Origin of the sequence: Rhodococcus sp. 852002-51564_SCH6189132-a (assembly GCF_001665495.1) — a bacterium.
GTDB classification, from domain to species: Bacteria; Actinomycetota; Actinomycetes; order Mycobacteriales; family Mycobacteriaceae; genus Rhodococcus; species Rhodococcus pyridinivorans.
Genome location: NZ_LZMJ01000048.1, coordinates 1 through 57,671, shown reverse-complemented (window position 1 = coordinate 57,671; position 57,671 = coordinate 1). Strand labels below are relative to the sequence as shown.

50 protein-coding genes, 1 tRNA gene and 1 pseudogene (1 of these 52 running past the window's edge) are annotated in these 57,671 nt (G+C 68.4%); 34 read left to right on the top strand and 18 right to left on the bottom strand.

Features of this window, described 5'->3' with window-relative positions; all coding sequences use genetic code 11:
- From A5767_RS11575 to A5767_RS23345, 16 genes are all read left to right on the top strand, one after another.
- Positions 1-174: the end of a response regulator transcription factor gene (locus A5767_RS11575; RefSeq protein ID WP_082937676.1), read on the top strand. It extends 231 nt beyond the left edge of the window; only the last 174 of its 405 coding nucleotides appear in the window; its start codon lies beyond the left edge, outside the window; its stop codon occupies positions 172-174.
- 259 nt (positions 175-433) lie between these two features.
- A complete protein-coding gene (locus A5767_RS11570; protein WP_016935086.1) occupies positions 434-793 on the top strand; it encodes an NADH-quinone oxidoreductase subunit A in 360 nt (119 codons plus the stop codon).
- 101 nt (positions 794-894) lie between these two features.
- Positions 895-1,449 carry a NuoB/complex I 20 kDa subunit family protein gene (locus tag A5767_RS11565; protein ID WP_006554043.1) on the top strand — a complete coding sequence of 185 codons (555 nt, stop codon included), beginning with the start codon at positions 895-897 and terminating at the stop codon, positions 1,447-1,449.
- Positions 1,446-2,162 carry an NADH-quinone oxidoreductase subunit C gene (locus A5767_RS11560; RefSeq protein ID WP_006554042.1) on the top strand — a complete coding sequence of 239 codons (717 nt, stop codon included), beginning with the start codon at positions 1,446-1,448 and terminating at the stop codon, positions 2,160-2,162. The genes A5767_RS11565 and A5767_RS11560 overlap by 4 nt, the downstream gene beginning before the upstream one ends.
- On the top strand, positions 2,159-3,463 hold the full coding sequence (locus A5767_RS11555) for an NADH-quinone oxidoreductase subunit D (protein ID WP_064852367.1): 1,305 nt from the start codon (positions 2,159-2,161) through the stop codon (positions 3,461-3,463). The genes A5767_RS11560 and A5767_RS11555 overlap by 4 nt, the downstream gene beginning before the upstream one ends.
- Positions 3,460-5,646: an NADH-quinone oxidoreductase subunit NuoF gene (nuoF, locus tag A5767_RS22615; protein ID WP_082937675.1), complete on the top strand. Its 2,187-nt coding sequence runs from the start codon at positions 3,460-3,462 to the stop codon at positions 5,644-5,646. The genes A5767_RS11555 and nuoF overlap by 4 nt, the downstream gene beginning before the upstream one ends.
- Complete coding sequence (locus tag A5767_RS11545; RefSeq protein WP_064852366.1) at positions 5,643-8,114, top strand: NADH-quinone oxidoreductase subunit G; 2,472 nt, start codon at positions 5,643-5,645, stop codon at positions 8,112-8,114. Before nuoF ends, A5767_RS11545 begins: the two co-directional genes overlap by 4 nt.
- Positions 8,111-9,412 (top strand): NADH-quinone oxidoreductase subunit NuoH, encoded by a 1,302-nt coding sequence (nuoH, locus tag A5767_RS11540; protein ID WP_006554038.1) that lies wholly within the window; start codon positions 8,111-8,113, stop codon positions 9,410-9,412. Before A5767_RS11545 ends, nuoH begins: the two co-directional genes overlap by 4 nt.
- Positions 9,412-9,957, top strand: a complete 546-nt coding sequence (gene nuoI, locus A5767_RS11535; protein WP_064852365.1) for an NADH-quinone oxidoreductase subunit NuoI — start codon at positions 9,412-9,414, stop codon at positions 9,955-9,957. Before nuoH ends, nuoI begins: the two co-directional genes overlap by 1 nt.
- Entirely contained in the window at positions 9,954-10,745 is a 792-nt protein-coding gene (locus A5767_RS11530) for an NADH-quinone oxidoreductase subunit J (protein ID WP_006554036.1), read from the top strand. Before nuoI ends, A5767_RS11530 begins: the two co-directional genes overlap by 4 nt.
- Positions 10,742-11,041 (top strand): NADH-quinone oxidoreductase subunit NuoK, encoded by a 300-nt coding sequence (gene nuoK / locus A5767_RS11525; RefSeq protein ID WP_006554035.1) that lies wholly within the window; start codon positions 10,742-10,744, stop codon positions 11,039-11,041. The genes A5767_RS11530 and nuoK overlap by 4 nt, the downstream gene beginning before the upstream one ends.
- 57 nt (positions 11,042-11,098) lie before the next feature.
- Positions 11,099-12,991, top strand: coding sequence for an NADH-quinone oxidoreductase subunit L (nuoL, locus tag A5767_RS11520; protein ID WP_064852364.1), 1,893 nt, complete (start codon positions 11,099-11,101; stop codon positions 12,989-12,991).
- Positions 12,992-13,004: 13 nt separating this feature from the next.
- Entirely contained in the window at positions 13,005-14,696 is a 1,692-nt protein-coding gene (locus A5767_RS11515) for an NADH-quinone oxidoreductase subunit M (protein WP_006554033.1), read from the top strand.
- Entirely contained in the window at positions 14,693-16,297 is a 1,605-nt protein-coding gene (gene nuoN, locus A5767_RS11510; RefSeq protein ID WP_064852363.1) for an NADH-quinone oxidoreductase subunit NuoN, read from the top strand. Before A5767_RS11515 ends, nuoN begins: the two co-directional genes overlap by 4 nt.
- A gap of 66 nt (positions 16,298-16,363) precedes the next feature.
- A complete protein-coding gene (gene msrA / locus A5767_RS11505) occupies positions 16,364-16,885 on the top strand; it encodes a peptide-methionine (S)-S-oxide reductase MsrA (RefSeq protein ID WP_064852362.1) in 522 nt (173 codons plus the stop codon).
- Positions 16,886-16,964: 79 nt separating this feature from the next.
- On the top strand, positions 16,965-17,111 hold the full coding sequence (locus tag A5767_RS23345; protein ID WP_197483238.1) for a hypothetical protein: 147 nt from the start codon (positions 16,965-16,967) through the stop codon (positions 17,109-17,111).
- A 95-nt stretch (positions 17,112-17,206) separates the two neighbouring features.
- Here A5767_RS23345 and A5767_RS11500 read toward each other — a convergent pair whose 3' ends face one another.
- The 3 genes from A5767_RS11500 to A5767_RS11490 form a co-directional block, all read right to left on the bottom strand.
- The gene (locus tag A5767_RS11500) at positions 17,207-18,082 is read right to left on the bottom strand and encodes a cyclopropane mycolic acid synthase family methyltransferase (protein WP_064852361.1); all 876 of its coding nucleotides are present in this window, start codon (positions 18,080-18,082) and stop codon (positions 17,207-17,209) included.
- A gap of 179 nt (positions 18,083-18,261) precedes the next feature.
- A complete protein-coding gene (locus A5767_RS11495) occupies positions 18,262-19,674 on the bottom strand; it encodes a WS/DGAT/MGAT family O-acyltransferase (protein WP_231913175.1) in 1,413 nt (470 codons plus the stop codon).
- A 363-nt stretch (positions 19,675-20,037) separates the two neighbouring features.
- Complete coding sequence (locus A5767_RS11490) at positions 20,038-20,577, bottom strand: potassium channel family protein (RefSeq protein WP_006554027.1); 540 nt, start codon at positions 20,575-20,577, stop codon at positions 20,038-20,040.
- 129 nt (positions 20,578-20,706) lie between these two features.
- Between A5767_RS11490 and ppsA the strand changes: the two genes are divergently transcribed.
- Positions 20,707-22,992, top strand: coding sequence for a phosphoenolpyruvate synthase (gene ppsA, locus A5767_RS11485; protein WP_064852359.1), 2,286 nt, complete (start codon positions 20,707-20,709; stop codon positions 22,990-22,992).
- 37 nt (positions 22,993-23,029) lie between these two features.
- Here ppsA and A5767_RS11480 read toward each other — a convergent pair.
- Positions 23,030-23,837, bottom strand: a pseudogene (locus A5767_RS11480) (universal stress protein).
- Between the two features lie 237 nt (positions 23,838-24,074).
- On the opposite strand from A5767_RS11480, the gene A5767_RS11475 reads away from it, so the two are divergent.
- Entirely contained in the window at positions 24,075-24,614 is a 540-nt protein-coding gene (locus tag A5767_RS11475) for a flavodoxin domain-containing protein (RefSeq protein WP_064852358.1), read from the top strand.
- Between the two features lie 353 nt (positions 24,615-24,967).
- Here A5767_RS11475 and A5767_RS11470 read toward each other — a convergent pair whose 3' ends face one another.
- Entirely contained in the window at positions 24,968-25,480 is a 513-nt protein-coding gene (locus tag A5767_RS11470; RefSeq protein ID WP_064852357.1) for a hypothetical protein, read from the bottom strand.
- 142 nt (positions 25,481-25,622) lie between these two features.
- Positions 25,623-26,195: a hypothetical protein gene (locus A5767_RS11465; protein ID WP_064852356.1), complete on the bottom strand. Its 573-nt coding sequence runs from the start codon at positions 26,193-26,195 to the stop codon at positions 25,623-25,625.
- A 137-nt stretch (positions 26,196-26,332) separates the two neighbouring features.
- On the opposite strand from A5767_RS11465, the gene A5767_RS11460 reads away from it, so the two are divergent.
- Positions 26,333-27,205 (top strand): hypothetical protein, encoded by an 873-nt coding sequence (locus A5767_RS11460; RefSeq protein WP_052040090.1) that lies wholly within the window; start codon positions 26,333-26,335, stop codon positions 27,203-27,205.
- A 12-nt stretch (positions 27,206-27,217) separates the two neighbouring features.
- Here the strand turns inward: A5767_RS11460 and lexA are convergent, their stop codons facing one another.
- The 3 genes from lexA to A5767_RS11445 form a co-directional block, all read right to left on the bottom strand.
- Positions 27,218-27,880: a transcriptional repressor LexA gene (gene lexA / locus A5767_RS11455; protein WP_041803384.1), complete on the bottom strand. Its 663-nt coding sequence runs from the start codon at positions 27,878-27,880 to the stop codon at positions 27,218-27,220.
- Positions 27,881-27,894: 14 nt separating this feature from the next.
- The gene (locus A5767_RS11450; RefSeq protein WP_064852355.1) at positions 27,895-28,428 is read right to left on the bottom strand and encodes a hypothetical protein; all 534 of its coding nucleotides are present in this window, start codon (positions 28,426-28,428) and stop codon (positions 27,895-27,897) included.
- A gap of 79 nt (positions 28,429-28,507) precedes the next feature.
- Positions 28,508-28,584: transfer RNA gene (locus A5767_RS11445), tRNA-Leu, on the bottom strand.
- Between the two features lie 107 nt (positions 28,585-28,691).
- Here A5767_RS11445 and A5767_RS11440 point away from each other — a divergent pair.
- Both A5767_RS11440 and A5767_RS11435 read left to right on the top strand, forming a co-directional pair.
- Complete coding sequence (locus A5767_RS11440; RefSeq protein ID WP_006554018.1) at positions 28,692-29,306, top strand: ANTAR domain-containing response regulator; 615 nt, start codon at positions 28,692-28,694, stop codon at positions 29,304-29,306.
- 185 nt (positions 29,307-29,491) lie between these two features.
- On the top strand, positions 29,492-30,823 hold the full coding sequence (locus A5767_RS11435) for an ABC transporter substrate-binding protein (protein WP_019289674.1): 1,332 nt from the start codon (positions 29,492-29,494) through the stop codon (positions 30,821-30,823).
- 40 nt (positions 30,824-30,863) lie between these two features.
- On the opposite strand, the gene A5767_RS11430 is transcribed toward A5767_RS11435, so the two are convergent.
- The 4 genes from A5767_RS11430 to A5767_RS11415 are packed head-to-tail and all read right to left on the bottom strand — an operon-like array spanning position 30,864 to position 35,075.
- A complete protein-coding gene (locus A5767_RS11430) occupies positions 30,864-31,688 on the bottom strand; it encodes an ABC transporter ATP-binding protein (RefSeq protein WP_064852354.1) in 825 nt (274 codons plus the stop codon).
- Positions 31,685-32,719, bottom strand: coding sequence for an ABC transporter ATP-binding protein (locus tag A5767_RS11425; protein WP_064852353.1), 1,035 nt, complete (start codon positions 32,717-32,719; stop codon positions 31,685-31,687). Before A5767_RS11425 ends, A5767_RS11430 begins: the two co-directional genes overlap by 4 nt.
- On the bottom strand, positions 32,712-33,701 hold the full coding sequence (locus A5767_RS11420) for a branched-chain amino acid ABC transporter permease (RefSeq protein WP_006554014.1): 990 nt from the start codon (positions 33,699-33,701) through the stop codon (positions 32,712-32,714). Before A5767_RS11420 ends, A5767_RS11425 begins: the two co-directional genes overlap by 8 nt.
- Positions 33,702-33,704: 3 nt before the next feature.
- Positions 33,705-35,075, bottom strand: coding sequence for a branched-chain amino acid ABC transporter permease (locus tag A5767_RS11415; RefSeq protein ID WP_064852352.1), 1,371 nt, complete (start codon positions 35,073-35,075; stop codon positions 33,705-33,707).
- Between the two features lie 255 nt (positions 35,076-35,330).
- On the opposite strand from A5767_RS11415, the gene polA reads away from it, so the two are divergent.
- Entirely contained in the window at positions 35,331-38,054 is a 2,724-nt protein-coding gene (polA, locus tag A5767_RS11410; protein WP_064852351.1) for a DNA polymerase I, read from the top strand.
- 128 nt (positions 38,055-38,182) lie between these two features.
- Here the strand turns inward: polA and trxA are convergent, their stop codons facing one another.
- From trxA to A5767_RS11395, 3 genes are all read right to left on the bottom strand, one after another.
- Positions 38,183-38,554, bottom strand: coding sequence for a thioredoxin (gene trxA, locus A5767_RS11405; protein WP_006554011.1), 372 nt, complete (start codon positions 38,552-38,554; stop codon positions 38,183-38,185).
- A 163-nt stretch (positions 38,555-38,717) separates the two neighbouring features.
- Positions 38,718-39,725, bottom strand: coding sequence for a GlxA family transcriptional regulator (locus A5767_RS11400; protein WP_197483237.1), 1,008 nt, complete (start codon positions 39,723-39,725; stop codon positions 38,718-38,720).
- A 233-nt stretch (positions 39,726-39,958) separates the two neighbouring features.
- Positions 39,959-40,477 carry a 2'-5' RNA ligase family protein gene (locus A5767_RS11395; protein ID WP_039583997.1) on the bottom strand — a complete coding sequence of 173 codons (519 nt, stop codon included), beginning with the start codon at positions 40,475-40,477 and terminating at the stop codon, positions 39,959-39,961.
- Positions 40,478-40,496: 19 nt separating this feature from the next.
- Between A5767_RS11395 and A5767_RS11390 the strand changes: the two genes are divergently transcribed.
- From A5767_RS11390 to A5767_RS11375, 4 genes are read left to right on the top strand one after another with little or no spacing between them, the layout of a single operon-like run.
- The gene (locus A5767_RS11390; RefSeq protein ID WP_064852350.1) at positions 40,497-41,582 is read left to right on the top strand and encodes an isocitrate/isopropylmalate dehydrogenase family protein; all 1,086 of its coding nucleotides are present in this window, start codon (positions 40,497-40,499) and stop codon (positions 41,580-41,582) included.
- Positions 41,583-41,642: 60 nt separating this feature from the next.
- The gene (locus A5767_RS11385) at positions 41,643-42,560 is read left to right on the top strand and encodes an ABC transporter substrate-binding protein (protein ID WP_064852349.1); all 918 of its coding nucleotides are present in this window, start codon (positions 41,643-41,645) and stop codon (positions 42,558-42,560) included.
- 11 nt (positions 42,561-42,571) lie between these two features.
- Positions 42,572-43,558 (top strand): amino acid ABC transporter permease, encoded by a 987-nt coding sequence (locus tag A5767_RS11380; protein WP_006554006.1) that lies wholly within the window; start codon positions 42,572-42,574, stop codon positions 43,556-43,558.
- A complete protein-coding gene (locus tag A5767_RS11375) occupies positions 43,555-44,328 on the top strand; it encodes an amino acid ABC transporter ATP-binding protein (protein WP_019289663.1) in 774 nt (257 codons plus the stop codon). The genes A5767_RS11380 and A5767_RS11375 overlap by 4 nt, the downstream gene beginning before the upstream one ends.
- Positions 44,329-44,335: 7 nt before the next feature.
- Here the strand turns inward: A5767_RS11375 and A5767_RS11370 are convergent, their stop codons facing one another.
- Positions 44,336-45,244 carry a class I SAM-dependent methyltransferase gene (locus A5767_RS11370; protein WP_006554004.1) on the bottom strand — a complete coding sequence of 303 codons (909 nt, stop codon included), beginning with the start codon at positions 45,242-45,244 and terminating at the stop codon, positions 44,336-44,338.
- A gap of 219 nt (positions 45,245-45,463) precedes the next feature.
- On the opposite strand from A5767_RS11370, the gene rpsA reads away from it, so the two are divergent.
- Positions 45,464-46,924 (top strand): 30S ribosomal protein S1, encoded by a 1,461-nt coding sequence (rpsA, locus tag A5767_RS11365; protein WP_006554003.1) that lies wholly within the window; start codon positions 45,464-45,466, stop codon positions 46,922-46,924.
- A gap of 175 nt (positions 46,925-47,099) precedes the next feature.
- On the opposite strand, the gene A5767_RS11360 is transcribed toward rpsA, so the two are convergent.
- On the bottom strand, positions 47,100-47,312 hold the full coding sequence (locus tag A5767_RS11360) for a hypothetical protein (RefSeq protein WP_064852348.1): 213 nt from the start codon (positions 47,310-47,312) through the stop codon (positions 47,100-47,102).
- Positions 47,313-47,606: 294 nt separating this feature from the next.
- Here A5767_RS11360 and A5767_RS11355 point away from each other — a divergent pair, with 294 nt between their 5' ends.
- The 7 genes from A5767_RS11355 to A5767_RS22610 all read left to right on the top strand — a co-directional run bounded on the left by A5767_RS11355 (position 47,607) and on the right by A5767_RS22610 (position 57,613).
- Positions 47,607-49,064: an MFS transporter gene (locus tag A5767_RS11355; RefSeq protein ID WP_064852347.1), complete on the top strand. Its 1,458-nt coding sequence runs from the start codon at positions 47,607-47,609 to the stop codon at positions 49,062-49,064.
- A gap of 81 nt (positions 49,065-49,145) precedes the next feature.
- Positions 49,146-52,568 (top strand): BTAD domain-containing putative transcriptional regulator, encoded by a 3,423-nt coding sequence (locus A5767_RS11350; protein WP_082937674.1) that lies wholly within the window; start codon positions 49,146-49,148, stop codon positions 52,566-52,568.
- Positions 52,569-52,680: 112 nt separating this feature from the next.
- The gene (locus A5767_RS11345) at positions 52,681-54,069 is read left to right on the top strand and encodes an FAD-binding oxidoreductase (protein ID WP_064852346.1); all 1,389 of its coding nucleotides are present in this window, start codon (positions 52,681-52,683) and stop codon (positions 54,067-54,069) included.
- Between the two features lie 47 nt (positions 54,070-54,116).
- Positions 54,117-54,950, top strand: coding sequence for a DUF5602 domain-containing protein (locus A5767_RS11340; RefSeq protein WP_064852345.1), 834 nt, complete (start codon positions 54,117-54,119; stop codon positions 54,948-54,950).
- Between the two features lie 47 nt (positions 54,951-54,997).
- Entirely contained in the window at positions 54,998-56,215 is a 1,218-nt protein-coding gene (gene coaE, locus A5767_RS11335) for a dephospho-CoA kinase (RefSeq protein WP_197483235.1), read from the top strand.
- A 97-nt stretch (positions 56,216-56,312) separates the two neighbouring features.
- On the top strand, positions 56,313-57,455 hold the full coding sequence (locus tag A5767_RS11330; RefSeq protein ID WP_006553997.1) for an LLM class flavin-dependent oxidoreductase: 1,143 nt from the start codon (positions 56,313-56,315) through the stop codon (positions 57,453-57,455).
- Complete coding sequence (locus A5767_RS22610; protein WP_231913174.1) at positions 57,452-57,613, top strand: NAD(P)H-dependent oxidoreductase; 162 nt, start codon at positions 57,452-57,454, stop codon at positions 57,611-57,613. The genes A5767_RS11330 and A5767_RS22610 overlap by 4 nt, the downstream gene beginning before the upstream one ends.
- Positions 57,614-57,671: the final 58 nt, after the last annotated feature.

The window sequence follows — 57,671 nt, the reverse complement described above, 5'->3', positions numbered from 1 at the left end:
CTCGAGGACGAACTCGACTCGTGCCCGCCGATCATCGTGTTGATCGCCCGGGCCGACGACGAATGGCTCGCCCGCTGGTCGGGCGCCGAGGTGGCGCTGCGTCATCCCGTCGACCCGATTCGGCTCGGCCGGCAGGTCCTCGCGCTGCTCACCCCTCGCTCCCGCCCCTCCTGACCCTTCCGACGCGCGACCGCCCGGCCGCGAACTCGTATGTGGGGCCGGAAAATCTACCCTCCTTCCCGTTGTCGAGCAGCCCGACACGCCGCCCCGAATCGAGGGCGTGAAATCGCGACAAGTCCGACGCGAACAGCACTAGTGTGTGCCGTGACTCACAACCCTGGGCCGGGACGGAACCGCCCGGTGCACGGCGGGGGTGGGTTCGCGGGCGACGAGCAGACCCGCGGCCGGATTCGCGCAAGCAACCGGAGGTCGCATGAACGCTTACGTACCGATCCTGGTACTCGGTGGCATCGCGCTTGCCTTCGCGGTCTTCTCCGTCGCGGTGGCGAGCCTCGCGGGCCCGAGCCGATACAACCGCGCCAAGCTCGATGCGTACGAGTGCGGCATCGACCCCACACCCCAGCCGGTGGGAGGTGGCCGCTTCCCGGTGAAGTACTACCTCACCGCGATGCTGTTCATCATCTTCGACATCGAGATCGTCTTCCTGTACCCGTGGGCGGTCCATTTCGACGCGCTCGGCGTCTTCGGTCTGGCGGCGATGGCGCTGTTCATGTTCAACGTCTTCGTCGCCTACGCCTACGAGTGGAAACGAGGAGGCCTGACATGGGACTGACGACCCGCGTGTACGACGGGATGTCCTGCCAGCGAAGGGGTTACGAGAGCGGACGACAAACGACCGGGCGTCCGGTCCGATTCCGGGGAAGGTGACGGGCGATGGGCATCGAGGAGAAGGTCCCCAGCGGTTTTCTGCTCAGCACCGTCGAGACCCTGGCCGGTTTCGCGCGCAAGGGCTCCTTGTGGCCGGCGTCCTTCGGGCTCGCGTGCTGCGCCATCGAGATGATGGCCACCGCCGGTGGCCGCTACGACATCGCCCGCTTCGGTATGGAGGCCTTCCGGGCCTCCCCGCGACAGGCCGACGTCATGATCGTCGCCGGCCGAGTCAGCCAGAAGATGGCTCCCGCCCTGCGCCGCGTCTACGACCAGATGGTCGAACCGAAGTGGGTGCTCGCGATGGGCGTGTGCGCCTCGTCGGGCGGCATGTTCAACAACTACGCGATCGTTCAGGGGGTCGACCACGTCGTCCCCGTCGACATCTACCTTCCGGGCTGCCCGCCCCGGCCCGAGATGCTCCTGCACGCCATCCTCATGCTGCACGAGAAGATCGCGCAGATGCCACTGGGTGTGAACCGGGCCGAGGCGATCCGCGCCGCCGAGGAAGCGGCCCTGGCCCAACGTCCCCTCATCGAACTGACGGTGCCGCCGCGATGACCGATCTCGAACGGACAGGATCCGACCACGACGACCGCGCCGACGAGGTGATCGCCGTCCGACGCGGCATGTTCGGGGTGCGTGGATCCGGTGACACCAGCGGCTACGGCCGCCTCGTGCGCCGGGTGACGCTGCCCGGCAGCACCGAGCGACCCTACGGCGGGTACCTCGACGACCTCGTCGACACGCTCGAGGACGTCCTCGACGAGCGATCCGGCGACACCGGCGTCGGCTATGCCCAGGCGGTCGAGAAGGTCGTCGCGCACCGCCACCAGCTGACCGTCTTCGTCCGCCGCGAACATCTGCCACTCGTGGCCCGCACCCTGCGCGACCATGCGGACCTCCGCTTCGAGCTGTGCCTCGGGGTCAGCGGGGTGCATTACCCGCAGGAGACGGGCCGCGAACTGCACGCGGTGTATCCGCTCGTCTCGATCACCCACAACCGCCGGATACGGCTCGAGGTCGCGATCCCCGACAGCGACCCGTACGTCCCCTCGCTCTACCGCACCTACCCGACGAACGACTGGCACGAGCGCGAGACCTACGACTTCTTCGGAATCGTCTTCGACGGGCACCCCGCGCTCACCCGCATCGAGATGCCCGACGACTGGCACGGACATCCCCAACGCAAGGACTACCCTCTCGGCGGCATCCCGGTGGAATACAAGGGCGCCCGGATCCCGCCACCCGACGAACGGAGGGCGTACACGTGACGAGCGAACCCGCGACCGAGACCGTCTTCGACGCCGTCGGACGCGACTGGGACGGCATCACCGCTGCCGTACGCGACAGCGGCGAGGACCACATCGTCGTCAACATGGGCCCCCAGCACCCATCCACCCACGGAGTGTTGCGCCTGATCCTCGAGATCGACGGCGAGACCGTCACGGAGGCCCGATGTGGAATCGGCTATCTGCACACCGGAATCGAGAAAGACCTCGAATTCCGCAACTGGACGCAGGGCGTCACCTTCGTCACTCGCATGGACTACCTCGCCCCGTTCCACAACGAGACGGCCTACTGCCTCGGCGTCGAGAAGCTGCTCGGCATCGAGGATCTCGTCCCCGAACGCGCGCAGGTCGTACGAGTGATGCTCATGGAACTCAACCGCATCTCCTCGCACCTGGTGGCGCTGGCCACCGGTGGCATGGAACTCGGCGCGACCACCCCGATGCTGTTCGGTTTCCGCGAACGCGAACTGATCCTCGACGTCTTCGAGACGATCACCGGACTGCGGATGAACCACTCCTACATCCGGCCCGGCGGACTGTCCCAGGACTTGCCCGACGAAGCCGTGCCGATGATCCGCGACCTGCTCGCCCTCCTACCCGGCCGGCTCGCCGATCTCGAAGCCCTGTTCACCGACAACCCCATCTTCATCTCACGCACCCGCGACATCGGCTGCCTCGACCTCACCGGCTGCATGGCCCTCGGGATCACCGGACCGATCCTACGGTCCACCGGACTGCCCTACGACCTGCGCCGCGCCGAACCCTACTGCGGCTACGAGACCTACGAGTTCGACGTCGTCACCGCAGAGGGATCCGACTGCTACGCGCGCTATCTCGTCCGGATCGGGGAGATGCACGAATCGTTGAAGATCGTCGAACAGTGCCTCGACCGGCTCCGCCCCGGACCGGTGATGGTCCAGGACGGCAAGATCGCCTGGCCGTCGGAACTGCAGCTCGGACCGGACGGACTCGGCAACTCGCCCGACCACATCCGGCACATCATGGGCGAGTCGATGGAGGGTCTGATCCACCACTTCAAGCTCGTCACCGAAGGCATACGTGTCCCCGCGGGACAGGTCTACATCGGCGTCGAATCGCCACGCGGCGAACTCGGCGTCCACATGGTCAGCGACGGCGGCACACGCCCGTACCGCGTGCACTACCGCGACCCGTCGTTCACGAATCTGCAGGCCGTCGCGGCGATGTGCGAGGGCGGCATGGTCTCCGACGTGATCGCTGCCGTCGCCAGCATCGACCCGGTGATGGGGGGAGTGGACCGATGAACACCGAATTCGTGCGGGCTGCGGGCGCGGAGACCACCGGCACCGCGGCCACGAGCGAGACCACCGCCGCCGTGCCGATGACCGAATCGGCCGGACGCGAACCCGTCCTCGTGCCGCTCGGACCGCGACCCGACGAGGACACCTATCTCACCCCACCTGACGCACCGCGCCGCTATCCCGACGACGCGCGCGCCCGCCTCGACGCCGACGCCGACCGGATCATCGCGCGCTACCCGCAGCCACGATCAGCGCTGCTGCCGCTGCTGCACCTCGTGCAGGCGGAGGACGGTTACATCACGCCGGCCGGCATCGAGTTCTGCGCCCGGCGGCTCGGACTCACCGGCGCCGAGGTCGCCGCCGTCTCCACCTTCTACACCATGTACCGCCGCTCGCCGACCGGCCGCCACCACGTCGGAGTGTGCACGAACGCGTTGTGCGCGACGATGGGCGGCGACGAGATCTTCTCCGCGCTGTGCACCCGGCTCGGCATCGGACACGACGAGACCACCGCCGACGGCGCGATCACCCTCGAGCACATCGAATGCAACGCGGCGTGCGACTACGCCCCGGTGATGACCGTCGACTGGGAACTGTTCGACAACCGCACTATCGACTCCGCGATCGAACTCGTCGACGACCTGCTCGCCGGCGGCACCCCCGCACCGACGCGCGGCGCCCCGCTGCGCAGCTTCCGCGACACCGCACGCCTGCTCGCGGGGATCCCCGACGACCGGCCCGGTGCGCTCGAGGCCGCCGGTACCGCCGGGCCGGCCTCCCTCGCCGGGCTCGAGGTCGCCCGCAAGCACGACATGCGGGCACCCGAACCGCCGGAGAATGACGAGGCCGTCGTCGCCGTCGGGAAATCACCGACAGGTCTGACCCCCGTACTCACCCGTTATTGGGCCGAGGAACAGGCGTGGACCCTCGACGCCTACCGGCGGCACGGTGGATACGAAGCCCTGCCCATCGCGCTCGGCATGGACCCGGATGCGGTCATCGCCGCAGTCAAGGATTCCGGGATCCGCGGTCGCGGCGGCGCCGGATTCTCCACGGGCACCAAGTGGTCGTTCATCCCGCAGGGCGACGACAAGCCGCACTATCTCGTCGTCAACGCCGACGAATCCGAACCGGGCACCTGCAAGGACATCCCGTTCATGCTGGCCACCCCGCATGCCCTCGTCGAAGGCGTGATCATCGCCGCCTACGCGATCCGCGCCCGGCACGCGTTCGTCTATCTCCGCGGCGAAGCCGTCCCGGTGCTGCGGCGCCTGCACGCGGCGGTCGCCGAGGCCTACGAGGCCGGTTATCTCGGACGCGACATCCTCGGCTCCGGATACGACCTCGAACTCGTCGTCCACGCCGGTGCGGGCGCATACATCTGCGGTGAGGAGACGGCGCTGCTCGACTCCCTCGAGGGCCGCCGCGGCCAACCACGCCTGCGCCCGCCCTTTCCCGCCGTCGCCGGCCTGTACGCATGCCCGACCGTCGTCAACAACGTCGAATCCATCGCGAACGTCCCGCTCGTCATCCGCAACGGTGTGGACTGGTACCGCTCGATGGGCACCGAGAAATCACCGGGATTCGCGATGTACTCGCTGTCCGGGCACGTCACCACCCCCGGCCAGTACGAGGCCCCGCTCGGCATCACCCTGCGCGAGCTGCTCGGCTACGCCGGAGGTGTGCGCGCCGGCCACCGGCTCAAGTTCTGGACACCCGGCGGTTCGTCGACCCCGATCTTCACCGACGAACACCTCGACGTCCCCCTGGACTACGAGAACGTCGCCGCCGCCGGGTCGATGCTCGGGACCCGGGCCCTGCAGATCTTCGACGAGACCACCTGCGTCGTCCGCACGGTGCTGCGCTGGACCGAGTTCTACGCGCACGAATCGTGCGGCAAGTGCACCCCCTGCCGCGAGGGCACCTGGTGGCTCGTGCAGATCCTCGAGCGGCTCGAACACGGCCGGGGCGCCGAAGCCGACCTGGAGAAGCTGCTCGACATCTCCGACAACATCCTCGGCCGGGCGTTCTGCGCGCTCGGGGACGGCGCGACCAGCCCGATCACGTCGTCGCTGAAGTACTTCCGCGACGAATACGTCGCCCACTTCGAGCACGGCGGCTGCCCGTTCGACCCGCACCTGTCGACGCTCGCCGCCGACGCCCCCGCGGAAGGAGGCGAGCGATGACCGCAGTGTCCGGTGCCGGTGCGGAGAAGTCCGAGACCACCGACCTCGTGAACGTCACCATCGACGACACCGAGATCGCCGTGCCCAAGGGCACTCTCGTGATCCGCGCCGCCGAACTGATCGGGGTCCAGATCCCGCGGTTCTGCGACCACCCGCTGCTCGAACCGGTCGGTGCGTGCCGCCAGTGCCTCGTCGAGGTCGAGGGCCAGCGCAAACCGCTCGCCTCGTGCACCTCCGTGGTCACCGACGGGATGGTCGTGCGCACCCAGTTCACCTCACCGGTGGCCGACAAGGCCCAGCGCGGCGTGATGGAACTGCTGCTCATCAACCATCCGCTCGACTGTCCGGTATGCGACAAGGGCGGCGAGTGCCCGCTGCAGAACCAGGCGATGTCCAACGGACGCGCCGAGTCCCGCTTCGAGGACACCAAACGCACCTACCCGAAACCCATCGCGATCTCCTCGCAGGTGCTCCTCGACCGCGAACGGTGCGTGCTGTGCGCGCGGTGCACCCGCTTCGCCGACCAGATCGCGGGCGACCGGTTCGTCGACATGCTCGACCGCGGGGCGCTGCAGCAGGTCGGTATCTACACCGAGGAACCGTTCGAGTCGTACTTCTCCGGCAACACTGTCCAGATCTGTCCGGTCGGCGCGCTCACCGGCGCCGCCTACCGGTTTCGCGCCCGCCCGTTCGATCTGGTCTCCACGCCGAGTGTGTGCGAACACTGCGCGAGCGGCTGCGCCCAGCGCACCGACCATCGTCGCGGTGCCGTGCTGCGCCGACTCGCCGGGGACGACCCCGAGGTCAACGAGGAATGGAACTGCGACAAGGGACGCTGGGCGTTCACCTACGCTACCGCCGACGATTGCCTCACGACACCGCTCGTCCGCGACGATACCGGAGCGCTCGTCCCCGCCTCGTGGATCGAGGCGCTCGGCGTCGCCGCCCGCGGGCTCGCGGCGGCGCGCGGTAGGGCCGGGGTGCTCACCGGTGGCCGGCTCACCGTCGAGGACGCCTACGCGTACGCGAAGTTCGCGCGAACGGCGCTCGGCACCAACGACATCGACTTCCGCAGTCGAGCCCTGTCGGGGGAGGAGACGGACTTCCTCGCCTCGCGGGTCGCCGGGCGGCGCCTCGACGTCACCTACCGCGACCTCGACCGCGCGCCGGCGGTGCTCCTCGTCGGATTCGAGCCGGAGGAGGAGTCGCCGATCGTCTTCCTGCGGCTGCGCAAGGCGGTCCGGCGGAACAGGCTGCAGGTCTTCACGATCGCACCGTTCGCCTCGCGCGGTGTCCACAAGCTGTCGGGCCGGGTCGAACAGTGCGTCCCGGGCGACGAGGCACGCGCGCTCGACGCGATCCGCACCGGCGCATCCGCCGATGCCGCGGCGGCGCTCGGGACTCCCGGTGCGATCGTGCTGGTGGGGGAGCGGGCCGCAGCATCGCCCGGCACGCTGTCCGCCGCTGCGGCCCTCGCCGACGAGACCGGAGCCCGCCTCGCGTGGATCCCGCGCCGCGCCGGTGATCGCGGAGCACTCGAAGCCGGCGCCTTCCCGACACTTCTCCCCGGCGGTCGCCCGATCGGCGACCCGCAGGCCCGGCGCGACATCGAGTCGGCGTGGGGTCTACCGGCCGACACCCTGCCGTCGGAGCCGGGCCGCGACACCGACGCCATCCTCGCCGCGGCCGCCGAAGGTGATGTGGCTGCGCTCGTGGTCGCCGGCGTCGACCCCGCCGACCTGCCCGACCCCGATGCCGCACTCGCGGGTCTCGACGGTGCCGGCTTCGTCGTGAGTCTGGAAGTGCGACGCAGCGCGGTGACCGACCGCGCCCACGTCGTCTTCCCCGTCGCGCCGGTGGTCGAGAAGGCCGGGAGCTTCCTCGACTGGGAGGGACGCGAACGTGCCTTCCCGATCGCCCTCCGCGACACCGGAGCACTGCCCGACCACCGGGTGCTCGCGGCGATCACCGACGCGATGGACCTCGATGGAGGCCTCGACGATCCCGGCCCCCACGACGTCGAGACCCTCCGCCACGAACTCGCGGAGCTCGGACGATGGACGGGCACCGTTCCCGAATCGCCGGGAGTGTCCCCGCGACCCCCGCGACGTCCCGTTCTCGGGGAAGCGGTCCTCGCCACCTGGCGGATGCTCCTCGACGCGGGCCGGTTGCAGGACGACGAACCGCACCTCGCCGGAACGGCGCACGAACCCGTCGCCCGTCTGTCGGCCGCGACAGCCGCGGAGATCGGCGCCGCCGACCATCATTCGATCACCGTCTCCACCGAGCGCGGCTCGATCACGCTGCCGCTGGTGGTCGACGACCTGCCCGACCGTGTCGTCTGGCTGCCCACCGCCTCACCAGGATCGATGGTGCACGCCGATCTCGGTGTCACCGCCGGTGACGTGGTGCGGATCCGGGCCACCGCCACGACGGGCTCCGGATCGGACGAGGAGGATCCGCGATGAGCGTCACCGCCCAGCCCGTGGACCTGTCGATGTTCGGCATCGACCCCTGGTGGCTCGTCGTCGTCAAGGCCGTGGCGATCTTCGCGTTCCTCGTCCTGACGACCCTCGTGATGATCCTCGCCGAACGCAAGATCATGGCCTGGATGCAGATGCGGGTCGGACCCGACCGGGTGGGGCCGAAGGGACTGTTCCAGACCGTCGCCGACGGTCTGAAACTCGCGCTCAAGGAAGGCATCATCCCTACCGGGGTGGACAAGCCGATCTACATGCTCGCCCCGATCATCGCGACGGCCCCGGCGTTCATGGCGTTCGCGGTCATTCCCTTCGGGCCCGAGGTGTCGATCCTCGGGAACCGGACGCCGCTGCAGCTGACCGATCTTCCCGTCGCGGTGCTCTACGTCCTGGCGATCACCTCCGTCGGCGTCTACGGGATCGTGCTCGCCGGTTGGGCCTCGGGTTCGACCTATCCGCTGCTCGGTGGTCTCCGCTCGACCGCGCAGGTCATCTCCTACGAGATTGCGATGGGACTCGCGTTCGCCGCGGTCTTCCTGCAGGCGGGCACGATGTCGACCTCGGGCATCGTCGCCGCGCAGAACGACCTGTGGTTCGTCGTGCTGCTGCTGCCGTCCTTCCTGGTGTACTCGGTGTCGATGGTGGGGGAGACCAACCGCGCCCCCTTCGACCTGCCCGAGGCCGAGGGCGAACTCGTGGGCGGTTTCCACACGGAGTACTCGTCGCTGCGGTTCGCGATGTTCATGCTCGCGGAGTACGTCAACATGGTCACCGTCTCCGCGCTCGCGACCACCCTGTTCCTCGGTGGCTGGCACGCGCCGTGGCCGCTGACACTGTGGAGCGGCGCGAACTCGGGCTGGTGGCCGCTGCTGTGGTTCGTGATCAAGGTGTGGGTCGTGCTGTTCGTCTTCGTGTGGCTGCGCAGCACCCTGCCGCGACTGCGCTACGACCAGTTCATGGCCCTGGGCTGGAAACTGCTCATCCCCGTCTCGGTGGTGTGGGTGATGATCGTGGCCGCGCTGCGCATCCTCGACACCGACGACGTCCTGCCCGGCACCGCGAGCCTCATCGTCGCCGGGGTGCTGTCCACCGCCCTGCTGTTCGCCTACCTCACCCTGCAGGGGCGGCGGAGCCGGCGCATCGCACAGGCGACGGAACCACCCGCCGGCGTCGACGAGGAGTTCGACGCCATGGCCGGAGGTTTCCCCGTGCCGCCACTACCTGCTCGGTCGAGCACCCGATCGAGTCCGCCCGCCCCGGCGGGTCGTCTCCCAGGAGGATCGTGATGGTCGAATTCCGCGGCCCGCTCGCCGGTTTCGGTGTGACGCTCACGACGATGTTCAAGAAGCCCAACACCGAGCAGTATCCGGAACAGAAGAGACCCACCGCCCCCCGCTATCACGGACGCCACCAGCTCAACCGGTATCCGGACGGACTCGAGAAGTGCATCGGCTGCGAACTGTGCGCGTGGGCCTGCCCCGCCGACGCCATCCACGTCGAGGGTGCCGACAACACCGACGAGGAGCGGTACTCGCCCGGCGAACGGTACGGGCGCGTCTACCAGATCAACTACCTGCGGTGCATCGGCTGCGGATTGTGCATCGAGGCGTGCCCGACCCGCGCGCTGACGATGACGAACGAGTACGAGATGGCCGCCGACAACCGAACCGACATGATCTACGAGAAGGACCGCCTGCTCGCGCCGCTCGAACCCGGGATGCAGCCACCCCCGCATCCCATGGCACCCGGCGCCACCGACGAGGACTACTACCGGGGCACGATCCCCGTCCCGGAACATACGTCCGCCGCCGACGGGGAGGAACACCGGTGACCACCGCGCTGCTCGCCGCCGAACTCACCACGACCTCCACCGGGGAGGCCGTGCAGTTCTGGATCCTCGGTGCCGTCGCGGTACTCGGGGCGCTCGGTGTCGTCGTCGCCCCGAAGGCCGTGTACTCGGCGCTGTTCCTCGCCATGACGATGATCGTGCTCGCCGTCTTCTACATCGCGCAGGATGCGTTGTTCCTCGGTGTGGTGCAGATCGTCGTCTACACCGGCGCCGTGATGATGCTGTTCCTGTTCGTGCTCATGCTCGTCGGTATCGACTCCGCCGACTCCCTCGTCGAAACCATCAAGGGACAGCGCGTTCTCGCGATCGTCGTGGCGGTCGGCTTCGCGGCGATGCTCATCGGTGGCATCGGGAACACCGCGGTCTCCGGCTTCGCGGGACTCGACGCGGCCAACGCCGGCGGCAACGTCGAGGGCCTGGCGGTGCTGCTGTTCATCGACTACGTCTGGGCGTTCGAACTCACCGGAGCGCTGCTCATCACCGCCACCGTCGGTGCGATGGTGCTCGCCCACCGGGAACGTCTGCAGCCGAGGCAGACCCAACGCGAACTCGCCGCACGCCGGTTCCGCGAAGGGGAGCGCGTCACACCGCTGCCGGCCGCGGGTGTCTATGCCCGCCACAACGCCGCCGACGTCCCGGCCCTGCTCCCGGACGGATCGTTCTCCGAACTGTCTGTCGGTGAGCTGCTCGGCCGCATCGGGCGCGACTGGGACCACACCGAACTCGGCCTGCGCGAACCCGGCGACGACGCGAGGAAGGATCGGCGATGAACCCCGAGAACTACCTCTACCTGTCGGCGCTGCTGTTCACCATCGGCGCGGTAGGAGTTCTCCTGCGCCGCAACGCGATCGTCGTATTCATGTGCGTCGAGTTGATGCTCAACGCCGCGAACCTGGCCTTCGTCACCTTCGCGCGGATGCACGGCAACCTCCACGGACAGGTGTTCGCCTTCTTCACGATGGTCGTCGCGGCCGCCGAGGTCGTCGTCGGCCTCGCGATCATCGTGACCATCTTCCGGACGAGGCGATCGGCCTCCGTCGACAACGCCGACCTGCTCAAGTACTGACGACCCCACGAGGACGGTGAGTGTGAGAGCCCACGACGAACCGAGAGGACACGCGGCATGACTTCGTTCCTGAACTCGGCGCTGTGGACGATACCGGCACTGCCCCTGGCCGGCGCGTTCGTTCTGCTGCTCCTCGGGCGTCGCAGCGACCGCTGGGGACATCTACTCGGGTGCGCCACGGCAATCGCCTCGTTCGTCGTCGGCGCCGCCATGTTCGCCGGACTGCTCGGACTCGACGCGAGCGAGAGGCTCGCGCAGCAGACCGTGTTCACCTGGGTGCCGGTCGGAGAACTGCAGGTCGATCTCGGACTGCGGCTCGACGCGCTGTCGATCTGCTTCGTACTGCTCATCACCGGCGTGGGCTCGCTGATCCACCTCTACTCGATCGGCTACATGGCGCACGATCCGGAACGCCGGAAGTTCTTCGCCTATCTCAACCTGTTCCTCGCGGCGATGCTGGTGCTCGTCCTCGCCGACAACTTCCTCGTCCTGTACCTCGGGTGGGAGGGCGTCGGTCTCGCCTCCTACCTGCTCATCGGCTTCTGGCAGTACAAGCCCACCGCCGCGACCGCCGCGAAGAAGGCGTTCGTCGTCAACCGCGTCGGCGACATGGGGTTGCTCATCGCTCTCATGATCATGTTCGCGACCTTCGGCAGCCTCGACTACGACACGGTCTTCGCCTCGGTCCCCGCCGCGACCGAAGGCACGGTGACGGCGATCGGCCTGTGTCTGCTCCTGGCCGCGTGCGCGAAATCCGCTCAGCTGCCGCTGCAGTCGTGGCTCGGCGACGCCATGGAGGGCCCCACCCCCGTCTCCGCACTCATCCACGCCGCGACCATGGTCACCGCCGGTGTCTACCTCGTGGTCCGCGCGAACGCGATCTTCGACGCCGCACCGTCCGCACGACTCGCGGTGGTGATCGTCGGCGCCGCGACGCTGCTCTTCGGCGCGATCATCGGCTGCGCCAAGGACGACATCAAGAAGGCGCTCGCGGCATCGACGATGAGCCAGATCGGCTATATGGTGCTCGCCGCCGGTCTCGGCCCCGCCGGGTACGCCTTCGCGATCCTGCACCTGCTCACCCACGGCTTCTTCAAGGCCGGACTGTTCCTCGGCGCCGGCTCGGTGATGCACGCGATGAACGACGAGACCGACATGCGCCGCTACGGCGGACTGCGCGCGGTCATGCCGATCACCTTCGCCACCTTCGGGCTGGGCTACCTCGCGATCATCGGCATCCCGCCGTTCGCCGGGTTCTTCTCCAAGGACAAGATCATCGAGGTGGCCTTCGCCGCCGGCGGTGTCGAAGGCCTCGTGCTCGGTGTCGTCGCGCTGCTCGGTGCGGGACTGACCGCCTTCTACATGACCCGCGTGATGATCCTGACCTTCTTCGGCGACCGGCGATGGGCGCCCGACGCCGTCCCGCACGAGTCGCCGGCCTCGATGACCTGGCCGATGATCGCTCTCGCCATGGGCTCGGTCGGTGCCGGCGGTCTGCTGGTGTTCGGTGGCTCGTTGCAGCACTGGCTCGAACCCGTCGTCGGCTACGACCATCACGAAGGTGGTTTGCCCGTCTGGCTCGTCACCACCGTCACGCTGGCGGTCGTGCTCGCCGGTGTCGCCGTCGCCTACCGGCAGTACGTGCGCGCACCGGTCCCGGCGACGGCACCCGAAGCGGTGTCGGCGCTGACCGTCGCCGCGCGTCGCGACCTCTACGGCGACGCCGTGAACGAAGCGGTGTTCATGCGTCCCGGTCAGGGTCTGGTGCGCGCCCTGGACGGCGTGGAATCCACCGGCATCGACGGCTCCGTCACCGGTGCCGCCACCGGGATCGGTGCGCTCTCGCGCGGACTGCGCCGGCTGCAGACCGGCTTCGTCCGTTCGTACGCGTTGTACATGTTCGCCGGCGCGACCGTCGTGGTCGGCGCGCTCGTCCTGATGACGCTGTGATGGGGGTGTACTGGTGACCACCGTTCCCTGGTTGACGATCCTGTGGGTGCTCCCGCTGCTCGGCGCCGCCGCGATCGCGGCCCTGCCCGCACGCCTCGGTTCCGCCACCCGGTCGATCGCCCTGACGGTGTCGATCGCCGTTCTGGTGGTCGCGGTGATCGTTGCCGTCGGATTCGACCGCGCGGGAGAGCGTTTCCAGTTCGTCGAATCGCACGACTGGATCCCCTCGTTCGGCGCCGGCTACCGGCTCGGCGTCGACGGCATCGCCCTGGTGCTGGTCCTGTTGACCGCCGCGCTCGTGCCGTTGCTCCTGGCCGCCGGATGGCACGATCACCGCGCCGCCGACGAGGACGCCGGCGCGGCCCGCCCACGCTCCGCGCACACCTATGTGGCGCTGATCCTGCTCGTCGAGTCGATGGTGCTCGTGTCGTTCACCGCCCTCGACATCCTGCTGTTCTACGTCTTCTTCGAGGCGATGCTCGTCCCGATGTACTTCCTCATAGGCGGGTTCGGGTCGCCGGGGACACCGCGTGCCGACCGGGCACGAGCCGCCGTGAAGTTCCTGCTGTACAACCTGCTCGGCGGACTGGTGATGCTCGCCGCGTTGATCGGCCTGTACGTGGTCACCGCCCGATCCGGGCTGGGGGAGACCGCGGGAGTGGGCACCTTCGACGTCCGGACCGTCACCGCCGCCGCCGTCGCCGGTGATCTCGACGCAACCCCCGCCGTGCTCGCCGCACTGTGTTTCGGTTTCCTCGTCGCCTTCGCGGTGAAGGCTCCACTGTGGCCGCTGCACGGGTGGCTACCCGACGCGGCGGTGCGGACCACGCCGGTCGCGGCGGTGCTCATGATGGCAGTGGTCGACAAAGTCGGCACCTTCGGCATGCTGCGCTACTGCCTGCAGCTCTTCCCCGACGCCTCGGTGACCTTCGCGCCGGTCGTGGTGACTCTCGCCGTCATCGGCATCGTCTACGGCGCGGTGCTCGCGATCGGTCAGACCGACGTGATGCGCCTGATCGCCTACACCTCCATCTCGCACTTCGGGTTCATCGTCCTCGGCATCTTCGCGCTGACCTCGCAGGGGCAGGCCGGCTCGACGCTGTACATGGTCAACCACGGGATCTCCACGGCCGCACTGTTCCTCATTGCCGGTTTCCTCGTCTCGCGGCGCGGAGACCGCACCATCGCCGCCTATGGCGGGGTGCAGAAGGTCGCTCCGGTCCTCGCCGGAACCTTCCTCGTCGCCGGACTGGCGACCCTGTCCCTGCCCGGGCTCGCGCCGTTCGTCAGCGAGTTCCTCGTCTTCGTCGGCACCTATCCGCGCTACCAGGTGGCTGCGGTGATCGCGACACTCGCGCTCGTGCTGTCCGCGCTCTACGTGCTGTGGCTCTACCAGCGCATGATGGGCGGACCCGTGCGCCTGCCCGGTGGGGACGACGGTGACGACGGGAACGGCGGTGCCGAACACGCCCGCAGGCTCTCCGATCTCGTGCCTCGTGAGGTCGCGGTGGTCGCGCCGCTGATCGCGTTGCTGCTCGTTCTGGGGATCTATCCGAAACCCGCGCTCGATGTCATCACCCCGGCGGTCGACGACACGCTCGTCTCGATCGACATCTCCCGGCCCGAACCGGTGGTGCCCGCCGAGCGACCCGTCGCCGAGAGCGGTGTTCCCGCGCACGGTTCCGAGGAAGGTGAAGCCGAATGAACCCCTCCGAGGGCATCGTCGTTCTAGCCGCATCAATTCCCGCCCCGGCGATCGACTACGGACTGATCGCACCGATCCTCATCGTCTTCGCCGCCGCCGTCGTCGGTGTGCTGATCGAGTCGTTCGCGCCGGCCTCGGCACGCTACCTCGCCCACGTGCTCCTGACGACGGGTGCGCTCGTGGCGGCGTTCGTCGCCGTGGTGATGCTCGCGGGAACCGGTGCGACCACCCTGTCGGGGGCGGTCGTGATCGACGGACCGGCGCTGTTCCTGCAGGGATCGGTCCTGATCGTGGCGGTGCTGTCGGTTGCGCTCGTCGCGGAACGGAGTATCGAACAGGTTCGCGCGCAATCGGTTTCCCGCGCCGCGGCCGGTGCGCATCTCGACGCATTCGCGCCCCAGGCGTCGGCGATTCCGGGTACCGCGGCCGAACGGCAGGCGCTCGCGGCGGGCGGCGCACGGACCGAGGTCTTCCCGCTCCTGCTGTTCGCGGTGGGCGGGATGCTCGTGTTCCCGGCCTCGAACGACCTGCTGACGATGTTCGTCGCGCTCGAAGTGCTGTCGCTGCCGCTGTACCTGCTGTGCGGTCTGGCGCGGCGCCGGCGGTTGCTCTCCCAGGAAGCGGCGCTGAAGTACTTCCTGCTGGGTGCGTTCTCGTCGGCGTTCTTCCTGTACGGGGTGGCGATGCTCTACGGCTACGCCGGGACCGTCCACCTCGGTGGGATCGCCCTGGCCATCGACACCGGTGCGGGCAGCGAGACCACCGCGCTCGTCGGGGTGGGTCTGCTGGCCGTCGGGTTGCTCTTCAAGATCGGGGCGGTGCCCTTCCATTCGTGGACGCCGGACGTCTATCAGGGCGCGCCGACGCCCGTGACGGCGTTCATGGCCGCCGCGACGAAGATCGCCGCATTCGGCGCACTGCTGCGTGTGCTCTACGTCGCGGTTCCCGGTTCCGCCGACCAGTGGCGTCCGATCCTGTGGGCCGTTGCGATCGCGACGATGATCGTCGGTGCGGTTCTGGCGGTGACGCAGAACGACATCAAGCGCATGCTCGCGTACTCGGCGATCAGCCATACCGGATTCGTGCTCACCGGTGTCGTGGCCGGCACCGCGTCCGGGGCGTCGTCGACGTTGTTCTATCTGCTCGTCTACGGGATCGGGACGGTCGGTGTGTTCGCCGTGGTGACGCTGGTGCGCGACCCGGAAGGCGAGACGTGGGAGCTGTCGCGCTGGGCCGGTGTCGGGCGGCGCTCACCGTTGCTCGGCGGGGCGTTCGCGCTGTTCCTGCTGTCGCTGGCGGGCATTCCGCTCACCAGCGGGTTCATCGCGAAGTTCGCGGTCTTCGGTGCGGCGATCGAGGGCGGTGCGGCTCCGCTCGTGATCGTCGGTGTGCTGGTCAGTGCGGTCGCCGCCTACTTCTACGTGCGGGTGATCGTGCTGATGTTCTTCACCGACCCGACCGACGACGCCCCGCGGCTCGCGACCTCGACCGTGGCGACGAGCGCGGCGATCGCGTTCGCGGCGGTGGCGACGGTGCTGCTCGGCATCCTGCCGCAACCCGTCCTCGACCTCGCCGAGCGGGCGGCGGTGTTCGTGCTCTGACCACGAGCGGGCGCGGGCAGGGAATGTCGCGACCGTCGTATCGGTTCCACCTCCCGAGGAGGCGTAATGACCGATACACGCAACGCGATTCTGGCAGGCGGATGCTTCTGGGGTATGGAGGAGCTGATCCGGAGGCAGCCCGGGGTGGTGTCGACGCGGGTCGGCTACACCGGTGGGCAGAACGATCACCCTACCTATCGCAACCATCCGGGGCACGCGGAGTCCGTCGAGATCGTCTACGACCCCGCACGGACCGACTACCGGGCGCTGCTCGAGTTCTTCTTCCAGATCCACGATCCGACCACCCTGAACCGGCAGGGCAACGACGTCGGGGCGTCCTACCGTTCTGCGATCTTCTACCTCGACGACGAGCAGAAGCAGGTCGCGGTGGACACCATCGCCGACGTCGAGGCGTCGGGTCTGTGGCCCGGCACGGTGGTCACCGAGGTGACTCCCGCGAGCACCTTCTGGGAGGCCGAACCCGAGCACCAGGACTATCTCCAGCACTACCCGAACGGGTACACCTGCCACTTCCCGCGGCCGGGCTGGAAGCTGCCGAACAGTCGCATCGCCGACGCGGCGAACTGAATCACGCGCACGGGTGGTTCCTTCCGCGGATCCGTATCGTGGAGGTACAGGTTGTGACGCCACTGCGGAGGAGTGCTCGATGGGAATGTTCGGCAAGGCTATGAAGAGCGCCGCCGTGGTCAAGGCGATCCAGGTCGCCCGACGCGAAGCGGCCAAGCCCGAGAATCAGCGCAAGGCCAAGGAGATGCTCACCAAGCTGCAGCAGAAGCGCCGCGGCTCGCACTGATCTGCCCCTCGCCGATCCGTTGTCCACCCGGGCAGCGGATCGGCGTGCAGGCTCACCGGTTTCGTTGTGCCGCCGGTCCCGCTCGGGACCGAGCCTCAGCGGTGCTGCTGCTTCACGAGGGTGAACTGCTGGACGTCGATGAGGCGACGTCGGAAATTCGCGGCGCACCCGGTGAGGTACCTGATGTATCGCTGGTAGACCTCCTCGGAGGCCATCCGCACCGCGTCGTTGCGCCGCGCCTCGAGGGCTCGCGCCCACAGGTCGAGCGTGCGAGCGTAATGAGGTTGCAGAGACTCGATGTTCTGCACCCAGAAGCTGTTGCGTTGTGCGCCGGTGATGACCAGATCCCGGTCGGGGAGCTGTCCTCCGGGGAAGATTTCCCTCATGATGAACCGCAGGAACAGTGCGTCCTCGCGGGTGACCGGCACCTTCATCGCCTCGAACTGGGCGCGGGAATGACCCACGATGGTGTGCAGCAGCATCCTGCCGTCGCTGGGCAGGATGCGCGAGGCGCGGTCGAAGAAGGTGTCGTACCGCTGTCGGCGGAAATGCTCGAACGCTCCGATGCTGACAATGCGGTCCACCGGCTCGTCGAACTCCTCCCAGCCTTGTAGACGCACTTCCGCGGTACGGCCTCCGGAGGACATGCCCGAGAGCAGACCGGACACGTGTTCGTACTGGTTGCGGCTCAACGTCAGACCGATGACGTGCACGTCGTATCGCTCCGCCGCCCGCATCATCGTCGAGCCCCAACCGCAACCGATATCCAGCAGCGTCATCCCGGGCCGGAGATCGCACTTACGGGGAGCAAGATCGACTTTCGCGATCCGAGCTTCCTCGAGGTTCATGTCGTCGCATTCGAAGTAGGCCCAACTGTACGTGCGCGTGGGGTCGAGGAACAGTTCGAAGAAGTCGTCGGACAGGTCGTAGTGGGTCTGGACCTTCTCGTAGAACGGCGTCAGTTGCTGCATTCGGACCTACTCTCCGCGAGGAGTGGGACACGAGTTCCGGTGCGGGGCGTCGGTGCGTCCCGGCGATACACCGCTATCGGTCGATAGTGCTCCGGCAGAGCGCCTTCTCCCACGGGAACGGCGATTCCTGGGGCAGATGTCCGACTCGGGCACCGGCGTGCTGCCGTTATTCCGTGGTGTCAGCCCGCACGGACGGATGTCTCGTCGGCGACCGGCACGATGTCGAACGCGTCCTCCAGCTCTCCGAGGGCGGTATCGAAGTGGTCGAGCAGAGGCTGCAGCTGCGGCAGGCTGCGACTGCACGAGGTCAGGCCGAAAGCGATCGCGTCGTCGGTGCTCGTGCACGTGATGTTCAGTGCCTGACCGTCGACCGGCACGGACAGTGGATACACCGCATCCACGCGAGCGCCGTTCCAGTACAACGGATCCGGAGCTCCCGGCACGTTCGAGACGATGACGTTGAGGGGCGGTCGCGGGAGTGCACGATTGCGGGTGAGGATCCCCACCGCCAGAGGCGCGACGCCGAGTGCACTGGCCGCCAACCGGGACAGGGAGGACATCCCCTGCATGGAGGCCTTGCCCTGCGTCGTCGATGCCGACACCCGGGCCAGCCGGTCGGCCGGATCGGCGAGATCCGTACCCATATCAGCCATCAGGACACCGAGTTCGTTTCCGGCGCAATCTTTGTCGGATCGCAGGCACATCGGGACCATGGCCACGAGCGACTTGTCGGGCAACGCCCCCTGCTCGCTCAGGAAGGCGCGCAGTGCTCCCGACGACATGGCCAGCACGACATCGTTGACGGTCGCGTCGGCCGCTCTCGACATAGCACGCAGGCGGGTCAGCGTCCACGAGCGCGCGGCAAACCGGCGCGTCCCCGAGATCGGCACGTTGATCATGGTGTTCGGCGCGGCGAGCGACAGCGATCCGCCACCGCCGCGCAGCGCCCTGTTCACGGTGCCGGCCAGCGCGGGCACGAAACCGGTGACCTCGGACGTCGCCGTCCGCACCGCCTGCATCGCGGCTTCGGGAAGATCTGGCGCGGTCCCGGACGAGTGGGAGCGGCTCGGCGCGTCGAAGAGCGACCACGGTGCCGGCATGTCGGTCTGCTCGGAGTCCGGACTCAGGGCGCGGCGCAGCAACTTCATCGCGCCCACGCCGTCGGCGAGGGCATGGTGGATCTTCGTGTAAACGGCGAGCCGGCCGTCCGCGAGACCCTCGATGACATGCATCTGCCACAACGGCCGGCTCCGGTCGAGCAGCGTGCTGTGCAGCCGGGAGACGAGATCCCACAGTTCGTCGAGCCCGCCGGGCTGCGGCAACGCGTTGCGTCGTACGTGGTAGCTCAGGTCCAATTCCGAGTCCTCTTCCCACGCCCACTGGCCGAAGGTGCCCAGGGAGCGGACCGCGCGCTTACGCCACAGCGGGGCGACCTCACCGTTCTGTGTGGCGGCGGTGAACAGTGCCCCGAGATCCGCGGCGCTCGTACCGTCCTGGGGACTCAGAAGGATCAGTCCGCCCACATGCATCGGATGATCACGGGACTCCCCGAGAAGGAACATCGAATCGGCGGGCGACATGGGTGGACGCATCAGCACGTTTCCTCCGCCCGGTACCCCGGGCAGTTCGTGACGAGGCCCCCTGCCGCCCCGTCGACATGTGCGTCAAACCATGACCCCCATCACAGATTTATGACGCGACACAACTAATACGCGACACCGGGCCATATCGCCAAGTCCGGACGCCCGATTTCCCACCGAAGTGAGAATTGTTGTCCGATTTGCGAACTCCGAGGCGCTTTCGCGGTCCACATGACGCTGTCGACGACGGTTCCCCATTCAGCATCTCGGACCTCGGACATCTGCCAGTGGACGTCGAATCCTTTCAAGGATCACCCCGCGCGGCGGTTGGGGAATACCCGGACGCCGAATCGCGTAGGTCGATCCCGTGATCGGTCACTCCTCGTCCCCGCGATTGCGACGACGCCACTGCACGGCGGCCGTGAGCAATCGGATCCCGAGAGCCAGGAAGATCAGATTTGCGATCATCTGCACCGACACGACGGCTCGCGCGGTCTCGGTTACAGCGGAGATGTCCCCGAATCCCACCGTGGAGAAGACCGTCAGACAGAAGTACAGGGCATCGACGCGGGACAGTGGTTCGGTGAAGTTGTCCGGATGCGCCACGGACATGCGGAGGTAAAGGGTTGCGAAGACCACGAGATAGGCGGACACGATCGTGGTGAGTGCCTCGACGGCCTGGACCGCCGGGTACTCGGACGCGAGAATCCTGCGGATCTGCCACCAGCCGACCATCAGGACCGCAGTGCCACCACCGACGAGGGTCAGGACCTCGGACGTGCTGCGGACATGCTCGACCGGAATCACGAAGTAAACGCTGACCAGCACGAAGGCGGTGAGCGTCGGACGCGCTATCGCGGTCAGGATCAACCGTTTCCGCTCCCGCGGATCAGGTGTGCGCGGAGGATCGGCCACGGTCGTCCCCGTCCCGGAATGATGACCTTTGCCCCTACGGTATCGATCGGGCCGGGGCGACGATGGGAAGACCGAGTATCCGATCCGGCCCGGAAGGTCGACGCGGGCGGGGAGTGTGGGGAGTCGTCGATGACCGAACACGAACTGTGGGTCCGACCGATCGCGGAGGTGGGCGCCGCCGACGCGCCGACCGTCGGTGGCAAGTCCGCGAACCTCGGAGAGCTCACCCGCGCAGGCTTTCCGGTACCGCCGGCGTTCGCCGTCACCACCGCCGCCTATCTCGACGCGATGGACGCAGCCGGCATCCGATCCCGGCTGGCCGCCGAGGCCGTGCCCGACCCCGATATCGACGACGCCACCCTCATCCGTACCTCCGCGGAACTCGCCGCCCTGGTGACGGGTTCGAGCGTCCCGGCCGGGATGCGCGCGGCGATCGTCTCCGCCTACGAGAGCCTCGGTCCCGACGCGCCGGTTGCAGTGCGGTCGTCGGCTCCCGCGGAGGACGCCTCCGACACATCGTTCGCCGGGATCCACGAGTCGTACACGAACGTCATCGGTCCGGACGCGGTGATCCGCGCGGTGCAGGCGTGCTGGGCCTCGTTGTGGTCCGAACGCGCCCGCACCTACCGAGGGTTGCGCGGGGTGACCGACGAGCCGTCCATCGCGGTGGTGGTCCAGGTGATGGTGAAGTCCGAATTGTCGGGCGTGGCCTTCACGGCCGACCCGCGCACGGGCGAACTCGATCGCATCGTCATCGAGGCAGCTCTCGGTCTCGGAGAGGTCGTCGTCGGCGGGCAGGTCGAACCCGACACCTATGTCGTCGCGAAGGACGGCCTCGAGGTGCTCGACGTGCGTCTCGGTCATCAGGAGTTCCGCATCACCTCCACCGACAGCGGGGACAGTCGCGTCGCCGTCGATCCCACGCGCCGCACCCGAGTGCTCGACGACGATCAGCTCCTGCGCGTCGCGCGCCTGGCCGCCGGAGTCGAGGAGCACTACGGGCGCCCCCAGGACCTCGAGTTCGCGTTCGCGGACGACGAGTTGTGGATCGTGCAGACCCGCCCGATCACCACGCTCGATCAACCGGCGGCGCCCGCCTCGTCCGGAAACGGCGAGGCACGAGCGTTGCTGGCCGGTCTCGGTGCCGGCCCCGGGACGGCGACCGGCCGAGTGCGGGTGCTCCACGAACTGGTCGACGGGAAGAAGCTGAACGACGGCGAGATCATCGTGGCGCCGATGACCAGACCCGACTGGTTGCCGATTCTGCGCCGCGCCGGCGGCATCGTCACCGACGGTGGTGGTATCACCTGCCACGCGGCCATCGTCGGACGCGAACTCGGCAAGCCCGTCGTGGTCGGTGCACGTACCGCCACCAAGGATCTGAAGGACGGGCAACTGATCACCGTCGACGGCAACGCCGGTGTGGTGTTCGACGGCGCAGTCCACACGGCGGAAAGGCCCGTCGCGACGGTATCCGTGTCTGCGGCGTCGGCCGTCGCCGCCGAAACCGTTACGGCCACAGCGGTCTACGTCAATCTCGCGACTCCGGATGCCGCGGAGTCGGTCGCCGCGACCGATGTCGACGGCGTCGGTCTGCTCCGTGCCGAGTTCATGATCACCGAAGCACTCGCGGGCGAACACCCTTCGCACATGATCGCGCAGGGACGCCGCGACGAGTACGTGGAGAAGATGGCGGGTGGCCTGGCGCGGATCGCGGCGGCATTCGCCCCGCGTCCGGTCGTATACCGTGCGATCGACTTGCGCAGCAACGAATTCGCCGATCTCGAGGGTGGGGAGGTCGAACCCCACGAAGAGAACCCGATGATCGGTTACCGCGGGTGCTTCCGGTACATCCGGGATCCGGAACTGTTCTCCTTGGATCTCGATGTGCTGCACCGGGTTCGGCGCACACACCCGAACGTGCATCTGATGATCCCGTTCGTGCGCACCCGCTGGGAGCTGCGGGACTGCCTCGCCCAACTCGACCGGCATCCGCTCGGTTCCGACCAGCGCATGCAGCGCTGGATCATGGCCGAGGTCCCGTCGGTCGTCTACTGGTTGCCGGAATACGCGAAGCTCGGCATCCACGGCGTGTCCATCGGAACCAACGACCTCACGCAGTTGATGCTCGGCGTGGACCGGGACTCGGAGGTGTGCAAGGACCTGTTCGACACCCTCGACCCCGCGGTGCTCGACGCGATCGACCACATCATCGAACGGGCCTCGGCCGCGGGACTGACGACGTCGTTGTGCGGTCAGGCCGTGTCGACGAGCACCGACCTCGCCGAGCATCTCGTGCGGCGCGGCATCACCTCCGTGTCGGTCGCGCCCGACGCCGCGGCGCAGACGAGACGGACGGTGGCGCGAGCGGAACAACGCATCCTGCTCGACCGCGCCCGGCGCGCCGGGGCATGACCGGCGGGGAACCGTCCTTCGTCAGGGGCGCCGCGCACTACGGGACGACCATCACGGGCCAGGTCACCGTGTGCAGCAGCGCCCATGTGGTGGATCCCAGCATCAGGTTCGGGAACCCGCCTCGACCACGACGGCCGAGAACGAGCAACTGCGCATCGGCAGCGTGCGATGCCAGATAGTGGGAGGGCTGGTCCAGCACCACCACCGGGTGCACCCGCACGTCGGGGAACTCCTCGCCGTGCCCGGCGAGACTCTCGGACAACAGTGCCCGCTCCTTGTTCTCCACGCTGTCCCACTCGATCCGGAATCGGAACGGACCGCGCACATCGAGGTCGGACCACGCGTGGGCTGCCACCACGTCGGTGCCGCGCAGCGAGGCCTCCTCGAACGCGGCGGACATCGCGCACACTGTGCTCCGAACCGTCGACGCCGACGACCACCGGACGCGTGACCACCGCTCGGCTGACCGAACCGAATCGCTCCCAGCCGAACCGGTTGTCCCCGGCCCCGACCACGACCATCGACGCCGACTTCGATCGGTCCACCAGTTCGAGCGACGGAGAATCGGTGCACAGGTGGGTCTCGATGTCGAGCTCATCCTCGGGCACCGCGCGGCGCGCGTATCCGGCGGCATCGAGGAGCATGTCGCGTCCCTCGGATCCCTCCTGCTCGAAGAATCCGGCGGGCATGCCGATCGGGACACCGAACGTGTTGCGGACCGACACGATGGTGACCAGCGACAACGGGAGCCGGCACCGTTCCGCCTCGCGAGCTGCCCAGACCACGGCCTGCAGGGACGCTCTCGATCCGTCCACTCCGGCGACGATGGGGTGGTGTGCTGTCATCACGATCACCTCGGTGCCTGTCCGAGCTGCGGGCACGGCCGTTTCGGGCCCTGCTTTTTCCGGGATCCTGCGGTTTCGGGACCCTGCCAGCACACGCTCGGACCGGTCGGTCGCACAAGAGTCGACGGTCCCGACCTGCCCGCAGGAAGTGACCGAAGACCCTCACGTGCCGTGCACGCCGCTTCTCACACTGGAGACTGCATCCGGCGCAATCACCCACTGCCGAAAGGCCCCGCCATGTCCGTCCTGATCGGCTACGCGACCGCTCGAGGGTCGACGCGGGGAATCGCCGAACGCATCGCTGCGGGACTGGAAGGCCGCGGTGCCGTGGAACTGCGCGCGCTCGGCGATGTCGCGTCGGTACGAACGTACGAGGCGCTGATCGTCGGAAGTGCGATCCACAACGGGCAGTGGCTCCCCGAGGCTTCCGATGCGATCTATCGGCTGGGCACCGAATCGGAAGGGCGACCGGTGTGGGCGTTCTCCGTCTCGTCGATCGGAGCGACCAGCACGATTCTCTCGCCCCGGGTGGCGGCATATCTGCGACGGGTCACGCCGGAACCTCGGGCGGTGCAGAACCTCCGTTCGATCACCGATGTGCGTGATCACCGTTTCTTCGCCGGTGCCATCGCTTCGGGCGACTGGGCCGGAATCGGGCGGATCGTCTTCCGGCTGATGGGCGGACACTACGGCGATGCCCGGGACTGGGTCGACGTCGACGCGTGGACGGAGAGGATCCGGGAAGGCCTCATCGATATACCGCGTGATCAGGGCTGACCGGTGCCGGTCGGGCCGGCCGGGGGAGTGACGGAGACCTAGCCATTTCACCAGCCACAGCCACCGCGACAACGGTTCGTCGAGATCGCCGCGCAGATGCACCGGATAGGGCACCGCCGCCGGGTGCGAAGGTGCGGTGACCGGAGTGGCGCCGGTAGCGGGAGCGGACACCGGACCGGGCGGCGGAGGCCCGTGCCGACCGAGTCCGACCGCGCCGGCGAGCAGCAGAGGGACACCGACGGCGAGAAGAACCAGACCGAGGATCAGCAGGGCGAGCACGGCCGGTCCGAGCAGGTCGATGTGGATCCCGGCGCGCACGTCCACGCCGATCCCTGCGGATGCGTCGGCGTTCATCACACCACGGTCCATGTGCCGTCGCGCAGATCCCATTCCACTTGCTGGGTGCCGGTCCCGTCCGCCGATGCGACCCAGAACTGTTGCGCGTAAGGAGCAGCCGGGGTGTCGCCCCCGGGAACGTCACGGTAGGTGACCTCGAACGGCTCGAACCGCAGATCGGTCACGACGGTGTGGGCGACCCCTGAGAGATAGGCCTCGACCTCCCCGCCGGGAGCGATCCCGACGAACACCGCCGATGCGGGATCGAGTGCGGTGGCCTGCACCAGAAGCCGGCCGATGTCCTCACTGCGCAGACCCGTGGGGCTCTGATCGTCGGTGACGAGGTCGAGACGTTCGGAGACCAACGCGTGCGTCTGCGTCCGGAGGGTCCCCTCGGGACCGGTGACGAAACCGTCGGCGCGCTGGACGACGAAGAACCACCCCAGAATGAGCGCTCCGACCGCGGCAGCGCCTCCGAGGAGCACGAGCAGAATACCGATGACCAGCATGACCACTTTGCCGACGTTCATCGATCCGTCCTCCGCGCACCGTGACGATCACCGAGTCGCTACGGGAGGGTGTTCGTAGAACGATTGTGGCAGCTCGATCGGTCTTTGTCGGCGTCAATCGAGCATTACGGGGTATCGAGAACTTCCTCGGCCGATCGAGCGATCAGCGAAGGCCGAAGGACGGACTCTCCTCGCGCCGCCGCGCGACGATGTCGTCGAACGCGTCGATCAGCCCCTCGGGATACCAGCGGGGATTCGTGTCGGCGGTGGTGGCGACGAGCAGCAACTGGTGTTCGCGTGCGTCCACGGCTACCCGGGCGAGCCGGGTGCGCCCCTCGTCGTCGAGCGCCGCGACCGTCGCGGCGAGATCGGCGACGAGCAACACGCGCGGGGGGTCGACGACCGGCGAATCGAGTTCGGCGACCACGTCGGTGATCTGATCGGTGGTGGTGGCCCAGCAACACGGCCCCGTGGGGAGCGAGGCGGAGCCACCGAGCCAGCGATGACGACGGTGCGGATCGATGACCACCAGGTTGTGGGTGCCGCCGGTCAGTGTCGTCATCGCGATCAGGTCGAGCGACACGCTGGGCGACGAGCGGCGCTCGTCGCGTCGGATCAGCAGGTGCCGTCCGGCGGACAGATCCCACGAGACGGGCGTGCCGTCGTTGTCGCGCCCGAACGGGATCGTCGTCCGGCACGCGATCACCCGGGAGCCCGGTCCGCGAGCGGGGCGCACCGGGACAGACGATCGGCACGGTCGACGAGTGGGCGGAGTGGCGGGCATCGACATGGTGGATCCGTTTCGTGTCGCTGGTTCCGGAGCGATCCTCGGACGACCGAACTGTAGAGGCGGGCACCGACAGGAACGGCCGCGTGCAGGTCGCGGCCGTCACTGCTCGTCCGCTTCGGGGTAACCGCCCGATTGCGACAGCCCTCGCCGTAGCCGCCCTCACCGCCCTCGGCGGTCACATCGCCTCCGCAGCGCCCGCGCCGATCGTGGACGACACCGGCGCGATCCCTGCTCCCAGCAGTACCCAGATCTCGTTCGCGCACACCCCGACTGGTCTGCGCGCCGGCACTGCGAACGAGCACGAGTCCCGCGCCGACGTGTCGATCGTCAAGATGTATCCGGCCGAGTACGTTCTCACCTACGTCGATCCTGCGGATCACGCCGACGCGACGGAGATGATCCGGTCGTCGAACGACGCGATCGCGGACCGCCTGCACGCGGAATACCCCCAGGCGATCTCGTCGACCGCGGCGGAGTTCGGGCTCACCGACACCCACGTGCCCGGCTACTGGGGTGTGGGCACCACGTCGACGCACGACATGGTCACCTATCGCGAGACGAAGAAGCGCACTGATCCCGGTTCGCCGGTGCTCGCCGCGATGGCCACGGCCTACGACACCGCGGTCGACGGATATCCGCAGGACTACGGCACGGCGCTGATCGCCGGAGTGATCGGCACGAAGCGGGGTTGGAGCGACGACCGCTCGTTCCACGCCTCCGCCTCGTTCGGTCCCGATTTCTCGGTCGCGGCGTCGACCTACGGATCGGCAGGGACGCTCTCGGAGCACGTCCTCGGCGCGTTCACCGAAAGGGTCCCACCCGGACCGGAGACCGGTCCTTCTCTGCAGGATTGCCCGCCGCTGTGCCGGCTCGCCGACGATCCGCTTCTCGGGCCGCCCGCGCAGGATCTCCTCGACGGGTTGCCGCCGGTCGTCACCGATCCGATCTGCGGCTGATCCCGGTAGGCATCAGATGCGGCGCATAACGGACACGACGGTGCCCAGCACCACCGCCTCGTCGCCGTCGAGGACGGGATAGGCGGAATTCCGGGGTTCGAGGTGGACGTGGCCGCCTCGGCGCCGGTACACCTTGACCGTCGCCTCGCCGTCGATCATCGCCGCGACGATCTGACCGGAGTGGGCCTCGTGCTGCCGCCGAACCACCACTGTGTCGCCGTCGCAGATCGCCGCGTCGACCATCGAGTCGCCTCGCACGCGAAGCGCGAAGACCGTGCCGGAGCCGACCAGATCGCGGGGGAGGGTGAGCAGGTCGTCGGTGTGCTCCTCGGCGAGAATCGGTGCGCCCGCGGCGATGTCGCCGACGACCGGCACGGTCACGGTGTCGTCGGATGCGCGTTCACCGCCGGACGAGCCGAGGAAGGGGCGCACGTCGAGCTGGCGTGCCACAGCGGTGCCGCGGCGGAGGAAACCCTTGTCCGCGAGGCTCTTCAGATGCTTCGAGACCGTCGACGTCGACCGCAGACCCACCGAATCGGCGATCTGCCGGGTGCTCGGCGACGATCCCTGCGCAACGATCCAGTCGCGGATCGCGGCCAGGATCTGCTGCTGGCGCAGCGGCAGGGACGCGGGGTCGAGGCCCCCGAACATGTCGAACTCGTCGTAACCGGTCACCCGGAGAATCGTAGCTACGCGGTCTCCGCCAGGTCCGGGGGAGTACCTGCGGAGGAGCTCTGCCCGTTCTGCAGCTGTTCCATGGCCCGTCGCTCCCGCAGCGCCCGGATGAGCTGCCGCTCCTGCAACTCCGCCGGATCGGCGGACAGGCCGGGAATCGAGAATCCGACCAGGGCACCTGCCAGCAGCGCGAGCGCCACCCGCGCCGAGTCGCCCTCCCGGATGCCCAGGACGAGTTCCACGAACACGAGCGCTCCGACGGCGACCAACACCACTGCGATCAGGGCCAGGATCCGGCGGATCCTGGGCTTCGGACGCGATCCCGGCGCCAACGGCATCGACTGGGCCGCGAGCTGCCACAACCGGGCATCGACGCTCTCCCGCAGGGGGCGCTTCCGGAACTCGTCGCCGAGTCCGTTGTAGATGGCCAGATCGGCTGCGATCCGGGTCCGGAGGTTTCGACGGGACAGCTCGCGCGACAGACGTGCGGCCGCCCACGACACCACCCCGGTGACGAGTGCAACGACGACGGGAACCCAGATACTCACGCCGGAACATTACGACAGCGGAGCCGGAATCGGCGGGATGCGGAAGGCGTGCTCCGGCCGTGTGGCGCGAACCGAAAAGTGGTGCCCCCGGTGAGACTCGAACTCACACTGGACGGGTTTTGAATCCGTTTCCTCTGCCAATTGGGATACGGGGGCGTTGCGGACACCACTGTAGAGGATCGGGCGAAGCGGGCGCGCACCGGTACCCTTCTTACGTTCCACCCTGCACCGGGGACCGCCAGTACCGAGGGGAAGGCCCGACCATGACCTCCGCGCCGCACGACAGCACACCAACTCCTCGTCGGGTCGTCGTAGCGGAAGACGAGGCCCTGATCAGGCTCGATCTCGTCGAAATGCTGCGCGAGGAGGGCTACGAGGTGGTCGGTGAGGCCGGCGACGGACAGCGTGCCGTCGAACTCGCCGAGGAACTCCGGCCCGACCTGGTGATCATGGACGTCAAGATGCCGCGCCGCGACGGCATCGACGCCGCCTCGGAGATCGCACAGCGGCGCATCGCCCCTGTGGTCATTCTCACAGCCTTCAGTCAGCGCGAACTCGTCGAACGCGCCCGCGACGCAGGCGCCATGGCGTATCTCGTCAAGCCGTTCTCGAAGAGCGATCTCGTGCCCGCCATCGAGGTGGCCGTCAGCCGCTTCTCCGAGCTGCGCGAGCTCGAGCGCGAGGTGCAAGGGCTCAACGAGCGATTCGAGACCCGCAAGCTCGTCGACCGGGCCAAGGGACTGCTCATGGAGAAGCATGCGATGACCGAACCGGAGGCGTTCCGCTGGATCCAGCGCGCCGCGATGGACCGCCGCACCACCATGAAGCAGGTCGCGGTGGTCGTCCTCGAGACCCTCGGAAGCGACACCGCCGGCTAGCCGCGCGAACCGGTTTCGAGTGCTCACGGCGCCCGACGCGTTACCGCCACATCAAATCTCCGCCCCGCAGATAACGGTCGTATCACAAGGATTTCGGCCGGGTTCGCGGGGTGCTTCCGACCGCTATGTTTCGACCACATCCGGAATCCGCCGGATGCGGTGTCAGGCGTTCGAAGGAGAGTTGAATGGCAAGACGGACTCTGGTCCGCGCCGTAGCGGTACTCGGTGCTGCGACGCTCGCCCTCACCGGGTGTGGTTCGGACAGCGACGATTCGGCATCCGGTACGTCGGCCGGTGACGAGGGGTCGGCGGCCGCGACGACCGTCGAGACCGACTGCGAACCACAGCAGGCCACAGCAGGGGCGACTCCCGCCACGGGACCGCTGAAGATCGGCACGATTCTCCCCGAGACCGGCAGTCTCGCCTTCCTCGGACCGCCCGAGGTCGCTGCCGTCCGGCTCGCCGTCGACGACATCAACGCCGCGGGCGGTGTTCTCGACCAGCCGGTCGAACTGTTCCCGGGCGATTCCGGGGACACGACGACCGACACCGCGAACACCACCGTCGATCGGCATCTCGCCAACGGCACCCAGGTGATCGTCGGCGCCGCCTCGTCGTCGGTCTCGCTCAAGGTGATCGACAAGATCGTCAGTGCCGGCGTGGTGCAGTTCTCGCCGGCGAACACCTCCGACCAGTTCGTCTGCTACGCCGACCGCGGGTTGTACTTCCGCACCGCCCCGACCGACGTGCTCCAGGCGCAGGCGCTCGCGCAGCTGATCGCCGAGGACGGGGCGCAGCGCGTGTCGATCCTGGCGCTGAACGATCCGTACGGCACCGGCCTCGCCGAGAACACCGTGACCAATCTCGTCGACGCCGGTATCCCGGAGGACCAGATCCAGAAGATCATCTACGATCCCAACGCGCAGTCGTTCAACGCGGAGGTCGACCAGGTGGCCAACTTCGCACCGGATGCTGTGGCACTCATCGGCTTCGAGGAGTCGGCGAAGATCATCACCCGCATGCACGAGGTGGGCATCGGCCCGTCCGACGGCATGGCGGTCTTCGGTGTCGACGGCAACATGGGGAACGCGCTGGGCGAGAACGTCGCCGAAGGACTGCTCGACGGCATGGCCGGCACCACGCCGCTGACCGACACCGGCGAGGAGTTCCAGCAGCGACTGCTCGGCGTCGATCCGGGCCTGATCGACTTCAACTACGCCGGAGAGTCCTACGACGCCGTGATCGTCTCGGCGCTGGCCGCGGAACAGGCAGGGTCGACCGCCGGGGTGGACATCGCCGCGAACATCAACTCGGTGACCCGCGACGGAGAGAAGTGCACCAGCTACCAGCAGTGCCTCGACCTGCTCCGTGCGGATCAGGACATCGACTACGACGGTGCCACCGGCGAACTCACCTTCGTGGATGCGGGCGAACCCGGCGTGGGCTCGTACGGCCGACTCGTGTTCGGTCCCGACAACACCCTGACCACCGAGGACTACATCGTGGTGGGTGAGTGACCCGCCGGTCGTGAGCGAAGGGGTGATCGCCGGTAGGCGGTCACCCCTTCCGCTTCTCCCGGCTGCCGGCGAGAGTGCCGAGATACAGTTCGACGACCTTCGGGTCGTGCATGAGATTGCTGCCGGTGTCGGTGTACGCGTTGCGGCCCTGGTCGAGAACGTATCCGCGATCGCAGATCTGCAGGCAGCGACGCGCGTTCTGCTCGACCATGATGATCGACACCCCCGCCGCGTTGATCTTCTTGCAGCGGATGAAGACCTCGTCCTGGAACATCGGCGACAGTCCCGCCGACGGCTCGTCGAGGAGCAGCACCGACGGCTCCATCATCAGCGCACGGCCCATCGCGACCATCTGCCGCTCACCACCGGAGAGCGCTCCCGCCTTGACCTTCCGGCGCTCGGACAGCAACGGGAACAACGACGCCACCCGCTCGAACTGCTTCTCGAAGTCCTTCGGACGCAGATAGATCCCCATCTCGAGGTTCTCCTCGATGGTCAGTGAGGGAAACACGTTCTGCGTCTGCGGCACGTAGCCGATCCCCTTGCGCACCAGAATGTGTGCGGGCGCCGAGGTGATCTCGTCCCCGCCGAGCGTGACGGTGCCGCTGCGGATGGGGATGAGGCCGAACAACGCCTTGAGCAGGGTCGACTTGCCGGCTCCGTTCGGGCCGATGATGCCCACGATCTCACCGTCGCGCAGGTAGAAGTTGCAACCGCGCAGAATGTCGACCCCGGGGAAGTAACCGGCCACGAGATCGTCGGCGCGCAGGAGAGCTCTGGTCGCCAGGCGGGCATGTTCCTCCGGGGTCGCGGCACGTTCCGCTGGCGTCGTCCCGGTGAGTGCAGGAGTGATGTTGTCGCTCACGGCTTCTCCAGGGTCGTGGCCGTCGCGTCGGTCGACGCCGAATCGGGATCGGACAGGTCGCCTCCGGCCTCGAGGGTCTGCGCTTCCGCGTCCGCGAGGGCGTCGGCGAGTTCGGCGGTCGCGCCCACGGGATTGCCCTCGTCGTCGAATTCGAGTGCCTGGTCGTGGTGACTGCCGAGATAGGCGTCGACCACGGCCGGATCGGACGACAGGGCGTCCGGCGGTGCCTCCGTGATCACCGAACCCTGCGCCATCACCACGACCCAGTCGGAGATGTCGCGGATGACGTCCATGTCGTGCTCGACGAATACCACGGTCGTCCCGTCGTCGCGCAGGGTCTTGATGTGTCCCAGCAGATTCTGCGTGAGCGCCGGATTGACGCCGGCCATCGGCTCGTCGAGCATGACGACGGTCGGTTCGGTCATCAGCGCACGGGCCATCTCGAGCAGTTTGCGTTGACCGCCGGACAGTGAACCGGCGAAGTCGTCGGCCTTCGCGGCCAGACCGAAACGGTCGAGCAGTTCGTATGCGCGCGCGGTGATCTCGCGTTCCTGGCGGCGCCACGTCCACGGTAGCAGTGCACCGGCCATGCGCTCGCCGGTCTGGTGCCGGGCGCCGAGGCGGACGTTGTCGAGGACCGTCATCTTCGACAGCGCCTTGGTGAGCTGGAAGGTGCGCACGATCCCGCGCCGCGCCACCTGATGGGGATGGAGCCGGCCGAGCGGGACGCCGTCCATCGCCCAGGTGCCGGTGTCGGGCCGGTCGAAGCCCGTGAGGAGATTGAACAGGGTGGTCTTGCCGGCGCCGTTCGGGCCGATCAGGCCGGTGATGCACGAGCGCTGGATCTCGAGGTGGGCCACGTCCACGGCCTTGAGCCCTCCGAATGTGCGGCACAGATCGTCGACGACGAGGATCGGGTCGGGTTTGGCGGCGCCGGGGGCGCGGTCGACGCCGGCGAACAGTGCGGCGCGTTCGTCCGCGCCGAGGACCGTGCGCGGTGGTGTCGGGTCGGGTCGGATCGTGTCAGGCATCGAGTTGCACCTTCCGCTTGCTTCCCAGGATGCCTTGTGGCCTGAAGACCATCATCACCGCGATGAGGATGCCGAGCAGCACGTACCGCATCGCGCCGACCTGTTGTTCGGTGAGCGGGAGCAGCGGGTCGGGTCCGGCGATCGCCTGACGCAGGAAGGCATCCGGGAGGGTGAGCAGGAACCAGAACACCATGGCGCCGAGCACCGGTCCGAAGACCGTTCCCGCACCCCCGAGGATCAGCGCGCCGAACGCGAAGAAGGTCTGCGCGGTCGAGTAGAAGTCGGGGTTGATCGACTTGGTCTGCAGAGCGTTGAAGACGCCGCCGAGACCGCCGATCATGCCGCCGAGTACCAGGGCCTGCATCTTGTAGGCGAAGACGTTCTTGCCGAGCGCGCGGGCAGCGTCCTCGTCCTCACGCACCGCCTCGAGGACCCGCCCCCACGGACTGTGGGAGAGGAGGTAGACCAGCCCGCACAGCAACAGCACGAGGGTCCAGCCGACGACCATCGCCCACAGGTCGTCGCCGTAGAACCGCATACCGAGCAGGTTGTACTGGCGACTCGAATCGAACGGGCTCAGGGACGTGAACGGGTCGGCGAAACCCCACAGGCCGCGGGTCGATCCGGTCACCGAGTCGGACGCGGTCGAGCGGAACATCAGCCGCAGGATCTCCGCCGCGGCGATCGTCGCGATGGCGAGATAGTCGGCCCGCAACCGCAGGGTGGGGATGCCGAGGACGAGCGCGAGCAGACCTGCCAGTGCGAGGCCGACGAGGATGCCCACCCACAACGGCTGGTCGTAGGTGACGGTCATGATGCCCACGCCGTAACCGCCCAGGAGGGCGAAACCGATCTGCCCGAAGTTCAGCAGCCCTGCATAGCCGTAGTGCAGGTTCAGGCCGATCGCGAGCAGTGCGTAGAAGATCGCCGACGGACCGATGAGCTGGGCGAAGGAAACCTGGAGTACCGACACGATATCCATGGGTCAACCGATCCTTGTCCGACTGCCGAGGATGCCCTGGGGGCGGATGACCAGGATGACGATGAGTACGAGCAGACCGCCGATGTACTTCAGGTCCGGGTTGATCACGAGGGTGGACAACTGGACCAGCAGTCCCACCACGACGCAGCCGACCAGTGCACCGTAGGCGGTGCCGAGGCCGCCGAGGATGATGCCGGCGAACATCAGCAGGAGCAGCTTGAAGCCCATCTCCCACTGCACGCGCCCGCCGAGTTCCGACAGGCCGAACAGCACCCCGCCGAGCGCGGCGAGCCCGCCACCGAGACCCCACACGAAGCGGATGACGTGTTCGACGTCGATCCCCGACGATGCCGCGAGGTCGCGGTTGTCGGCCACCGCGCGCATCGCCTTGCCGATCCGGGTGCGCTGCAGCAGCAGGGCGACCCCGACGAGCACCACCAGGCTGATCACGATGCACGCGAGGTTGACCGGGGTGATCGCGATCGGCCCCCACACCAGTTGCTGCTGTGCCTGGTAGTCGTCGAACGGCTGGGTGCGGTCGGAGTAGAAGGCCAGGATGAGATAGCGCAACGAGATCGCGAGGCCGATCGACACCACCAGCTGGGCGATCAGGCCCGTGTGGCGGCGCCGGAGCGGAGCCCAGATGAGTGCGTTGTTGAGCAGGCCGATGATGACGCCGACGATCACCGCCAGGATCGTGGCCGGTATCAGCTGGACACCGAGGGTGACATTGAAGATCCACGCCGCGACCGCCCCGAGGGTGACCAGCTCGCCGTGGGCGAAGTTCGTCAGGCCGGTCGTGCCGAAGATCAGACTGAGGCCCACTCCGGCGATCGCGATGACCAAACCGAAACGCAGACCGTCGACGATCGTGCGCACCAGCGTCTCGCCCCACGTGACCGTCGAACCGCTACGCGCCTCCCCGAACGAGAAAATCACCGTGTTCGCCCGTCCCGGAGCGACATCGCGGGTCACCGAGGTCTGGACGGTGACGTCGTCGGGCAGGCTCTCGGTGTCGACCTCGAAGACGTACGTGCCCGGCGGAACGGTGAGTTCCCAGCGCCCACCGTCGGCGGACTCCGTCTCGGTGACCACCTCGCCGCTCTCGGTGGTCGCACGGACGACGACACCGTCGAGTCGTTCGCCGGCATTGTTGAGCGTTCCGCGGACGGTCACCCCCTCCGCGGATTCCTCGTCGGGTGCGGCCGGTGCCGTGTTCGCGGGCGGTGAGGGTGGGTCCGGCGGATCCTGGGCGGAGGAGAGGCCGGAGCCGACGAGGACGAACAGGACACTCGCGAGCGTGACGAGTGCGGCGCGGACCGATCGGTGGAGGGTCGAGGTCGGTCGTCGCCGACATCCCGAGGTAGGGGCCACGCAGGTCCTCCCGGTGGGTGCGCTGTCATCGAGCGCGGCACTGCGCCCGGGGCATCATCGTCAACCTCGATGACGCCGGACTACGGTGTCGTGACAGGGGACTCTAGCGGCTGGATCGCACGTCCACGGGAAAAATTGGATCACCCGGACGTTTCGGTCTCGTTTCTTCGGACAACGAGTGTTCGCACATACCGGAGAGGTGCTGGTCGGGCGGTGTGGCCGACGCTGTCGTCCTCGGTCCCTAGACTGGCACGCGTGACCCGTGCATCCACTTCCGCGACGTCCACCGCGGCCACCGACGACCGCCCGACCCTGCTGCTCCTCGACGGCCATTCCCTCGCGTTCCGCGCGTTCTACGCGCTGCCCGCCGAGAACTTCAAGACCCACAGCGGGCAGACCACGAACGCGGTCTACGGGTTCACCTCCATGCTCATCAACCTGCTGCGCGACGAGCAGCCCACGCACGTCGCGGCGGCATTCGACGTCAGCCGCAAGACCTTCCGTGCCGAACTGTTCGCCGCCTACAAGGCCCAGCGCAGCGCCGCACCCGACGACTTCAAGGGTCAGATCGACCTCACCAAGGACGTCCTCGGCGCGATGGGGATCCCGGTGATGGCGATCGAGGGCTACGAGGCCGACGACATCATCGCCACGCTCGCGACGCAGGCGCACGCCCAGGGCTTCCGGGTGCTCGTGGTGACCGGCGACCGCGACGCGCTCCAACTCGTCAACGGCGACATCACGGTGCTGTATCCGCGGCGCGGCGTCTCCGACCTGACGCGCTTCACCCCCGACGCGGTGGAGGAGAAGTACGGACTCACCCCCCAGCAGTATCCGGACTTCGCGGCGCTGCGCGGCGACCCGAGCGACAACCTGCCCGGCATCCCCGGCGTGGGCGAGAAGACCGCCGCGAAATGGATCCGCGAGTACGGAAGCCTGAGCGGACTCGTCGACCGCGTCGACGAGGTGCGCGGCAAGACCGGCGACGCGCTGCGCGAGAACCTGTCCAACGTGTTGCTCAACCGCCAGCTCACCGAGATGGTGCGCGACGTGGCCGTGCCGTACACCCCCGAACAACTCGCCCTCGCCCCGTGGGACCGCGACCGCATCCACCGCCTGTTCGACGACCTCGAGTTCAAGGTGCTGCGCGACCGGCTGTTCGAGACGCTCTCGTCGGCCGAGCCCGAGGCCGAGGAGGGCTTCGAGGTGCGCGGCGGGATCGTCGAGCCGGGTGCCCTCGGCGACTGGCTCGCCGAGCACGCCCCGGCGGGTCGACGTCATGGGCTCGCCGTGGTGGGCGCCGGCACTCCCTACGGAGGCGACGCGACCGCGATCGCCGTCGCCGGGGCCGACGGTGAGGGCGCCTATGTGAGCACGGTGGCGCTCACGCCCGAGGACGAGAACGCCCTCGCCGCATGGCTCGCGAACCCCGCCGTGGAGAAGGCCGTGCACGAGGCGAAGTTCGCCATCCACGCGCTGCGCGGACGCGGCTGGACGCTCGCCGGCATCACCAGCGACACCGCGCTCGCCGCCTATCTGGTGCGGCCAGGCCAGCGCTCGTTCAAGCTCGACGACCTGTCGCTGCGCTACCTCAAGCGTGAGCTGCGAGTGGAAGACACCGGCGCGCAACAACTCTCGTTGCTCGACGACGAAGACGCCGCCGACGCGCAAGCGGCCGAGGCGCAGATCCTCGCGGCGCGCGCCGTCGTCGACGTCGCCGCGGCCCTCGACACCGAACTCGGCGAGATCGAATCGGTGCGCCTGCTCACCGAGATGGAACTGCCCCTGCTCGAGGTCCTCGCAGAACTCGAGGCCACCGGCATCGCCGTCGACTCGGCGCACCTGCACGACCTGCAGTCCGAATTCGCGGCCCAGGTCGCCGCCGCCGCGAACGCCGCCTACGAGGTGATCGGCAAGCAGATCAACCTCGGCTCGCCGAAACAGTTGCAGGTGGTGCTGTTCGACGAGCTCGAGATGCCGAAGACGAAGAAGACCAAGACCGGCTACACCACCGACGCGGATGCCTTGCAGAACCTGTTCGACAAGACGGGCCATCCCTTCCTCGAACACCTGCTCGCGCACCGTGAGCACACCAAGATGAAGACCACCGTCGACGGACTCATCAAGTCCATCGCCGACGACGGTCGCATCCACACCACCTTCAACCAGACCGTCGCGGCGACGGGCCGGCTCTCGTCGACCGAGCCGAACCTGCAGAACATTCCGGTGCGGACCGAGGCCGGTCGCCGGATCCGCGACGGTTTCGTGGTGGGCGACGGATTCGACGTGCTGCTCACCGCCGACTACAGCCAGATCGAGATGCGCATCATGGCGCACCTGTCGGCCGACGAGGGGCTCATCGAGGCATTCCGTACGGGCGAGGACCTGCACACCTTCGTGGCGTCGCGGGCGTTCGGGCTGCCGCTCGAGGAGGTCACCCCGGAGCTGCGTCGCCGCGTCAAGGCGATGTCCTACGGTCTCGCCTACGGGTTGAGCGCCTACGGTCTCGCCCAGCAGCTGAAGATCTCCACCGACGAGGCCCGCGAGCAGATGGAGGCCTACTTCACCCGCTTCGGCGGCGTGCGCGACTACCTCTACAACGTGGTCGAGGAGGCCCGCAAGGTCGGCTACACGTCCACCCTCTACGGCCGCCGCCGGTACCTGCCCGACCTCAACAGCGACAACCGGCAGCGCCGGGAGATCGCCGAGCGCGCCGCGCTCAACGCCCCCATCCAGGGCACGGCCGCCGACATCATCAAGGTCGCGATGATCGACGTGCAGAAGGCGCTGAATGAGGCCGGACTGCGGTCGCGGATGCTGCTGCAGGTGCACGACGAACTCGTGCTCGAAGTGGTCGAAGCCGAGCGCGAACAGGTCGAGGCGCTCGTGCGCGACAAGATGGACTCCGTCATCGAATTGTCGGTGCCGCTCGAGGTCTCGGTCGGTTACGGCCGCAGCTGGGACGCCGCGGCGCACTGAGTCGCGGGGACACCGAGTCGCGGGGACACCGAGTCGCAGGGACACCGGCCGCAGGTACACACACCGTACGTACGACGGCGCCCGCCCCCGGATCACCGGGGACGGGCGCGGTCGACGCGACGAGTGGGTCAGCTCTGCTCGGCGCGAGCCTCCGCGATCTGCTTGCGCACATCGTCCATGTCGAGGTTCTTGACCTGCGAGACGAGATCCTCGAGAGCGGCGGGCGGAAGAGCACCGGCCTGGTTGTAGACGAGGATGCCTTCGCGGAACGCCATGATCGTGGGGATCGAGCGGATGTTCGCCGCCGCCGCGATGGCCTGCTCGGCCTCGGTGTCGACCTTCGCGTGCACGACGTCGGGATGCTTGTCCGACGATGCCTCGAAGGTGGGCGCGAACTGCTTGCAGGGGCCGCACCAGTCGGCCCAGAAGTCCACGAGCACGATGTCATTGCTCGTGACGACCTCGTCGAAGTCCTGCTGGGTGAGAGCCTTGGTTGCCACGGAAATCCTTTCGGTCGGGCGTGTCGACGGGTCCAACATCCGGCCGCCGCTGTTTCTTCCCGTTCGTTCCCGCCGTCACGCGTCGTGACGGGGTTCCTTCCGCCACGCTACGTGACGTGTCCGATCCGGGGGTGTCGTCGGGAGGTGCCGATCGAGGGACGCGTCACACGCCGACCGGTTCGACGGACCGCCGGAAGGTCCGTCGGTAGGCCTGCGGAGTGGTCTGCCGCAGGCGCAGGAAATGCTGGCGCAGCACCGCAGCGGTGCCGAAACCGACGCGGTCGGCCACCACGTCGATCGGAAGGTCGGTCTCCTCGAGCAGGCGCTGCGCGGCCAGGACCCGCTGATCGCGGAGCCAGCGCGCGGGCGTGACCCCAACCTCGGCGACGAACCGCCGCGCGAAGGTCCGCGCCGACATGTGCGCCTTCTGCGCCAGTGCGGCCACCGGGAGTTCCCGGTCGAGGTGCTCGCTCATCCAGTCGAGCAACGGCGCGAGCGACTCGTCCTTGCATTCGGGCAGTGGCATCGCGACGTACTGGGCCTGCCCACCGTCGCGGTGCGGTGGCACCACCATGCGCCGGGCGATCGTGTTGGCGACCTGGGCTCCCTGGGCGGAGCGGACGATGTGCAGGCACAGGTCGATGCCGGCCGCGGTGCCTGCGGCGGTGAGGACCGGATGGTCGTCGACGTAGAGCACGTCCCGGTCGACCTGCGCCGTCGGATAGGTCCGGGCGAGACGGTCGGCGTGCATCCAGTGGGTCGTGCAGCGACGCCTGTCGAGCAACCCGGCCGCACCGAGGACGAACGCCCCGGTGCACATGCTCGCCACGCGCGCGCCGCGGTCGACGGCGGCCCGCAGTTTCGCGAACAACGGTTCGAGGCGCCCGTCGTCGAGCGCGATGCCGTCGCTGTTCACCGCTGGCAGGAGAATCAGGTCGGCGTCGTCGAGGAGATCGAGCCTGTGAGGCACCTCGATGGTGTAGCCGAAGCGGGTGCGCACCGGATCGGATGTCGCGGCGACGAGGTGGAAGTCGTAGGTCGGCAGGCCGTCGTCGGAGCGGTCGAAGCCGAACACCTCGCACGCCACGCCGAGTTCGAAGGTCTCGACGTAGGGGAGGACGGGGACGACCACCTTCTCGAGCCGGCCGGTGGTTCCAGGTGTTCCGGACACGCAACCCAGTGTGACACCGTGGTGGCAGAAAAACGATGTTCTCCGACGGCTCTGCCACTGTCGGGTGGGACCCCGGCGCGGCAGGCTCGAAGCATGATCCTGCTGGTCCTCGTACTTCTGGCGGTCTTTCTCCTCCTCGACGTGCTGGCCCTCACCGGACGCACGCCCGACACCCATATGGAAGTGACGCAGTTCGGCGACTACCGTTTCTGAACGGCGCACCGTCCCGCTGCTCAGGTGAGCAGCCACTCCCGCTTGGCCTCGCCGTCCCAGCGCCGCACTCCTGCACTCGATCCGGTCAGCTGCCGCTCCGGCGTCTGCGCCGCCAGGACCGCGGTACCGATGCGCGCGGCCGGCACCCGCCGTGCGAGGGTGACGTGCGGCGTCCACTCGCCCGGCCGGATGTGTGCGGGGATGCCGGGGCATTCCGAGAGCACCTCGAACACCCGCGCCTGGAATTCGAGCAGTTCGATCGACGGCACGACCGTGCGGGCGAGCGTCGCGTACCGGCCACCGAAGATCACCACGCCACCGAGCCGGAGGGTGATCCGCCGGACCGTGATGGTGGCCCGCAGCGCGTCCTCGAGTTCGTCCGGCAGGGCATGGGCGACGAACAGCGTCACGTGCGGACGGTTGGATTCGGAACGGACGCGTCCCTGACTGTGCAGGCCGGCGTCGAGCAGCCGGGTCCACTCGTCGCGCACCGCCGTGTCGAGCGGGGCGTCGAGGAGGAGTTCCACCGACTGGACCATGGTAGGCAATGATGACCGGGTGACCGACGACACCGCAACGCTTCAGACCCATCGCATCGGACTTCTCGAGGGGGACGGCATCGGTCCCGAGATCGTGCCGGCGACCCGCAGGATCGTCGACACCGCCGTCGCGGCAGCCGGGGTCGCGGTCGACTGGGTGCCGCTGCCCGTCGGTGCCTCCGCGATCGAGACGCACGGCAGCCCGCTGCCGCAGGTCACCCTCGACACCCTCGCCGAGGTCGACGCGTGGATCCTCGGCCCGCACGACAGCGCCTCGTACCCACCCGAGTTCCGGGGTCAGCTCACTCCGGGCGGTCGGATCCGCAAGCACTTCGACCTGTACGCGAACATCCGGCCGGCGTGCGCACTGCCGGGAGCGGCGTCGGTGTCACCGAAGATGGATCTCGTCGTCGTCCGGGAGAACACCGAGGGTTTCTACGCCGACCGGAACATGGCCGTCGGCAGCGGCGAGTTCATGCCCACACCCGACATCGCACTCGCGGTCGGAGTGATCACCCGCGCCGCCTGTGAACGCATCGCGCACACCGCCTTCGACCTCGCGTCGCGTCGCCGCAAGCGCGTGACCATCGTGCACAAGGCCAACGTGCTCGCCAGCACGACCGGCCTGTTCCGGGACGTGTGCCAGGAAGTGGGTCGTCTCTACCCGAGCGTCACTGTCGACGACCAGCACGTCGACGCGATGGCCGCGCTGCTCGTCCGCCGCGGCGCCGAGTTCGACGTGATCGTGACGGAGAACATGTTCGGCGACATCCTGTCCGACCTCGCCGCCGAACTGTCCGGCTCGCTCGGTACCGCGGCGTCGATCAACGCGTCGCGCACCAAGGCCATGGCCCAGGCCGCGCACGGCGCCGCACCCGACATCGCCGGGCAGGGCCGCGCCAACCCGATCGCGCTGATCCTCTCCGCCGCCATGCTTCTCGACCGTGTCGGTGCACGCGCGGACATCGAATTCTCCGCGGCCGCCCGCGCCATCGAGGACGCCGTGCGCGCGACCGTCGCGGCGGGTGTCGCGACCGCCGACCTCGGTGGCACCGCGTCGACGGACGAGTTCACCGCCGCCGTCATCGCCCGCCTCGAAGCCTGAGCTTCGGGTTTGCATTCGGACCCCTCCCTGGTTGGATACTGTGCGACTGTGAATCGAGCAGTGCACACCCGCCGCGTGACCTCGTGGGGGCGTCACGTCCGGACCCTGAGCAGGCTGGCGGCGGGAGCGGCGGTGCTTGCCTTCGCGACCGGGTGCGTGGTGAACAGCGAATCGACCGTGCCGCCCGGCGACCGAGTCACCGTCGAGAAGGTCGACGCCATCGCGAGGCAGTTGCCGCCCGACATCGCCGACGGCGGCACCCTCGAGGTCGGGGTGAACGTCCCGTACGCCCCCAACGAGTTCAAGGACGACGACGGCACCATCGTCGGCTTCGGCGTCGAACTCGTCCACGCCCTCGGCGACGTCCTCGGACTCGAGGCGGTGCTCAACGAAGCCGACTTCGACCGGATCATCCCGGCCGTCCAGGCGGGCACCTTCGAGATGGGCTCGTCGTCGTTCACCGACACGAAGGAACGCGAGGAATCGGTCGACTTCGTCACCTACTACAGCGCCGGAGTGCAGTGGGCGCAGCGCACCGGCGAATCCGTCGACCCCGACAACGCGTGCGGACTGCGGGTGGCGGTACAGACCACCACCATCGAGGACCTCGAGGAGGTCCCCGCGAAGAGCGAGGAATGCGTCGCCCGCGGGCTGCCGCCCATCGACAAGGTCAAGTACGACAGCCAGGACGAGGCTGCCAATGCCCTCATCCTCGGCCGGGTGGACGCACTGTCCGCCGACTCGCCGGTCACGGCGTACGTCATCGCCCGCAGCGAGGAACGACTCGAACCGGCCGGTGAGGTCTTCGACGCCGCGCCCTACGGATTCGTCGTCGCGAAGGGGTCGCCGTTCGGTCCCGTACTGCAGCAGGCAGTGCAGTACCTCATCGATTCCGGTGCGTACGACGAGATCACCGCGCGCTGGGGCATGGAGGACGGCGCGATCACCGCCTCGCAGATCAACGGCGCGACGAGCTGAGAAAGGGAACCATGAGCGAGTCCACGTCCGCGAGATCCGCGGAACCGCGACCGGACGACCCGGAGCCGATACGCGCAGTACCCCTGCGACATCCCGGACGATGGATCTCCGGCGCGATCGTCCTGATCGCACTCGGGTTGTTCGCCTGGGGAGCGGCCACCAACGAGGCCTACCGCTGGGACATCTACGCCCGGTACCTGTTCGACGCCCGCATCACCGCAGCCGCGTGGAAGACCGTGCAGCTGACGGTGCTCGCCATGGCCATCGCCGTCGTCCTCGGCGTGGTGCTCGCGGTGATGCGTCTGTCCCCGAATCCCGTGCTGCGTTCCGTCGCGTGGCTGTACCTGTGGGTCTTCCGCGGTACCCCGGTGTACGTCCAACTCGTGCTGTGGGGACTGTTCCCGTCGATCTACAAGCAGATCGACCTCGGGATCCCGTTCGTCCACCAGTTCGTCCACATCGACGTGCAGGGTCTGAACGCGGCGTTCCTGTTCGCCGTCATCGGCCTGGCACTCAACGAGGCGGCCTACATGGCGGAGATCGTGCGCGCCGGCATCACCTCCGTGCCCGAGGGGCAGCTGGAGGCGTCCACGGCGCTCGGCATGTCGTGGTCGCAGACCATCCGCCGCACCGTCCTGCCGCAGGCGATGCGGGTCATCATCCCGCCGACCGGCAACGAGCTGATCAGCATGCTCAAGACCACCTCGCTGGTCGCCGCCGTGCCCTACAGCCTCGAGCTGTACGGCCGTGCCCGCGACATCTCGGGTGCGAACTTCCAGCCGATCCCGCTGCTGCTCGTCGCCGCGACCTGGTACCTGGCGATCACCAGCCTGCTCATGATCGGCCAGTACTACCTCGAGCGGCACTACTCGAAGGGCCTGAGCCGGCAGCTCACGGCCCGTCAGCTGCAGGCACTCGCCGACGCACAGAACGTACCGGTCGCCGAGGCCGGCAAGCCGACGCCGAAGCCCGGCGCACCGGGGGAGGAACACATATGACGTCCGTCGAGACGCCGATGGTGCGGGCCGACCGGGTCTGCAAGAGTTTCGGCGCCGTCAAGGTGCTCAAGGGCATCTCGCTCGAGGTGGGGCGCGGCCAGGTGACCTGCCTGATCGGTCCGTCCGGATCCGGCAAGTCGACCTTCCTGCGGTGCATCAACCACCTCGAACGCGTCGACGCCGGTCGCCTGTACGTCGACGGCGATCTCGTCGGTTACGCCGAACGGGGTTCGAAACTGTACGAACTGCACCCGCGGGCCGCCGCGAAGCAGCGCCGCGACATCGGCATGGTGTTCCAGCACTTCAACCTGTTCCCGCACCGCACCGTGCTCGAGAACATCATCGAGGCGCCGATCCTCGTGAAGAAGCTCAAGCGTGACGAGGCGGTGGAGAAGGCCCGGGACCTGCTCGCGCGGGTCGGGCTGGCCGACAAGGTCGACGCCTATCCCGCGCAGCTCTCGGGCGGCCAGCAGCAGCGCGTCGCGATCGCCCGCGCGCTCGCCATGGATCCCAAGCTCATGCTGTTCGACGAGCCCACCTCGGCCCTCGACCCCGAACTCGTCGGCGAGGTGCTCGCGGTGATGCGCGATCTCGCCGACGGCGGCATGACGATGGTCGTCGTCACGCACGAGATGGGCTTCGCGCGGGAGGTCGCCGATCAGCTCGTGTTCATGGACAGCGGCGTGGTCGTCGAGGCCGGTGATCCCCGCCAGGTGCTGGCCGACCCGAAGGAGAGCCGGACCCGGGAGTTCCTGTCCCGGCTGCTGTGAGTCGGCATCAGGTGGGTTTGCGGCTGCAGAAGATGGCGGTGCCCGGGAAGATCGAACCGCGCAGCGGGCTCCACTGTCCCCACTCGCGGTCGAGATGCTCGGGCCACTCGGGTTCGACGATGTCGTAGACCTCGAGGCCGGCGGCGACGAGTTCGCGCACCCGGTCGCCCACGGTGCGGTGGTGCTCGGCGTAGGTCGCCCGGCCCGTCGCGTCCACCTCGACGTAGGGGGTCCGGTCGAAATACGGGAACATCGCGACCAGGCCCTGTTCGCCCGGATCGTCGGGGAAGATCCACCGCATCGGGTGGTTCACGGAGAACACCCACCGTCCGCCGGGTCGCAGCACCCGCGCCACTTCGCGCATCACCCGGGCGGAATCGGCGACGAAGGGCACCGCGCCGAACGCCGAGCACACGATGTCGAAGCTTCCGTCGGCGAACGGCAGGTTCTCGGCGCCGGCCTGTACGAGCGGAACCGTCGGGCCGGAACCGGTCATCGCCGCGCGTCCGCGCTGCAGCATCCCCATGGAGATGTCCAGCCCGACTGCCCGGGCACCCTGCCCGGCGATCCAGCGGGCGCACGGCGCCGAACCGCACCCGAGTTCGAGGACGTCGCGTCCGGCAACCGGGCCGAGCAACTGCACATCGCCCTCGTGCAGGCCCTCCGGGCACCACACGAACTCCCCGGCGGCCGAGTCCACGCCCAGGAACTCGCCGTGCGTGCGGTGGTAGTCGTCGGTGTCGGCGTCCCACCAGACCCGGTTCGCGCGTTCGCTCTCGAGGGAGCCGAGGCGGGTCCGGGTGGGTCGGGTCTCGCCGAGGATCGTCTCGGCGTCCGCGTGCCGCGCGGCCTCGTCGTCGGTTCCCTCCGGGACGCCCGAAAGGTCTGGAAAAGGGGGGTTCGCGGAGCCCGGCATGGGTGTGAGCCTATCGGGTGCGGGGGAGCGGTCCCGATATCGGTTTGCCCGGGTCCCCTCGAAGCGCGTAGCCTGGTGATCGCGAGTGTCCGCAGTTCGGCCCCAGGCTCGAACGAGGAACTCGCCGTGACTCGCACATCGCCGTATCGCAGTGGGTGTTTCACGTGCCCGACCGAATTTGACCAACCGACTATCAACCCGTCCGGAGCAACTCAACACATGGCCTCCACCACCGTCACCTCGCCGCAGGTAGCCGTCAACGACATCGGCTCCGCCGAGGATTTCCTCGCCGCCATCGACGCCACGATCAAGTACTTCAACGATGGCGACATCGTCGAGGGCACCATCGTCAAGGTCGACCGCGACGAGGTGCTGCTCGACATCGGTTACAAGACCGAAGGCGTCATCCCGTCCCGCGAGCTCTCCATCAAGCACGATGTCGACCCCAACGAGGTCGTGTCGGTGGGCGATGAGGTCGAGGCTCTTGTTCTCACCAAGGAGGACAAGGAAGGCCGTCTGATCCTGTCCAAGAAGCGTGCTCAGTACGAGCGCGCCTGGGGCACGATCGAGGAGCTCAAGGAGAAGGACGAGGCCGTCAAGGGCACCGTCATCGAGGTCGTCAAGGGCGGCCTGATCCTCGACATCGGCCTGCGTGGCTTCCTGCCCGCGTCGCTCGTCGAGATGCGGCGCGTCCGCGACCTCCAGCCTTACGTCGGCAAGGAGATCGAGGCCAAGATCATCGAGCTCGACAAGAACCGCAACAACGTGGTCCTGTCGCGCCGCGCATGGCTCGAGCAGACCCAGTCCGAGGTTCGCAGCGAGTTCCTGCACCAGCTCCAGAAGGGCCAGGTCCGCAAGGGCGTCGTGTCCTCCATCGTCAACTTCGGCGCCTTCGTCGATCTCGGCGGTGTCGACGGCCTCGTGCACGTCTCCGAGCTGTCCTGGAAGCACATCGATCACCCGTCCGAGGTCGTCGAGGTCGGCACCGAGGTCACCGTCGAGGTTCTCGACGTCGATCTCGACCGCGAGCGCGTCTCCCTGTCGCTCAAGGCGACGCAGGAAGATCCGTGGCGTCAGTTCGCCCGCACCCACGCGATCGGTCAGATCGTGCCGGGTAAGGTCACCAAGCTCGTTCCGTTCGGCGCGTTCGTCCGCGTCGAGGAGGGCATCGAGGGCCTCGTCCACATCTCCGAGCTGGCCGAGCGCCACGTCGAGGTCCCGGACCAGGTCGTTGCTGTCGGCGACGACGCGATGGTCAAGGTCATCGACATCGACCTCGAGCGTCGTCGTATCTCGCTGTCGCTGAAGCAGGCGAACGAGGACTACACGGCCGAGTTCGACCCGTCGAAGTACGGCATGGCCGACAGCTACGACGAGCAGGGCAACTACATCTTCCCCGAGGGCTTCGATCCCGAGACCAACGAATGGCTCGAGGGCTACGAGAAGCAGCGTGAGGAGTGGGAGTCCCGCTACGCGGAGGCCGAGCGTCGCCACAAGATGCACACCGCTCAGATCGAGAAGATGGCTGCCGATGAGGCCGCCGAGGCTGCGGCCGGCGTGTCCGGTAGCAACTACTCCTCCGAGTCGGGTGCCGAGGCGGCTCCGGAGACCACCGGTGGATCGCTCGCGAGCGACGCCCAGCTCGCCGCTCTGCGCGAGAAGCTGTCGGGTAACGCCTGATACAGCGCTTCGACGGACGACCCCGCACTGTTCGGTGCGGGGTCGTCCGCGTTCCGGGGGGTCATTGTTGCTGTGGCACAAGGGCTCCCGGGCCACAACGGGACCGGCCCCCTCCGAATCGGAGGGGGCCGGTCTTCGTGTGTCGTCGATAGCAGGTGCTCAACTCCCGGCGAGCTCATCCCACGGCGGGAGTGGCCCACTGCGCGGGTAGGGCCGTCGCCCGCTTGCGCATCGCGGCGTGGCTGTGGCGCGCGTTCGTCAGCAGCGCGGTGAACCAGTTCCGCCGATGCTCGGCGAGGGCGGCAGCGACCTCGGGGATGAGGATGCAGTGAACACCGTTTTCTATGCCGAGGCGATGCCGACCTGTGGTTGAGGTGGAGGATCGCATGGCCTGCCTTCTCGAATGCTCCGGACGAGCCGGGACGGATGCTTCGCAACGACGATATCGGACAGTCGGTCGAATTCTCCGCATTTACCCCAGGTAGAAGGGGGTGTGTCCAGTTTCCGAGCGGCGTTGCGACCGCCTCGTGACCCCGCCGTGATCGATGTGTGATCCCCGGCGCCCCTCCGAGGGGAGACGTCGGCGGTTCTCTCGGCCGTCCAAGAAGTACGCCCGGTTCGTCCCAAGCGACGCGGCGCACCGTGTCCGAGATCCACACACCTCGACACGGAAGGATTCTCGATGACCACAGCGACCCCCGCGAGAAGTACCGCGACGAAACGGATCACGCTGCTGGTGGTGTGCGTGACGACGGCGATGCTCATGCTCGACATCGCCGTCGTCAACACCGCACTGCCGTCGATCGCCGTCGACCTCGACGCGGACGTCAGTTCACTGCAGTGGGTGATCGACGCCTACACCCTCGCCCTGGCCACAGCCGTCCTCGGTGCCGGGTCGTGGGCCGATCGCCGCGGCCGCCGCCAAGTGTTCGTCGTCGGCCTCGTCTGGTTCACGGGCGCCTCGCTCCTGTGCGCCCTCGCACCGACGATCTGGGTCCTCGATCTCGCCCGGGCAGTGCAAGGCATCGGTGGGGCGGTCCTGTTCGCCTGCTCGCTCGCCCTCCTCGCCGACGTCTTCGACCGAGGGCGGGCGCGGGCGTCGGCCCTGGCCGCCTACGGCGCGACCATCGGCGGCGCCTTCGCGGTCGGTCCGCTCGTCGGAGGTCTGCTCACCGAACTGCTGGACTGGCGCGCGATCTTCTTCGTCAACGTGCCGATCGGTCTCGTGACCCTGCTCTTGACCCTGCGCTGGGTGCCCGAATCGCGAGATCCCCGTCCGCGCGCCGCCGACGTGCCGGGGCAGCTCCTGGCCGCGGTGGGGCTGGCGGCGTTCGTGTTCGCCGTGCTGCGTGGCCACGAGATCGGGTGGTCCGATGCGCAGGCCGTCATCGCCTTCGTGCTCGCTGTCGGTGCCCTCGTCGCCTTCGTCGCGCACGAGATGCGCACCGCCGAACCGATGCTGCCCCCGTACCTGCTCGCCAACCGGGCCTTCGTCGGAGCGCAGGTCGCGGCCTTCGCCATCTCGGCGTCGCTGTTCGCGGTATTCGTCTACACCACGCTGTATCTGCAGAACGTCCTGCTGCTGTCGCCGGTGCAGGCGGGGTTGGTGTACCTGCCCGCGACCGTCGCCAGGTTCGTCGTCGCCGGTGCGACGGCGAAACTCGATCGTGTCGTCCCTGCGTGGGTCTCGTTGTCGTGCTCGCTGGCGCTCGTCGCCGTCGGGTTGCTCGTGATGACGGTCGCCGAGGCGGACAGTTCGAAGTACGTCCTGCTGCCGGGACTCGTCGTGGCCTGCGCGGCCGCCGGCGTGTTCAACCCGGCGATGAGCGGGATCGTCCTCGGGGAGAGCACCGCGGATCATTCCGGTCTCGCGGCCGGTATCAACGACGCGTTCCGTCAGACCGGCATCGCCGTCGGCGTCGCGGTGCTCGGGATGTTCCTGCCGGCCGAGTCGCTGTTGCCCGGCGGATCACCGCAGGACTTCGTGTCGGGCCTGCAGGGGGCGCTCGTGGCGGCGGCGTTCGTTGCGGCTCTCGGAACCGTGGTGTGTGCAGTCTGCCTGCGTCCCCGGCCGCAGACCGCACCGGTGTTCGGGGACGCCGAGAGCGACACGGTCGAACTCCCGGCCGTGACGGGATGAGAAGTCGCCGCGCACCCGGCGAAAACGGTCCTTACACTGCAACGATCGCGTAGTTCGGCCGGGGTCGAGGGGGCTCACCACATGATGTACCGACTGCTCGGACCGCTGGAGGTGGTCCGGGTCGCGTCGACGGCCGATCCGGCGGTGCCCCCGTCGGAGTCGCAGGTCGATCTCGGGCCGCGCAAGCAGCGAGCGGTCCTCGCCGTCCTGCTGCTCAACCGGGGGCGGGTGATCTCCACCGACCGGCTGATCGACGCCCTGTGGCAGGACGAGGCGCCTGCCAGTGCGATGGCGAGCATCCAGGCGTACATCTCCAATCTGCGCAGGGTGCTGAGAGGGGAGAGCGGTGCGGCCTCCCCGATCGTGCGCCAGCCGCCCGGCTACGTCCTCGATATCCCGGCCGAGTCGGTCGACCTGGCCCGCTTCCTCGACGACGCCGAGACCGCCCGTCGGCATGCCGAGAACGGGGAATGGGAGTTCGCACTCGACACCGCCGACCGTGCCCTCGACTCCGTGCGGGGGCATCTCCTCGAGGACCTGCGCGACGAACACTGGGTGGAGGTCGCGGCGGCATCCTTCGACGAGGTGCGCACCGAATGCCGCGAGACCCGGATCACCGCACTGCTCGCCCTCGGTCGCCTCGCGCCCGCTCTCGTCGACGCCACCGAACTGTGCAGCGAGTTCCCGTTCCGCGACCGCACCTGCTGGCTGCGCATGCTCGCCCTGCACCGAGCGGGGCGTTCGTCGGAAGCACTCGAACAGTTCCGCGTCCACGAGACGAGGCTGGACACCGAGCTGGGGTTGCGGCCCGGCACCGAACTCACCGACTTGCAGGGCGCGATCCTCCGGCACGAACCGGGACTCGCCGCGTGGCCCCGAACCCCGGGATGGACGGGCGCGGAGGAGGTTCCGACACCGGCCGCGCCCACCATTCCCGCACCCACCCCGGCGCCGGGCCCCGGACGCATCTTCGTCGGACGCACCTCCGAGACCGGCGTCCTCGACCGCATGCTCGACGAGGTCCGCTCCGGCGCCACCCGCTGGGTCGTCCTCACCGGGCCCGCCGGTATCGGCAAGACCCGCCTCGCCGAGGAATGCGACGCCCGGACCGCCGCCATCGGCGGGAACACGGTGTGGGCGCGATGTCTCGAGGACGACGGAGCACCCGCCTGGTGGCCGATCCGGCGCATCCTGCGCGAACTCGGCGTCGACGCCGACACCACCCTGATCCCGCCCACCGGAGTGGAATCCGACGAAGCGCGCTTCGCGGTCTACGAGCGTATTCTGGGCGTCGTCGAAACGGCCGCGGCGCACACTCCCGTGCTCACGATCGTGCTCGACGACATCCAATGGGCCGACCCGACCTCCCTACGTTGCCTGCTGTACCTCGTGGGAGTCCTGCACAAGCGGGGTGTCTGGATCGTGTGCACACTCCGCGACTCGGAGACGACCCCCGGCGTCCAGCGGTTCGTGGACGCCGTGCTGCACGGCGAGGGTAACCGGCACATCGACGTCCCGGCGCTCGCCGAACCCGAGGTCGCCGCCCTGGCCGGGCATGTGAGCGGCGCGCCGCTCGATTCCGACGAGGCGCGCCTACTCGCCGAACGCACCGGCGGCAACCCGCTGTTCGTGTCCGAATACGCGCGACTTCCCCGGGACGAACGCCTCGACGGTGGGATCCCCATGGCGGTCCGGTCGGTCCTCGCGCGGCGGCTCGCCGCGGTGGAACCGGCCGTGCTGCAGGTGCTCCGGGTGGCCGCGGTCGTCGGCGACACCATCGAGATGGACATCCTCACCGGTGCGACGCGCCTCGATCCCGACACCCTCGCCGACTACCTCGACGACGCCGCCGACGAGCGCATCATCGTCGCCGATCCGGGACTGCGGGGGTACGCCTTCGCCCACGGATTGCTCCGCGACGAGGTCCTCGCGGCGATTCCCGCCCTCCGCCGCCAACGCATGCACGCACGCGTCGCGGAGGTCCTGGCAGACTCCTGCGACCCGGATCGTGCCGGCAGACGAGCCCGGCATCTCATGGCGGCACTGCCGCTCGTCGACGCTCGCGTCGTGCTCGACGCCTGCGTCACCGCCGCCCGCGAGGCCACCGAGAGATGGAACTCGGAGGAGGCGGCACGCTGGTGGGACGATGCCGTCCGGGCCTTCGACCTGCTGCCCGCCGCGGAACGATCCCCGGGCGATCGCGACGATCTGCTCGTCGCGCGTGTCGAGGCACTCGCCCGGGCGGGGCGCGGCCAGACCGTACTCGACGTCGTCGACGCGGGCCTGCTCGACGCGGTCCGGGACGGCCGAACGTCGACGGCCGGTCGCCTGGCCGCAGCGCTGCTGCGCGCAGCCGGTGCATGGCCGTGGGTGTCCTACGGCAAGGATCCGGGACCGGTCCTCGACCGCCTCGCCGCACTCGAACCGTTCGTCGCGGCCGACCGCGCGGCGCACGCACGGGTACTCGCGGCGCTCGCCGTGGGCAGTTGCTATCACCCCGATTCGTCCGTCCCCGACGGGATGAGCCGCACCGCGCTGGAGATCGCACGCGAACTCGCCGACCCGGACGTCGTCGCCGACGCCTTGCTGGGCCGCATCCTCCTCTACTCGGGGGTCGCGACACACAGCCGCGAATCCGCCCGGCTCACCGACGAACTCCTCGCACTGCCACACCAGCAGGCCCGGTTCGACGAGGTGATCGCCCACGCCGTTGCGAGCATGACACTGATGAACCTCGGCGACGTCGACGCCGCGACGTCCCACGTCCGCCTGGGCATCGCCGGTTGCGATCTGCTGCGTCTGCCCGTGCTGCGCGTACAGCTCCGATGGATGGAGGCGACGCTTGCGGCATGGCACGGCGACTTCGCCGAGACCCGGCGCCACTACGACACCGCCACTCAGTTCCACCTGCAGACCGAGCTGTACACGGCGGGCAGCTCCGACCTCGCCACCAACACCCTCGAATGGGAGTACGGCACCCTCGCCGACGCGGATCCCGGCACCGTGGAACCGGATTCCTGGAGCATCGCGATCGCCGGCGCCCGTCGGGACACCGGGACGGTGATCCGCGACATCGAACAATGGGCGGCAAAAGGCGCACCCTTCACCTGGACGACCCTCGGGCATCGCACACTCATCGCGCGCGTCGTCGCCGACCTCGCCCTCGTCGACTACGCCGAGATGTTCCTCGAGCTCCTCGATCCGTTCACCGATCGCATCGCGACGGTGGGACAGGTCGGGGTGATCGGTTCGGTGGCGGAGGTCTGCGCACGCCTGCAGGCACTGCTCGGGCGCACCGACGACGCCGCGGCGCTGCTGGACCGGGCCGAGGACCTTGCGACCCGCACATCGAGCCCACCGACACTGCTGCGGTGCCGTCTGCTGCGCGCCCTACTGCGCCCGGCCTCGCCCGAACGCAGCCGGGAGATCGTCGCGATCGCCGACGAAGCGGCCCGCACCGGCATGCTCGGCCTCGCCGCCCACGCCCGCTCGATCCCCACCTGACCGGTTCTTGGCGGACGCTTGGACGACGCCCCCACGTCGCCGCAAGAAGCCGCCAAGCCGGTCCCGGCACTCTTTCGTCGCACCTCATCCCGTGCGACGAAAGGAAGTGCACATGAACCACCGGACGCCCACCGTCGGCACCGACCCCCTCGGCGCGCTCCGCACCGCGGTCACCGGATCGATCTCCGTGCCGGGCGAACCCGGCTACGACGCCGCGACCCCGTGGAACGTGGCGGTCCCGGTCCGTCCCCGCGCGGTGATCGCGGTCGAGAACGCCCTCGACGTCAGCGCCACCGTCCGGTTCGCCGGCGAACACGGCCTGAAGGTGGCCGTACAGCGCACCGGGCACGGCGCCGTGCCCCTCGGCGACGATGTGCTGCTCGTGCACACCGGCCGCCTCACCGAATGCCTGATCGACCCCGACACCCGCACCGCCCGTCTCGGAGCCGGCCTGGTGTGGCAGCAGGTCGTCGACGCCGCCGCACCCCACGGTCTGGCCCCGCTCGCCGGATCGGCACCCCACGTCGGCGTGGCCGGTTTCCTGACCGGCGGCGGAATCGGACCGCTGGTTCGCACCTACGGACTGTCCTCCGACCACGTGCGGGCCTTCGATCTCGTCACCGGTGACGGAGACCTGCTCCGGGTGACTTCCGAACAGCACGCCGAACTGTTCTGGGGCCTGCGCGGCGGCAAGGCGACCCTCGGGATCGTCACCGCGGTGGAGATCGATCTCGTGCCCCTGCCGCACTTCTACGGTGGCGCGCTGTATTTCGACGGCGCCGACGCGGACGCGGTGGCGCACGCCTGGCTGGACCTGTGCGCGGGCCTGCCCGAGCACAGTTCGACCTCGCTGGCCTTCCTTCAACTGCCACCGCTGCCGGGAGTCCCGGAACCGCTGGCCGGTCGCGCCACCGTGGCCGTCCGCTTCGCGAGCGTCGCCGGCGAAGCCGAGTCCGAGGAGATCCTCGGCGCGCTGCGTACGGTCGCGACCCCGATCCTCGACGGCATCGGCACCCTGCCGTACACGGCACTGGGAGCAGTGCACGCCGACCCGGTCGACCCGATGCCCGTCCACGAACACAGTGCGCTGACACGCGAACTGACGCACGACGCGATCGACGTATTGCTCTCGGTGGCGGGACCTGGTTCCCACTCGCCGCAGACCATCATCGAGATGCGGCTCCTCGGCGGAGCGCTGGCACGCGAACCACGGCATCGCAGCGCCTTCTGTCACCGCGACGCCGCCTTCTCCCTCTTCGTCAGCGGCGTCCTCGCGCCACCCTCGGCCGACGTCGTCGTCGCGCACATCCAGGTCATCGATCGGGCACTGGCACCGTGGGCCACGGGCACGTCGCTGCCCAACTTCACCGCCACCTCGGATCCGGACCGCATCGCGCGGACCTACGACGACGACACCGCGCACTGGCTCGGCGCTCTCGCCGACGAGCACGACACCCACGGTGTGCTGCGCGTCGGGCAGGTCGTGCGCCGACCCCGATGAGACCGACACCTCCCACCGCGAACCCATTCACTCACGCAAGGCAGGCAATGCGCACTTCTCGATCGATCACCGCACTCGCCTTCTCCACCTGCACCGTTCTGACCCTCGCGGGTTGCAGCGACGGATCCGTCCCGACCGCCGAGGGTGCGGAGATGGCAGGGCACGACCACGGTGTCACCACCCTCTACGGGCCGGAAAACGAACTGGGGGAGGGAATCTCCCGCGCATATATCGTCGTCGATCACGGCGGGAGACCGCGCGAGGTCGGTATCCGGATGTCGGAGTCCGTGCTCACCGGCCTTCCCGAGGGTCCGGGCGCCGGCACGACGATGCTCATGCCGGCTCTTCCCGCGGGTGCTCCGGACACCGGTTTCGACCACGTGATGCTGGGCTGGAACCCGAACGGGCACGACCCGGAGATCCTCTACGGCGCGCCCCATTTCGACATGCACTTCTACACGACGGACGCCGACCACGAGGTGGACCCGGCCGCACCCGATTTCGCGGCGCGCGCGGCGCGGCTCCCCGAACCCGAGTACGTTCCGGAGGGATACATCCCACCACCCGGTCCACCCGTCGAGAACACCGTGCCGTTCATGGGCATGCACTGGACAGACACCGCGGACGACGTGATCCCCGGCTCCTTCGAGTTCACCGAGGTGCTGCTCAACGGATCGTGGGACGGGGAGTTCATCTTCATCGAGCCGATGATGACGCGGGAGTGGTTGGCGACGAAGCCGTCCCTGCGGGAGATCGTGAAACAACCGTCGTCCTACCGGCGGACCGGCTACTACCCGACGGTGTACACCGTCGACTTCGACGAACAGGCGGGCGAGTATGTCGTCGCGCTGTCGGGGCTGACGATGCGCGAGGCCTCGTAGGGACCGCGAAGGTGCCTCGGCGACGTAGTGATGCGAGACTGGGCAACGTGCTGCGAATGGGGTTGACCGGAGGAATCGGCGCGGGCAAGTCGACCGTCGCCAAGGAGCTCGTCGAACTCGGGGCGGTGATCGTCGACTCCGATGTCGTCGCCCGGGAGATCGTCGCTCCCGGCTCCGAGGGCCTCGCCGAGCTCGTGGACGCCTTCGGTGAGGACATCCTGCAGCCCGACGGCACCCTCGACCGTCCTGCCCTCGCCGCGAAGGCGTTCGCCAGCGAGGACGCGCGCGCGGTTCTCAACGCCATCACCCATCCCCGGGTCGGGCGCCGCACCGCCGAGCTGGTCGCCGCTGCGCCCGACGACGCGGTGGTCGTGCAGGACATCCCGTTGCTCGTCGAGGGCGGGATGGCGCCGGCCTTCCACCTCGTCGCCGTCGTGCACGCCGACGAGGCGGAGCGGATCCGGCGTCTCGTCGAACTGCGCGGCATGCCCGAGGCGGACGCCCGCGCGCGGATCGCGGCGCAGGCGACGGAGGAACAGCGACGCGAGGTCGCCGACGTGTGGCTCGACAACACCGGTGATCAGCAGGTGCTGGTCGAGCAGGTCCGGACGCTGTGGAACGATCGCCTGGTGCCGTTCGAGAAGAATCTGCGCACCGGTGTGGTGGTCGAGGCGGATCCGGTTCTCGTGCCCGCGCGCGAGGAATGGCATCGGCAGGCGCAGCGGCTCGTCGCCCGGCTGGCCCTCGCAGCCGGGGGCGCGGCGAAGCGTATCGACCACGTGGGCTCCACCGCGGTGCCCGGTCTGGCCGCCGTCGACGTCATCGACCTGCAGATCACCGTCGGCGATCTCGCGGCAGCCGATGCGCTCGCACCCGCCTTGGCTGCTGCGGGCTTCCCGCGCATCGACCATGTGGTGACCGACGATCCGAAACCGTCCTACGGGGCCGGGGGAGAGACCGACCCGGCGGTGTGGGAGATGCGGTTGCACGGCAGCGCCGATCCCGGCCGTCCGGCGCGGGTGGCGGTCCGGGTGGACGGCTGGCCCGCCCAGCAGTTCGCGTTGCTACTGCGCGACTGGCTGTCCGCGGTCGACACCGCGAAGCGCGAGTACGCCGACCTCAAGGCCGATGCCGCAGTCGGGGCGTCGCAGAAGACGGATCGTGCCGAGGCGGCGGCCACCTACGCAGCGCTCAAGGCGCCGTGGTTCGACCGGGCGCATCACCGCGCGTGGGAGTGGGCCGAGAGCACCGGCTGGTCGGCCTAGGGGGTCCGGATCCCGGGCGGAGACCCGCCCGGGAATCTTCCGGGCGACCCGCCCGTTAGGATAGTTGACAGTTCAACTACTTGACGGAGGTTCGACCGTGCAGTTCGGCATCTTCACCATCGGCGACGTCACGCGCGACCCCACGACGGGCCGGGTCCCCACCGAACATGAGCGCATCGTCGCGATGACGAAGATCGCGCTGAAGGCCGAGGAGGTGGGCCTGGACGTCTTCGCGTCCGGCGAGCACCACAATCCCCCCTTCGTCCCGTCCTCGCCGACGACGATGCTCGGCTGGATCGCCGCGAGGACCGAGAAGCTCATCCTCTCGACCGCGACCACCCTCATCACCACCAACGACCCGGTGAAGATCGCCGAGGACTTCGCGATGCTCCAGCACCTGTCCGGCGGCCGCGTCGACCTCATGATGGGACGCGGGAACACCGGACCGGTCTACCCGTGGTTCGGCAAGGACATCCGGCAGGGCATCCCGCTCGCCATCGAGAACTACCACCTGCTGCGACGGCTCTGGCGCGAACGCGTCGTCGACTGGGAGGGCAAGTTCCGCACACCGCTGCACGGCTACACCTCCACCCCGTGGCCGCTCGACGACACCCCGCCCTTCGTCTGGCACGGTTCCATCCGTTCGTCCGAGATCGCGGAACAGGCCGCCTTCTACGGCGACGGCTTCTTCCACAACAACATCTTCTGGAACAAGGAACACATCCAGCAGATGATCGCTCTCTACCGGCAGCGGTTCGAGCAGTACGGCCACGGTGCCGCAGACCAGGCCGTCGTCGGGCTCGGTGGCCAGGTGTTCATGGCGGAGACCGAGGCCGAGGCGAAACGGATCTTCCGTCCCTATTTCGACAACGCCCCCGTCTACGGCCACGGCCCGTCGCTCGAGGATTTCTCGACGATGACACCGCTGACCGTCGGCACACCCGAGCAGGTCGTCGAACGCACACTCGGTTTCGCCGACTACGCTGGCGACTATCAGCGTCAGCTGTTCCTCATGGACCACGCCGGCCTGCCGCTCGACGTCGTGCTCGAGCAGATCGAGATCCTCGGCCGGGAGGTCGTGCCGGTACTGCGAGCGGAATTCGAACGCCGCCGCCCTGCCCACGTGCCGTCCGACCCGCCCACACACAGCACGCTCGCCGCGCAGGGAGCCGACTCGGCGCACCGTCAGGTGATCCCGGCCCGCGTCGACCTCGTGCCGGAAGAGGCGGACGCCCGATGACCCGCCGTATCGTCGTCGTCAGCGGTGGCCTGGCCGAGCCGTCCACCACCCGTCTGCTCGCCGACCGCATCGCCGAGGCCACTCGTGTCGCGGTCGGCACGCGCGGAGACGACGCGGAAACCGAGGTCATCGAATTACGGGCTCTTCGCACTTGGTAGGGGCTGGTGCCGATCGACCCCGTTGCCGTGTCGGTGATTGAAAAAGGGCCCGCGCCCT

Bases quoted from the DNA above. Each gene is read 5' to 3' on its own strand.
- A5767_RS11545 (WP_064852366.1), top strand. From the start codon at position 5,643: ATGACCGCAGTGTCCGGTGCCGGTGCGGAGAAGTCCGAGACCACCGAC.
- A5767_RS11470 (WP_064852357.1), bottom strand. From the start codon at position 25,480: ATGAACGTCGGCAAAGTGGTCATGCTGGTCATCGGTATTCTGCTCGTG.
- A5767_RS11435 (WP_019289674.1), top strand. From the start codon at position 29,492: ATGGCAAGACGGACTCTGGTCCGCGCCGTAGCGGTACTCGGTGCTGCG.
- nuoH (WP_006554038.1), top strand. From the start codon at position 8,111: ATGAGCGTCACCGCCCAGCCCGTGGACCTGTCGATGTTCGGCATCGAC.
- rpsA (WP_006554003.1), top strand. From the start codon at position 45,464: ATGGCCTCCACCACCGTCACCTCGCCGCAGGTAGCCGTCAACGACATC.
- A5767_RS11350 (WP_082937674.1), top strand. From the start codon at position 49,146: ATGATGTACCGACTGCTCGGACCGCTGGAGGTGGTCCGGGTCGCGTCG.
- nuoI (WP_064852365.1), top strand. From the start codon at position 9,412: ATGGTCGAATTCCGCGGCCCGCTCGCCGGTTTCGGTGTGACGCTCACG.
- A5767_RS11420 (WP_006554014.1), bottom strand. From the start codon at position 33,701: ATGGATATCGTGTCGGTACTCCAGGTTTCCTTCGCCCAGCTCATCGGT.
- A5767_RS11380 (WP_006554006.1), top strand. From the start codon at position 42,572: ATGAGCGAGTCCACGTCCGCGAGATCCGCGGAACCGCGACCGGACGAC.
- A5767_RS23345 (WP_197483238.1), top strand. From the start codon at position 16,965: ATGGGAATGTTCGGCAAGGCTATGAAGAGCGCCGCCGTGGTCAAGGCG.
- A5767_RS11425 (WP_064852353.1), bottom strand. From the start codon at position 32,719: ATGCCTGACACGATCCGACCCGACCCGACACCACCGCGCACGGTCCTC.
- A5767_RS11395 (WP_039583997.1), bottom strand. From the start codon at position 40,477: ATGGTCCAGTCGGTGGAACTCCTCCTCGACGCCCCGCTCGACACGGCG.
- nuoK (WP_006554035.1), top strand. From the start codon at position 10,742: ATGAACCCCGAGAACTACCTCTACCTGTCGGCGCTGCTGTTCACCATC.
- A5767_RS11345 (WP_064852346.1), top strand. From the start codon at position 52,681: ATGAACCACCGGACGCCCACCGTCGGCACCGACCCCCTCGGCGCGCTC.
- A5767_RS11500 (WP_064852361.1), bottom strand. From the start codon at position 18,082: ATGCAGCAACTGACGCCGTTCTACGAGAAGGTCCAGACCCACTACGAC.
- nuoL (WP_064852364.1), top strand. From the start codon at position 11,099: ATGACTTCGTTCCTGAACTCGGCGCTGTGGACGATACCGGCACTGCCC.
- A5767_RS11560 (WP_006554042.1), top strand. From the start codon at position 1,446: ATGACCGATCTCGAACGGACAGGATCCGACCACGACGACCGCGCCGAC.
- A5767_RS11360 (WP_064852348.1), bottom strand. From the start codon at position 47,312: ATGCGATCCTCCACCTCAACCACAGGTCGGCATCGCCTCGGCATAGAA.
- nuoF (WP_082937675.1), top strand. From the start codon at position 3,460: ATGAACACCGAATTCGTGCGGGCTGCGGGCGCGGAGACCACCGGCACC.
- A5767_RS11475 (WP_064852358.1), top strand. From the start codon at position 24,075: ATGTCCGTCCTGATCGGCTACGCGACCGCTCGAGGGTCGACGCGGGGA.
- A5767_RS11355 (WP_064852347.1), top strand. From the start codon at position 47,607: ATGACCACAGCGACCCCCGCGAGAAGTACCGCGACGAAACGGATCACG.
- A5767_RS11570 (WP_016935086.1), top strand. From the start codon at position 434: ATGAACGCTTACGTACCGATCCTGGTACTCGGTGGCATCGCGCTTGCC.
- A5767_RS11375 (WP_019289663.1), top strand. From the start codon at position 43,555: ATGACGTCCGTCGAGACGCCGATGGTGCGGGCCGACCGGGTCTGCAAG.
- A5767_RS11495 (WP_231913175.1), bottom strand. From the start codon at position 19,674: ATGCGTCCACCCATGTCGCCCGCCGATTCGATGTTCCTTCTCGGGGAG.
- A5767_RS11440 (WP_006554018.1), top strand. From the start codon at position 28,692: ATGACCTCCGCGCCGCACGACAGCACACCAACTCCTCGTCGGGTCGTC.
- A5767_RS11340 (WP_064852345.1), top strand. From the start codon at position 54,117: ATGCGCACTTCTCGATCGATCACCGCACTCGCCTTCTCCACCTGCACC.
- ppsA (WP_064852359.1), top strand. From the start codon at position 20,707: ATGACCGAACACGAACTGTGGGTCCGACCGATCGCGGAGGTGGGCGCC.
- msrA (WP_064852362.1), top strand. From the start codon at position 16,364: ATGACCGATACACGCAACGCGATTCTGGCAGGCGGATGCTTCTGGGGT.
- nuoN (WP_064852363.1), top strand. From the start codon at position 14,693: ATGAACCCCTCCGAGGGCATCGTCGTTCTAGCCGCATCAATTCCCGCC.
- A5767_RS22610 (WP_231913174.1), top strand. From the start codon at position 57,452: ATGACCCGCCGTATCGTCGTCGTCAGCGGTGGCCTGGCCGAGCCGTCC.
- A5767_RS11370 (WP_006554004.1), bottom strand. From the start codon at position 45,244: ATGCCGGGCTCCGCGAACCCCCCTTTTCCAGACCTTTCGGGCGTCCCG.
- A5767_RS11565 (WP_006554043.1), top strand. From the start codon at position 895: ATGGGCATCGAGGAGAAGGTCCCCAGCGGTTTTCTGCTCAGCACCGTC.